At 71.7% G+C, this 57,671-nt stretch carries 48 protein-coding genes (1 of these 48 running past the window's edge); 32 read left to right on the top strand and 16 right to left on the bottom strand.

Annotated elements, in window-relative coordinates:
* Positions 1-338 precede the first annotated feature (338 nt).
* The 4 genes from ACZ6SQ_RS27350 to ACZ6SQ_RS27365 all read right to left on the bottom strand — a co-directional run bounded on the left by ACZ6SQ_RS27350 (position 339) and on the right by ACZ6SQ_RS27365 (position 6,073).
* On the bottom strand, positions 339-2,813 hold the full coding sequence (locus ACZ6SQ_RS27350; protein ID WP_469566532.1) for a transglutaminase TgpA family protein: 2,475 nt from the start codon (positions 2,811-2,813) through the stop codon (positions 339-341).
* Positions 2,810-4,192, bottom strand: a complete 1,383-nt coding sequence (locus ACZ6SQ_RS27355) for a DUF58 domain-containing protein (RefSeq protein ID WP_469566533.1) — start codon at positions 4,190-4,192, stop codon at positions 2,810-2,812. Before ACZ6SQ_RS27355 ends, ACZ6SQ_RS27350 begins: the two co-directional genes overlap by 4 nt.
* Entirely contained in the window at positions 4,192-5,226 is a 1,035-nt protein-coding gene (locus ACZ6SQ_RS27360) for an AAA family ATPase (RefSeq protein WP_469566535.1), read from the bottom strand. The genes ACZ6SQ_RS27355 and ACZ6SQ_RS27360 overlap by 1 nt, the downstream gene beginning before the upstream one ends.
* A 295-nt stretch (positions 5,227-5,521) precedes the next feature.
* Complete coding sequence (locus tag ACZ6SQ_RS27365) at positions 5,522-6,073, bottom strand: beta-class carbonic anhydrase (RefSeq protein WP_469566538.1); 552 nt, start codon at positions 6,071-6,073, stop codon at positions 5,522-5,524.
* Positions 6,074-6,348: 275 nt separating this feature from the next.
* On the opposite strand from ACZ6SQ_RS27365, the gene rsmH reads away from it, so the two are divergent.
* The 16 genes from rsmH (at position 6,349) to ACZ6SQ_RS27445 (ending at position 23,990) form a co-directional block, all read left to right on the top strand.
* Complete coding sequence (gene rsmH / locus ACZ6SQ_RS27370; protein ID WP_469566540.1) at positions 6,349-7,305, top strand: 16S rRNA (cytosine(1402)-N(4))-methyltransferase RsmH; 957 nt, start codon at positions 6,349-6,351, stop codon at positions 7,303-7,305.
* A 58-nt stretch (positions 7,306-7,363) separates the two neighbouring features.
* Positions 7,364-7,882 carry a cell division protein FtsL gene (gene ftsL, locus ACZ6SQ_RS27375; protein WP_469566542.1) on the top strand — a complete coding sequence of 173 codons (519 nt, stop codon included), beginning with the start codon at positions 7,364-7,366 and terminating at the stop codon, positions 7,880-7,882.
* Positions 7,883-7,887: 5 nt separating this feature from the next.
* Positions 7,888-9,855: a peptidoglycan D,D-transpeptidase FtsI family protein gene (locus tag ACZ6SQ_RS27380; RefSeq protein ID WP_469566544.1), complete on the top strand. Its 1,968-nt coding sequence runs from the start codon at positions 7,888-7,890 to the stop codon at positions 9,853-9,855.
* Positions 9,856-10,028: 173 nt separating this feature from the next.
* The gene (locus ACZ6SQ_RS27385; RefSeq protein WP_469566546.1) at positions 10,029-11,549 is read left to right on the top strand and encodes a UDP-N-acetylmuramoyl-L-alanyl-D-glutamate--2,6-diaminopimelate ligase; all 1,521 of its coding nucleotides are present in this window, start codon (positions 10,029-10,031) and stop codon (positions 11,547-11,549) included.
* 4 nt (positions 11,550-11,553) lie between these two features.
* Entirely contained in the window at positions 11,554-12,969 is a 1,416-nt protein-coding gene (locus ACZ6SQ_RS27390; RefSeq protein WP_469566547.1) for a UDP-N-acetylmuramoyl-tripeptide--D-alanyl-D-alanine ligase, read from the top strand.
* A complete protein-coding gene (mraY, locus tag ACZ6SQ_RS27395) occupies positions 12,969-14,039 on the top strand; it encodes a phospho-N-acetylmuramoyl-pentapeptide-transferase (RefSeq protein ID WP_469566704.1) in 1,071 nt (356 codons plus the stop codon). The genes ACZ6SQ_RS27390 and mraY overlap by 1 nt, the downstream gene beginning before the upstream one ends.
* Positions 14,021-15,439 carry a UDP-N-acetylmuramoyl-L-alanine--D-glutamate ligase gene (murD, locus tag ACZ6SQ_RS27400; protein ID WP_469566549.1) on the top strand — a complete coding sequence of 473 codons (1,419 nt, stop codon included), beginning with the start codon at positions 14,021-14,023 and terminating at the stop codon, positions 15,437-15,439. Before mraY ends, murD begins: the two co-directional genes overlap by 19 nt.
* A gap of 20 nt (positions 15,440-15,459) precedes the next feature.
* The gene (gene ftsW / locus ACZ6SQ_RS27405) at positions 15,460-16,824 is read left to right on the top strand and encodes a putative lipid II flippase FtsW (protein WP_469566551.1); all 1,365 of its coding nucleotides are present in this window, start codon (positions 15,460-15,462) and stop codon (positions 16,822-16,824) included.
* A gap of 6 nt (positions 16,825-16,830) precedes the next feature.
* Entirely contained in the window at positions 16,831-17,928 is a 1,098-nt protein-coding gene (gene murG / locus ACZ6SQ_RS27410; RefSeq protein ID WP_389329596.1) for an undecaprenyldiphospho-muramoylpentapeptide beta-N-acetylglucosaminyltransferase, read from the top strand.
* 25 nt (positions 17,929-17,953) lie between these two features.
* Entirely contained in the window at positions 17,954-18,748 is a 795-nt protein-coding gene (locus tag ACZ6SQ_RS27415; protein WP_469566553.1) for a cell division protein FtsQ/DivIB, read from the top strand.
* 279 nt (positions 18,749-19,027) lie between these two features.
* A complete protein-coding gene (gene ftsZ / locus ACZ6SQ_RS27420) occupies positions 19,028-20,218 on the top strand; it encodes a cell division protein FtsZ (RefSeq protein WP_469566555.1) in 1,191 nt (396 codons plus the stop codon).
* 17 nt (positions 20,219-20,235) lie between these two features.
* Positions 20,236-20,946: a peptidoglycan editing factor PgeF gene (gene pgeF, locus ACZ6SQ_RS27425; RefSeq protein ID WP_469566557.1), complete on the top strand. Its 711-nt coding sequence runs from the start codon at positions 20,236-20,238 to the stop codon at positions 20,944-20,946.
* 6 nt (positions 20,947-20,952) lie between these two features.
* Positions 20,953-21,672, top strand: coding sequence for a YggS family pyridoxal phosphate-dependent enzyme (locus ACZ6SQ_RS27430; RefSeq protein ID WP_469566559.1), 720 nt, complete (start codon positions 20,953-20,955; stop codon positions 21,670-21,672).
* A 128-nt stretch (positions 21,673-21,800) separates the two neighbouring features.
* Positions 21,801-22,442, top strand: a complete 642-nt coding sequence (locus tag ACZ6SQ_RS27435; protein ID WP_386380365.1) for a cell division protein SepF — start codon at positions 21,801-21,803, stop codon at positions 22,440-22,442.
* A gap of 53 nt (positions 22,443-22,495) precedes the next feature.
* Positions 22,496-22,783, top strand: a complete 288-nt coding sequence (locus tag ACZ6SQ_RS27440; protein WP_386380364.1) for a YggT family protein — start codon at positions 22,496-22,498, stop codon at positions 22,781-22,783.
* Positions 22,784-22,838: 55 nt separating this feature from the next.
* A complete protein-coding gene (locus ACZ6SQ_RS27445; protein WP_469566561.1) occupies positions 22,839-23,990 on the top strand; it encodes a DivIVA domain-containing protein in 1,152 nt (383 codons plus the stop codon).
* A 365-nt stretch (positions 23,991-24,355) separates the two neighbouring features.
* Here the strand turns inward: ACZ6SQ_RS27445 and ileS are convergent, their stop codons facing one another.
* A complete protein-coding gene (gene ileS / locus ACZ6SQ_RS27450) occupies positions 24,356-27,499 on the bottom strand; it encodes an isoleucine--tRNA ligase (protein WP_469566563.1) in 3,144 nt (1,047 codons plus the stop codon).
* Between the two features lie 592 nt (positions 27,500-28,091).
* Here ileS and ACZ6SQ_RS27455 point away from each other — a divergent pair.
* The 6 genes from ACZ6SQ_RS27455 to ACZ6SQ_RS27480 all read left to right on the top strand — a co-directional run bounded on the left by ACZ6SQ_RS27455 (position 28,092) and on the right by ACZ6SQ_RS27480 (position 33,760).
* Positions 28,092-28,970: a TraR/DksA family transcriptional regulator gene (locus ACZ6SQ_RS27455; RefSeq protein ID WP_469566565.1), complete on the top strand. Its 879-nt coding sequence runs from the start codon at positions 28,092-28,094 to the stop codon at positions 28,968-28,970.
* A 61-nt stretch (positions 28,971-29,031) separates the two neighbouring features.
* Positions 29,032-29,703: a signal peptidase II gene (lspA, locus tag ACZ6SQ_RS27460; RefSeq protein WP_469566567.1), complete on the top strand. Its 672-nt coding sequence runs from the start codon at positions 29,032-29,034 to the stop codon at positions 29,701-29,703.
* 49 nt (positions 29,704-29,752) lie between these two features.
* Entirely contained in the window at positions 29,753-30,697 is a 945-nt protein-coding gene (locus tag ACZ6SQ_RS27465; protein ID WP_469566569.1) for an RluA family pseudouridine synthase, read from the top strand.
* Complete coding sequence (locus ACZ6SQ_RS27470) at positions 30,694-31,158, top strand: GNAT family N-acetyltransferase (RefSeq protein WP_469566571.1); 465 nt, start codon at positions 30,694-30,696, stop codon at positions 31,156-31,158. The genes ACZ6SQ_RS27465 and ACZ6SQ_RS27470 overlap by 4 nt, the downstream gene beginning before the upstream one ends.
* 88 nt (positions 31,159-31,246) lie before the next feature.
* On the top strand, positions 31,247-32,836 hold the full coding sequence (locus ACZ6SQ_RS27475; protein WP_469566706.1) for a Na+/H+ antiporter: 1,590 nt from the start codon (positions 31,247-31,249) through the stop codon (positions 32,834-32,836).
* 183 nt (positions 32,837-33,019) lie between these two features.
* Entirely contained in the window at positions 33,020-33,760 is a 741-nt protein-coding gene (locus tag ACZ6SQ_RS27480) for an SDR family NAD(P)-dependent oxidoreductase (RefSeq protein ID WP_469566573.1), read from the top strand.
* 27 nt (positions 33,761-33,787) lie between these two features.
* On the opposite strand, the gene ACZ6SQ_RS27485 is transcribed toward ACZ6SQ_RS27480, so the two are convergent.
* Positions 33,788-34,891 carry a mechanosensitive ion channel family protein gene (locus ACZ6SQ_RS27485; RefSeq protein WP_469566574.1) on the bottom strand — a complete coding sequence of 368 codons (1,104 nt, stop codon included), beginning with the start codon at positions 34,889-34,891 and terminating at the stop codon, positions 33,788-33,790.
* Between the two features lie 29 nt (positions 34,892-34,920).
* Between ACZ6SQ_RS27485 and ACZ6SQ_RS27490 the strand changes: the two genes are divergently transcribed.
* The gene (locus ACZ6SQ_RS27490) at positions 34,921-35,490 is read left to right on the top strand and encodes a dienelactone hydrolase family protein (protein WP_469566576.1); all 570 of its coding nucleotides are present in this window, start codon (positions 34,921-34,923) and stop codon (positions 35,488-35,490) included.
* Positions 35,491-35,514: 24 nt separating this feature from the next.
* Here the strand turns inward: ACZ6SQ_RS27490 and ACZ6SQ_RS27495 are convergent, their stop codons facing one another.
* The 5 genes from ACZ6SQ_RS27495 to ACZ6SQ_RS27515 all read right to left on the bottom strand — a co-directional run bounded on the left by ACZ6SQ_RS27495 (position 35,515) and on the right by ACZ6SQ_RS27515 (position 41,658).
* Positions 35,515-36,501, bottom strand: coding sequence for a zinc metalloprotease (locus tag ACZ6SQ_RS27495; RefSeq protein ID WP_386380353.1), 987 nt, complete (start codon positions 36,499-36,501; stop codon positions 35,515-35,517).
* A 317-nt stretch (positions 36,502-36,818) separates the two neighbouring features.
* Positions 36,819-38,480 carry an alkaline phosphatase D family protein gene (locus ACZ6SQ_RS27500; protein ID WP_469566579.1) on the bottom strand — a complete coding sequence of 554 codons (1,662 nt, stop codon included), beginning with the start codon at positions 38,478-38,480 and terminating at the stop codon, positions 36,819-36,821.
* A gap of 182 nt (positions 38,481-38,662) precedes the next feature.
* Complete coding sequence (locus ACZ6SQ_RS27505; RefSeq protein ID WP_469566581.1) at positions 38,663-39,463, bottom strand: DsbA family protein; 801 nt, start codon at positions 39,461-39,463, stop codon at positions 38,663-38,665.
* Between the two features lie 90 nt (positions 39,464-39,553).
* Complete coding sequence (locus tag ACZ6SQ_RS27510) at positions 39,554-40,237, bottom strand: hypothetical protein (protein WP_469566583.1); 684 nt, start codon at positions 40,235-40,237, stop codon at positions 39,554-39,556.
* Between the two features lie 98 nt (positions 40,238-40,335).
* Positions 40,336-41,658 carry a DUF2252 domain-containing protein gene (locus ACZ6SQ_RS27515; protein ID WP_469566585.1) on the bottom strand — a complete coding sequence of 441 codons (1,323 nt, stop codon included), beginning with the start codon at positions 41,656-41,658 and terminating at the stop codon, positions 40,336-40,338.
* Between the two features lie 257 nt (positions 41,659-41,915).
* On the opposite strand from ACZ6SQ_RS27515, the gene dnaE reads away from it, so the two are divergent.
* Positions 41,916-45,455, top strand: coding sequence for a DNA polymerase III subunit alpha (dnaE, locus tag ACZ6SQ_RS27520; RefSeq protein ID WP_469566587.1), 3,540 nt, complete (start codon positions 41,916-41,918; stop codon positions 45,453-45,455).
* A 120-nt stretch (positions 45,456-45,575) separates the two neighbouring features.
* On the opposite strand, the gene ACZ6SQ_RS27525 is transcribed toward dnaE, so the two are convergent.
* Positions 45,576-45,740, bottom strand: a complete 165-nt coding sequence (locus ACZ6SQ_RS27525; protein WP_386380347.1) for a hypothetical protein — start codon at positions 45,738-45,740, stop codon at positions 45,576-45,578.
* Positions 45,741-45,964: 224 nt separating this feature from the next.
* On the opposite strand from ACZ6SQ_RS27525, the gene ACZ6SQ_RS27530 reads away from it, so the two are divergent.
* The 4 genes from ACZ6SQ_RS27530 to ACZ6SQ_RS27545 all read left to right on the top strand — a co-directional run bounded on the left by ACZ6SQ_RS27530 (position 45,965) and on the right by ACZ6SQ_RS27545 (position 49,970).
* Positions 45,965-47,179, top strand: coding sequence for an NYN domain-containing protein (locus tag ACZ6SQ_RS27530; RefSeq protein WP_469566589.1), 1,215 nt, complete (start codon positions 45,965-45,967; stop codon positions 47,177-47,179).
* Between the two features lie 209 nt (positions 47,180-47,388).
* Complete coding sequence (locus ACZ6SQ_RS27535) at positions 47,389-48,354, top strand: ABC transporter ATP-binding protein (RefSeq protein ID WP_469566591.1); 966 nt, start codon at positions 47,389-47,391, stop codon at positions 48,352-48,354.
* Positions 48,355-48,439: 85 nt separating this feature from the next.
* The gene (locus ACZ6SQ_RS27540; RefSeq protein ID WP_469566593.1) at positions 48,440-49,261 is read left to right on the top strand and encodes an ABC transporter permease; all 822 of its coding nucleotides are present in this window, start codon (positions 48,440-48,442) and stop codon (positions 49,259-49,261) included.
* A gap of 34 nt (positions 49,262-49,295) precedes the next feature.
* A complete protein-coding gene (locus ACZ6SQ_RS27545; protein WP_386380343.1) occupies positions 49,296-49,970 on the top strand; it encodes an AAA family ATPase in 675 nt (224 codons plus the stop codon).
* Positions 49,971-50,429: 459 nt separating this feature from the next.
* On the opposite strand, the gene ybaK is transcribed toward ACZ6SQ_RS27545, so the two are convergent.
* The 4 genes from ybaK to ACZ6SQ_RS27565 form a co-directional block, all read right to left on the bottom strand.
* Positions 50,430-50,927: a Cys-tRNA(Pro) deacylase gene (gene ybaK, locus ACZ6SQ_RS27550; protein ID WP_386380342.1), complete on the bottom strand. Its 498-nt coding sequence runs from the start codon at positions 50,925-50,927 to the stop codon at positions 50,430-50,432.
* 4 nt (positions 50,928-50,931) lie between these two features.
* Entirely contained in the window at positions 50,932-51,672 is a 741-nt protein-coding gene (locus ACZ6SQ_RS27555; protein WP_469566595.1) for an LON peptidase substrate-binding domain-containing protein, read from the bottom strand.
* An 11-nt stretch (positions 51,673-51,683) separates the two neighbouring features.
* Entirely contained in the window at positions 51,684-52,733 is a 1,050-nt protein-coding gene (locus tag ACZ6SQ_RS27560; RefSeq protein ID WP_469566597.1) for a hypothetical protein, read from the bottom strand.
* Positions 52,734-52,831: 98 nt separating this feature from the next.
* Entirely contained in the window at positions 52,832-54,424 is a 1,593-nt protein-coding gene (locus ACZ6SQ_RS27565; RefSeq protein ID WP_469566599.1) for an oxidoreductase, read from the bottom strand.
* A 160-nt stretch (positions 54,425-54,584) separates the two neighbouring features.
* Between ACZ6SQ_RS27565 and hisD the strand changes: the two genes are divergently transcribed.
* The 4 genes in view from hisD to ACZ6SQ_RS27585 are tightly spaced (each overlapping or abutting the next) and all read left to right on the top strand, a layout consistent with a single transcriptional unit that may run on beyond the window.
* A complete protein-coding gene (gene hisD / locus ACZ6SQ_RS27570) occupies positions 54,585-55,910 on the top strand; it encodes a histidinol dehydrogenase (protein ID WP_469566600.1) in 1,326 nt (441 codons plus the stop codon).
* Entirely contained in the window at positions 55,907-57,064 is a 1,158-nt protein-coding gene (locus ACZ6SQ_RS27575) for a histidinol-phosphate transaminase (RefSeq protein WP_469566602.1), read from the top strand. Before hisD ends, ACZ6SQ_RS27575 begins: the two co-directional genes overlap by 4 nt.
* Positions 57,061-57,654: an imidazoleglycerol-phosphate dehydratase HisB gene (hisB, locus tag ACZ6SQ_RS27580; protein WP_386380336.1), complete on the top strand. Its 594-nt coding sequence runs from the start codon at positions 57,061-57,063 to the stop codon at positions 57,652-57,654. The genes ACZ6SQ_RS27575 and hisB overlap by 4 nt, the downstream gene beginning before the upstream one ends.
* On the top strand, positions 57,651-57,671 hold the 5' portion of the coding sequence (locus ACZ6SQ_RS27585; protein WP_469566604.1) for a hypothetical protein. The gene runs 144 nt beyond the window's last position; only the first 21 of its 165 coding nucleotides appear in the window; the start codon lies at positions 57,651-57,653; its stop codon lies beyond the right edge, outside the window. The genes hisB and ACZ6SQ_RS27585 overlap by 4 nt, the downstream gene beginning before the upstream one ends.

A 57,671-nucleotide genomic window follows, 5' to 3' on the forward strand; every position in this document is an offset into this window, starting at 1 on the left:
CTTCTTATTCTTCTCGTTCGCCGGGTGCGAACCCCCCTTCCCCCAGGGGGGTGGGGTGGTGGTGGGGGGGGGGGGGGGGGGGGGGGGCCCCCCCCCCGAGGGCCCCCCCCCCCCCCCCCCATGCCCGCCCTGAGCCGACCCGGCCGGCCTCGCTCGAGCCGAGGCAGCGACGGGCCGGAGCGGCAGTGGCGCGGCACTGGAGCGACGCTGCAGAGCGCGCCCACCGAGCGCCGTAGCCCACCGGCGTGACCGACCTCCATGGACGTCACGCACCCCGCCGACAGCCCGGCCCCGGCACGGAATCTCCGTGCCGGGGCCGCGGTCGTGGCCGCGCCCGGTCAGCCGCCGCGCGGTCCCGACGCCCTGCGCGGCAGCGCGCTCAGGCGGGCCGACAGCCGCTCCTTGGCCGCGGCCCAGCGGTCCGCGAGGTCCCACACCGCCCGGACGGCCGAACGCGGCGCGACCACCGCGCGCACCCGGGTCGCCCGGCTGACCCGCGACCGCAGCGCGCCCCGCACCCGGCGGACGTCGTCGGCGAGCCCGGACACGGCCTGCGGCCGGGGCGCGAACAGCACCTGCTCCACCGCGCGGGCCACCCGCTGCACGGCCTCCGCGGCCGGTTCGTCCAGCTCTCCCAGCCGCACGATCCGCTCGGCCGCTCGCCGGGGGGTGAGCGCCTCGTCCGGCGGGATGCCGTAGTCCCAGGCGGTGTCCGTGAGCTCGCGCCACACGGCGAGGACATGCCCGGCGGCCGCCTCCGCCGCGAGCTGCCCGGGCAGCTCACCGGGTGCGAGCACGGTCGCCTCGACCCCGTCGGCGCGCGCGGCCCCGGCCGACGGGCCGTGCCGTGCGGACCCCAGCCGCACCGACCGCCGCCTGAGCCGGTACAGCATCGGCGTCAGCGGCAGGGCGATCAGGGCCAGACCCAGCAGCGCCCAGGTGGTGAGGCGGTACCAGGACGGCCCGTCGTCCCCGGTCGAGCCGGTGTCCAGCGGCAGGGTGCCCGCGCAGGCCTGCAGCCGCCTGTCCTCGGCCGAGCAGCTGCTGTCGTCCGAGGGCTCCGCGGACGGTGCCGCCTCGGACGGCCGGGCGTTCTCCGGCAGCTCGGGATCACTGCTGCCCGAGGACTCGGGGAGGGTGTAGGGCGGGGTGACGCCGCGGGTCGGCGTCGGCTCGAAGCGGGTCCAGCCGGCGCCCTCGAAGTACAGCTCCGGCCAGGCGTGCGCGTCGCGCAGGCCCACCGACACCGTGCCGTCGGCCTGCGGCGAGCCCGGCCCGAAGCCGACCGCGACACGGGCCGGGATGCCCAGCGAGCGGGCCATGGTCGCCATCGCGAAGGAGAAGTGGACGCAGAAGCCGCGCTTGTCCCGGAGGAACCGGGCGATGGCCTCGCGGTCGTCGCCGACCTTCACCTCGGTGTCGTACTGGAAACCGCCGGTCAGCGCGAAGTGCTCCTGGAGCGCGACGGCCTGCTCGTAGGGGTTGGACGCGTCCGCGGTGATCTCGCGGGCCGTGCGGGCCACCACCGAGGGCACCGAGTCCGGCACCTCCGTGTACTGGCGCTGGATCGCGGCGGGCGCCTGCGGGGCACCGGCGAGCTGGCGGGCCGTCGGCCGGACCTCCAGGCTCGTCACCTCGTAGGTCTTGCCCCGGGTGTTCTCGCCCCGGTCGCCGGTCACCGTCATGCCGACCGGCTCGTACCGCCAGCGGCCGCCGATCTCCACCCCGCTCGGCGGGTACGGCATCGGCAGCCAGTCCTGGGAGTACCAGTCGGCGGCGGCGATCCGAGTGCGCACCTCGGAGCGCGGGACGTCGGGGCCGAGGCCGGCCGGCGTCGGGAACTTCTCGGGGATGTCGACGGTGTTGCGCCGGGCCGGGCGCCAGGTGGTGCCGTCGAACTCGTCCAGGGACGTGATCCGCAGATACGGGTTGGACACGTTCTCGGAGTCGGAGCGCATCACCAGGACCGTGCGGTCCTCGTCCACGTTCAGGCTGTCGCGCAGCGACACCAGCAGGTTCACCGAGGACGGGGGCCCGTCGCCCCCGCTGCCGGGCCCGACGCCCGAACCCGTGCCGTCCAGCAGTCCGCCGTTCATCGCGGGCAGGGCCAGCGGCACCACCAGGGCCATGCCGAGCGCCACCACGCCGATCCGCCGACCGGTGCGCACCGGGGCCACCGCCCCGCCGGGGGCCGAGAGGGCGCCCGGGGTGCGCGGGCCGCCGGCGAAGACCCGGCCCCACTGGGAGAGCCGTTCGCGGCCCTCGGCCAGCAGCAGCATCAGATAGCCGCTCGCGGCGAGCAGGAACCACACCCAGCCGCCCGCGCCGTCCGCCAGCCCGGCCGCGATCGAGTACAGGGCGAGCAGCGGCAGCCCGGCCGGGGCCGCGCTGCGGTAGGTCACCGCCAGCGCGTCCACCATCAGCCCGATCAGCAGCACCCCGCCGACCGTCATCAGCTGGATGCCGTCGGACATCGGCGCCGGGATCGCGTACCGCTCGACGTCCCGCGCGCCCTGGTCCAGCAGGTCCGCGAAGCGCTGGACGGCCTCCGGGCCCGGTATCAGCCCGAGGAAGGCCTGCGAGCGGGCGAAGGACAGGGTGAGCAGCACCAGCGAGACCAGCGCCTGCACGGCCACGGTCAGCGAGCGCGCCAGCGGCACCCGCCGGGCCGCCGCCCCGACACCGGTCTGGACGGCCAGCAGCAGCGCGGCGTGCATCAGCCAGGCGGGCGTCTCGACCAGCGGCAGCAGGGCGCAGGACGTCAGCAGGGTGGCCGCGAGCGCGCACAGCGCCATCCGGGCCCTTCCGCTCATCGGCTCCCCTCCCCGGCCGTCGTGCCGCCCGGCGCGACCAGGCCCGAGCGCTCCCGGTCCGCCTGCCGCCACAGGTCGCCCAGCCCGGCCCCGCGCGGCACACCCAGTGCCGTCCAGCCGGCCTCGCGCAGCATGCGCAGCCGCTCCTCGCTCCGATCGCCCGCGCCCGCCACGTCGTACGGCTCACGGGTCCAGGTGTCGCTGTCCAGCACGAAGGCGAGCGCGCCGCCGCTGCGCCGGCTCATCTTGGCGGCGATCGTGGCCTGCTCCTCGTCGAGGTCGCCGAAGAAGGCGACCAGCAGCCCCTCGTTCCCGCCGCGCAGTACGTCGTAGGCGTGGGAGAGGCCGGTGCCGTCGGAGTGGTCGATCACCGCGAGGGTGTCCATCATCAGCCCGGCCGCGTCCGCGGACTCCTGGCTGGCGCCCGCGAACCCGTCGGCGCCCTCGCCGGGCACCGAGCTGCCGGTGTCCGTCAGCAGCCGGACCGAGAAGCCCCGCTCCAGCATGTGGACCAGGACCGAGGCGGTGCCCGCCACGGCCCACTCGAAGGCGGAGTCCGGGCCCGCGCCCCGGTAGGCGAGGCCTCGCGTGTCCAGGAGCACCGTGCAGCGGGAGCGCTGCGGCTGCTCCTCGCGGCGCACCATCAGCTCGCCGTAGCGGGCGGTGGAGCGCCAGTGGACGCGGCGCAGGTCGTCGCCGTAGCGGTAGCCGCGCGGGATGACGTCGTCCTCGCCGGCCAGGGCCAGCGAGCGCTGCCGCCCGTCCCCGTACCCGGTCGCCTCGCCGGCCAGCCGAACCGGCGGCAGCGGCTCCACCCGCGGGATGACCGTGAGCGTGTCGTACGTCGAGAAGGACCGGGTCAGTTCGCACATCCCGAACGGGTCGGTCAGGCGCAGCTGGAGCGGGCCCAGCGGGTAGCGGCCGCGCAGGTCGGAGCGGACCCGGTAGGACACCTCTCGGCGGCCGCCGGCCTCCACCCGGTCCAGCACGAAGCGCGGCCGCGGACCGAGCACGTAGGGCACCCGGTCCTGGAGCATCAGCAGTCCGGTGGGCAGCCGGGAGACGTTGTCCATGCGCAGGTGCACACGCGCCTCGGAGCCCGCGGGCACGCGCGCGGGGGAGAGACGGCGGCTGCCCGCCACCCGGTAGCGGGTGCGGTAGAGCACGGTCGCGCACACCAGCGGCAGCACGGCGAGCAGCAGGCCGACGCGCAGCAGGTCGCTCTGGCCGAGGACGTAGGCGCACACGGCGGCGGCGATCCCGGCGGCCAGGAAGGAGCGTCCGCGCGTGGTCAGGCCGGCCAGCGCGGTGCGCACCGGGCCCTTGCCGCCCGCCTCCGTCTCCGACCGGTCGGTCGCCCTCGTCGCCGGGTCGCTCATCACAGCCTCCGCGGCGGCTGCTGGCCGAAGCCCTGCGTGCCGCGGCCCATGCCGAACGCGTTCTGCTGGGTTCCGGCGGGCACCGGGGTGCGCTGGATGATCTCCTGGACGACCTGCTCGGAGGTGCGGCGGTTGAGCTGGGCCTGCGCGGTGGGCAGCAGCCGGTGCGCCAGCACGGCGACGGCGAGGGCCTGGATGTCGTCCGGCAGCGCATACTCGCGGCCGCTCAGGGCGGCGGAGGCCTTGGCCGCGCGCAGCAGATGCAGGGTGGCGCGCGGGGAGGCGCCGAGTCTGAGGTCGGGGTGGGTGCGGGTGGCGGCGACCAGGTCGACGGCGTAGCGCCGGACGGTGTCGGCGACGTGCACCCCGCGCACGGCCTCGACCAGCTTCACGATCTCGTGCGCGTGGGCCACCGGCTGGAGGTCGTCCAGCGGGCTGACCCCGCCGTGCACGTCGAGCATCTGGAGCTCGGCCTCGGCGCTGGGGTAGCCGATGGACACCCGGGCCATGAAGCGGTCGCGCTGGGCCTCGGGCAGCGGGTAGGTGCCCTCCATCTCGACCGGGTTCTGGGTGGCCACCACCATGAACGGACTGGGCAGCTCGTAGGTCTGCCCGTCGATGGTGACCTGGCGCTCCTCCATGGACTCCAGCAGCGCGGACTGGGTCTTGGGCGAGGCGCGGTTGATCTCGTCGCCGATCACGATCTGGGCGAAGATCGCGCCCGGCTTGAACTCGAAGTCACGGCGCTGCTGGTCCCAGATGGACACACCGGTGATGTCCGAGGGCAGCAGGTCGGGCGTGAACTGGATGCGCCGCACCGAGCAGTCGATGGATCTGGCCAGGGCCTTGGCGAGCATGGTCTTGCCGACGCCCGGGACGTCCTCGATCAGCAGGTGCCCCTCGGCCAGGAGCACGGTCAGGGACAGCCGGACGACCTCGGGCTTGCCCTCGATCACCGCTTCCACCGAGCTGCGTACCCGATCGACGGTGGCGGTCAGATCAGTGAGGCTCGCTCGATCGTCATAGGTCGTCACCCGGCCCTCCTCGGCCCGTTCACTTGTTGCCGGGCCGACGCTCCGTGACGCGAATCCGGCCCACCCCGAAATACGGGCAGCACGCGAGAAAGGTTCCGCGTGTCGCCACAACCGCATTCTTGTTGCCGTTACCGGTTCGTGTCACTCGACTGTGGACAACTGGCTGCGATATGTCGGGTCTTAGGACCTTTTGTGCTCGGGAGAACCTGGAATTCGCGAAGAACGAGCCTCGCCGACCAGCGCCGTCGTGCGGATCGGGCCGCCCCGGAAGGGCGGCCCGGGGGACGGCTCCCGGTCACTCGGCGGGGTCGATCTCCCGCAGCAGACCCGTCTTCACGTCGAAGACGAAGCCGCGCACATCGTCGGTGTGCACCAGGAACGGCGAGGTGCGCACGCGCTGCATGGACTGCCGGACGTCCTGGTCGACGTCCCGGAAGGCCTCCACGGCCCAGGCCGGACGCTGGCCGACCTCCATCTCCAGGTCGTGGCGGAACTCCTCGGTGAGGGTCTCCAGACCGCAGCCCGTGTGGTGGATGAGGACCACGCTGCGGGTGCCGAGCGCGCGCTGGCTGATGGTGAGGGAGCGGATGACGTCGTCGGTGACGACACCGCCGGCGTTGCGGACGGTGTGGCAGTCGCCGAGTTCCAGGCCCAGCGCGGCGTGCAGGTCCAGACGGGCGTCCATACAGGCCACGACGGCGACCTTCAGGACGGGACGGGCGTCCATCCCGGGGTCGGTGAAGGCGGCGGCGTACTGCTCGTTCGCCGAGACCAGTCGGTCGGTGACCGTGTCGACGTGGGCTATCGAGCCCTCGGAGCCGGTGGGAATCGATGCAGAAGTCGTCATGGTTATGACGGTACTGGTCACCACCGGGGCAGGCCCGTTGTGAGAGGGGACAAAGAACGCCATTGAGTTCTTGTTGTGAGGCACTGCACAACAGGTGCGCGTGACCGGCGTCACCGGGCCCCGCCGCCACGCGCGGGCCGGTTGATTGACCGCAAGACAGGGTGGACTAAAGTGACGCGAAGCGGGAGGCCAGGCTCTGCCCGCCTCCCATACTTCCCCACGAGGGCGGGGACCCGGCGGTGCGTACGGCCCCCGCCGGACCTGAGAGGGCCCCCTTGAGCAACAGTCGACATGTCCCGGTGATGCTCCAGCGGTGCCTGGACCTGTTGGCCCCCGCCCTGCGGCAGCCCGGCGCGGTCGTCGTCGACTGCACCCTCGGTCTCGGCGGCCACAGCGAAGCCCTTCTGACCCAGTTCCCCGAAGCCCGGCTCGTCGCCCTCGACCGCGACAGGGAAGCCCTCCGGCTGTCCGGCGAACGCCTCGCCCCGTTCGGCGAGCGCGCCACCCTCGTGCACGCGGTCTACGACGAACTCCCCGAGGTGCTGGAGCGGCTGGGCGTCCCGCGCGTCCAGGGCGTCCTGTTCGACCTCGGCGTCTCCTCCATGCAGCTCGACGAGGCCGACCGCGGCTTCGCGTACGCCCAGGACGCCCCCCTGGACATGCGCATGGACCAGACGACCGGGATCAGCGCGGCCGAGGTCCTCAACACCTACCCGCCCGGCGAACTGGTGCGCATCCTGCGCGCGTACGGCGAGGAGAAGCAGGCCAAGCGGATCGTGGCGGCCGTCGTGCGCGAGCGCGAGAAGGAGCCCTTCGGCAACAGCGCCCGGCTGGTGGAGCTGATCCGCGACTCCCTCCCGCAGGCCGCCAAGCGCACCGGCGGCAACCCCGCCAAGCGGACCTTCCAGGCGCTGCGCATCGAGGTCAACGGCGAGCTGTCCGTGCTGGAGCGGGCGATCCCGGCCGCGGTGCAGTCCCTCGCGGTGGGCGGACGGATCGCCGTGCTGTCGTACCACTCGCTGGAGGACCGCCTGGTCAAGCAGGTCCTCGCGGGCGGTGCCGCCTCCACCGCCCCGCCCGGGCTGCCCGTGGTGCCCGAGCAGTACCAGCCCCGGCTCAAGCTGCTCACACGCGGTGCCGAACTTCCCACCGAGGAAGAGATCGCCGAGAACAAGCGAGCGGCACCGGCGCGTCTGCGCGGTGCCGAGCGCATCAGGGAGGCCATCGAATGAGGGGCGTGAGCCGGGCGACGGGGCGCAGTCACGGGCCGGAGCACGCGGGGGAGGGCGAGTGAACGGCGGACCCGAACTCAGGGGCCGGGCCGCCCGGCTGGCGCGGCTCTTCCCGGCCGGGCCCGGCCGCGCCGCGCGCACCCCCTTCGTCCTCCTCGTCGTCCTGCTCCTCGGCGGCGGCCTGATCGGCCTGCTGGTGCTGAACTCCGCGCTCAGCGAGGGGTCCTTCCGGCTCGCCGACCTCCAGAGGGCCACCAAGGACCTCACCGACCAGGAGCAGGCCCTCCAGCGCGACATCGACGCCTACTCCGCCCCGGACGCCCTCCAGCGCCGCGCCCGTGAGCTGGGCATGGTCCCCGGCGGCGACCCGGCCTTCCTGGAGCCCGGCGGCAAGGTGCTCGGCGTGCCCTCCCCGGCCGCCGCCCCCGAGCAGGCCGACGCCCGCGGCCCGATCGTCCTGGCCCCCGAGGCCCTCCCCGCGACGGCCGCGACCCCGGCGGCCACCTCCGCGCGGCCCACCGCGCCGGCCACCACCGCCCCGCCCCAGTCCACGCCCATCCCGACCCCCGGCAGGTGACGGAAGTGACCGACAGGGAACCCCCGCGCCGGCGGGTGCCCGGACCCGCGCGGCCCGCCAGGCCCTCGGGGCGCAGGCCCCAGGGCCCCGGCGCGCGGCCCTCCCGGCCCGTCCGCCGCCCGGCGGCACCCAGGCAGGCCGGGCCACGGCCGCTGCGGCTCGGCAGCCCCCGCCCCCGGCTGCGCATGATCGGTCTCGCCCTGACCCTGGTGACGGTCGCCTTCGTCGTACGGCTGCTCCAGGTGCAGGCCGTCGACGCGAGCACCTACGCGGCGAAGGCGGAGGAGAACCGCTACGTCGGCCAGGTGCTGGCCGCCGAGCGCGGTGAGATCACCGACCGCGCCGGGGTCGCCCTGGCCACCAGCGTGGACGCGTACGACATCACGGCCGACCCCACGCTGTTCAGCCGCGAGCAGCTCAAGATCGGCGACGGCCCCGAACAGGCGGCCGCGCTGCTCGCGCCGATCCTCGGCCAGGACCAGGCCGGCCTCGTGAAGCAGCTGCGGCCCGAGGACGACGAGCTCCGCTACGCCCTGCTCGCGCACCGCCAGACCCCGCTGGTCTGGCAGCAGATCAAGGACCTCAAGTCGGCGCTGGCCAAGAAGGCGCAGACCGACCCGGGAACCGTCAACGTGCTGGCCGGCGTCCTCGCCGTCCCCAGCAGCAAGCGGGTGTACCCGAACGGGGACCTCGCCGCCGGGATACTGGGCTGGGTCAACGCCGAGGGCAAGGGCGGTGGCGGCATCGAGCAGCAGCTGGACGAACAGCTCGCCGGCAAGGACGGCAAGATCCGCTACGCCCAGTCCGGCGGCCGCCACGTGCCCACGGCCGGTTCCACCGAGACACCCGCCGTGCCCGGCTCCGACATCGAGCTGACCATCGACCGCGACATCCAGTGGGCCGCGCAGAACGCCATCTCCGAGCAGGTGCGCGAATCCCGCGCCGACCGCGGTTACGTCATCGTCCAGGACACCCGCACCGGCGAGATCCTCGCGATGGCCAACTCGCCCGGCTTCGACCCCAACGACCTCACCAGGGCGAACCCGGCCGCCCTCGCCAACTCCGCCCTCCTGGACGCCTACGAGCCCGGCTCCACCGCCAAGGTCATCTCCATGGCCGCCGTACTGGAGGAGCAGGCCGCGACGCCGGAGACGCATGTCGTGGTGCCCAACCGGCTGCACCGCGGCGACCGTCTCTTCAAGGACGACATCGACCACAAGACCTGGTATCTCACGCTCAACGGCGTGCTCGCCAAGTCCAGCAACATCGGCACCATCCTCGCCACCGGCCAGCTGGGCAGGACCCAGCCCGAGGCGAACCGCGTCCTGTACTCCTACCTGCGCAAGTTCGGCCTCGGGAGTTACACCGGCCTCGGCTTCCCCGGCGAGACCAAGGGCATCCTCGCCCCGCCCGGCCAGTGGTCCACCTCGCAGCAGTACACGATTCCTTTCGGCCAGGGCGTCTCCGTCAACGCCCTCCAGGCCGCCTCCGTGTACTCGACCGTCGCCAACGGCGGCGTCCGTATCGAGCCGACCCTCGTGCGCGGCACCAAGGGCCCCGACGGCCGCTTCACCCCGGCCCCGGAGCCCGGGAAACAAAGGGTGGTCAGCGAGAAGACGGCCAGAACGCTCGCCCGGATGCTGGAGTCGGTCGTGGACGACGAGGAGGGCACCGGCACCAAGGCACGCATCCCCGGCTACCGCGTCGCGGGCAAGACCGGTACGGCCAACCGCGTGGATCCGGCCACCGGCATGTACCGCGGCTACACGTCCTCCTTCGCCGGTTTCGCCCCCGCCGACAAGCCCCGCGTCACCGTCTACTGCGCGATCCAGAACGCCACCAAGGGCAACTACTTCGGCGGCCAGATCTGCGGCCCGATCTACAAGAAGGTCATGGAGTTCGCCCTGAAGACCCTCCAGATCCCGCCCACCGGGGCCGCCCCCGCCAACCTGCCCGTCAGCTACCGCCCCTGACCGAACCTGATCAGCGCACAACAGCGAGGAACCAGCTCGTGACTACGACCACCCCAGATCCCGGGAACCAGAGCACCCCCCGCACCTCGCTTCGCCCCGCGGCGGGTGAGCCCGGTACGCTCACCGCCGTGCCACATGCTGATCAGTCCCGAACCACCCGGAAAGGCGCCCCCGTGACCCACCCGGGACCGCCCCGGCCGGCCCAGGTCGCCGCCACACCCCTCGCGGACCTGGCCGAACGGCTGGATGCCACCGCCCCCGAGGGCGCCGCCGCCGTCACGGGCATCACCCACGACTCGCGCGCCGTCCGGCCGGGCGACCTCTACGCCGCCCTGCCCGGTGCCCGCGTGCACGGCGCCGACTTCGTCGCGCAGGCGGCGGGGCTGGGCGCCGCGGCCGTGCTGACCGACCCGGCGGGCGCCGAGCGCGCCGCCGCCACCGGTCTGCCCGTGCTCGTCGTGGAGGACCCGCGCGCCCGGATGGGCGCCCTGGCCGCCGAGATCTACGGCCGCCCCGGCGAGGACCTCCTCCAGATCGGCATCACCGGCACCTCCGGCAAGACCACCACGGCCTATCTCGTCGAGGGCGGCCTGAAGACCTCCCGCGGCAGCGGGCTGATCGGCACGGTCGAGACGCGCATCGGCGACGAGCGAATCAAGTCCGAGCGCACCACGCCCGAGGCCACCGACCTCCAGGCCCTGTTCGCGGTCATGCGCGAGCGCGGTGTCGACGCGGTCGCCATGGAGGTCTCCAGCCACGCCCTGGTCCTCGGCCGGGTCGACGGCTGTGTCTTCGACGTGGCCGTGTTCACCAACCTCAGCCCGGAACACATGGAGTTCCACTCCGACATGGAGGACTACTTCCGGGCCAAGGCGGAGCTGTTCACCCCGAAACGGAGCAGACGCGGCGTCGTCAACCTCGACGACGAGTACGGCCGCAGGCTCGCCGCGGAGGCGACCGTCCCGGTCGTCACCTACTCCGCCGAGGGCCACCCCGACGCCGACTGGCGCGCCGACGGCGTCGAGATCGGCCCCATGGACTCCACGTTCACCGTGCACGGCCCGAACGGCGAGCAGCTCGCGGCCAGGTCGCCGCTGCCCGGCCCGTTCAACGTCGCCAACACCCTGGCCGCGATCGTCGCCCTGGCCGCGGCCGGCCTCGACCCGCAGGAGGCCGCCGACGGCGTCGCCGCGGTGCCGGGCGTCCCGGGCCGGCTGGAGCGCGTCGACGCCGGACAGGCCTATCTGGCTGTCGTCGACTACGCCCACAAGACCGACGCCGTCGAGTCGGTGCTCAAGGCGCTGCGCAAGGTCACCAAGGGCCGGCTGCACATCGTCCTCGGCTGCGGCGGCGACCGTGACACCACCAAGCGGGCCCCGATGGGCGCCGCCGCGGCCCGGTTCGCCGACACGGCCGTGCTGACCTCCGACAACCCCCGGTCCGAGGACCCCCTCGCGATCCTCGCGACCATGCTCCAGGGAGCGGCCGCCGTGCCGGCGCACGAGCGCGGCGAGGTGCTCCTGTTCGAGGAACGGGCCGCTGCCATCGCCGCGGCCGTGCAGCGCGCGCACCCCGGGGACACCGTGCTCGTCGCGGGCAAGGGCCATGAGCAGGGCCAGGACATCGCCGGCGTGATCCGTCCCTTCGACGACCGCCAGGTGCTTCGCGAAGCTATCCAGCAGACCCAGGGATGAACTTGTGATCGCCCTCTCCCTCGCCGAGATCGCAGCAGTCGTCGGCGGGCAGACGTACGACATACCGGATACGGCCGTGCAGGTCACCGGGCCGGTCGTCCGGGACTCCCGTGAGGTGGTGCCCGGCAGCCTGTTCGTCGCCTTCGTCGGCGAACGGGTCGACGGCCACGACTTCGCACCGGCCGTCGTCGAGGCGGGCGCGGCCGCCGTACTGGCCTCCCGGCCGGTCGGAGTGCCCGCGATCGTCGTCGACGACGTGCAGGCGGCGCTCGGCGCCCTCGCCCGGCACGTCGTGACCCGGCTCGGCGCCACCCTCGTCGCCCTCACCGGCTCGGCCGGCAAGACCAGCACCAAGGACCTGATCGCCCAGGTGCTCCAGCACAAGGCGCCCACCGTGTGGACGCCCGGCTCGCTGAACAACGAGATCGGTCTGCCGCTGACCGCGCTGAGCGCCACCGAGGAGACCCGGTTCCTCGTCCTGGAGATGGGCGCCCGCGGCATCGGCCACATCCGCTACCTCGCCGGTCTGACGCCCCCGAGGATCGGCCTGGTGCTGAACGTGGGCACCGCCCACATCGGCGAGTTCGGCGGCCGCGAGCAGATCGCCGAGGCCAAGGGCGAACTCGTCGAGGCCCTTCCCCCGGCGGAGGAGGGCGGTACGGCCGTCCTCAACGCCGACGACCCCCTCGTACGCGCCATGGCCTCCCGGACCAAGGCCCGGGTGGTCCTCTTCGGCGAGAGCGACGAAGCGGACGTACGCGCCGAGAACGTACGACTCACGGACAGCGGACAGCCCTCCTTCAGGCTTCACACACCCTCCGGTGCAAGCGATGTGACCATGCGCCTGTACGGTGAGCATCACGTGTCGAACGCGCTCGCCGCGGCCGCCGTCGCCCATGAGCTGGGCATGTCCGCGGAAGAGATCGCCACCGCGCTCTCCTCGGCGGGCACCCTCTCCCGGTGGCGCATGGAGGTCACCGAGCGCCCGGACGGCGTGACGATCGTCAACGACGCCTACAACGCGAACCCCGAGTCCATGCGAGCCGCGCTGCGCGCGCTCGCGGCGATGGGCAAGGGGCGGCGGACCTGGGCGGTGCTCGGCAAGATGGCCGAGCTCGGGGACGAGGCGCTCGCCGAGCACGACGCGGTCGGGCGGCTCGCCGTCCGGCTCAACGTCAGCAAGCTCGTCGCGGTCGGGGGCAGGGAAGCCGCCTGGCTGCAACTGGGCGCATATAACGAGGGTTCGTGGGGTGAGGAGTCGGTGCACGTGTCCGACGCACAGGCGGCGGTCGACCTGTTGCGCAGCGAGCTGCGCCCGGGGGACGTCGTACTCGTGAAGGCGTCCCGTTCGGTCGGTCTGGAGAGCGTTGCCCAGGCGCTCGTCGAGACCGGTGCCGAGGGTGAGGTTTCCGCCCGATGATGAAGCAGATCCTGTTCGCGGGAGTCCTCGGTCTGTTCCTGACCCTGGCCGGCACTCCGCTGCTGATCAAGCTGCTCGCCCGCAAGGGCTACGGCCAGTACATCCGTGACGACGGCCCCCGCGAGCACGCCAGCAAGCGCGGTACGCCGACCATGGGCGGTATCGCCTTCATCCTGGCCACGGTCGCCGCGTACTTCCTGTCCAAGATCATCACCGGCTACTCGGTGACCTTCTCCGGCCTGCTGGTGCTGGGCCTGATGGTCGGCATGGGCCTGGTCGGCTTCCTGGACGACTACATCAAGATCGTCAAGCGGCGTTCGCTCGGTCTGCGCGCCAAGGCGAAGATGGCCGGCCAGCTCATCGTCGGCATCGGCTTCGCCGTGCTCTCGCTCCAGTTCGCGGACAACCGCGGCAACACCCCGGCCTCCACCAAGCTGTCGTTCATCACCGACTTCGGCTGGACCATCGGCCCGGTGCTGTTCGTCCTCTGGGCGCTGTTCATGATCCTCGCGATGTCGAACGGCGTGAACCTCACCGACGGCCTCGACGGCCTCGCCACCGGCGCCTCGGTCCTCGTCTTCGGTGCCTACACCTTCATCGGCGTCTGGCAGTTCCAGGAGTCCTGCGCCAACGCGCAGACGCTCACCAACCCGGGCGCCTGCTACGAGGTGCGCGATCCGCTCGACCTCGCGGTGGTCGCCTCCGCGCTGATGGGCGCCTGCCTCGGCTTCCTGTGGTGGAACACCTCGCCGGCCAAGATCTTCATGGGCGACACCGGTTCGCTGGCGCTCGGCGGTGTGCTCGCCGGTCTCGCGATCTGCTCCCGCACCGAGCTGCTGATCGCCATCCTCGGCGGCCTGTTCGTCCTCATCACCATGTCGGTGGTCATCCAGGTCGGCTCCTTCCGGCTCACCGGGAAGCGCGTCTTCCGGATGGCGCCGCTCCAGCACCACTTCGAACTCAAGGGCTGGTCCGAGGTGCTCGTCGTGGTCCGTTTCTGGATCATCCAGGGCATCTGTGTGATCGTCGGACTGGGCCTCTTCTACGCGGGATGGGCAGCGGACAAGTGACCGACTGGCAGGGGAAGAACGTCACCGTCGCCGGGCTCGGCGTCTCCGGCGTCCCGGCGGCCAAGGTGCTGCACGGGCTCGGCGCGAGGGTCACCGTCGTCAACGACGGCGACGACGAGCGGGCCCGCGCCCAGGCCGCCGAACTCGAGGCGCTGGGCGTCACCGTGCGCCTCGGTGACGGGGCGACCCTGCCCGAAGGCACCGAGCTGATCGTCACCGCCCCCGGCTGGAAGCCGGACAAGCCGCTGTTCACCGCGGCCCACGAGGCCGGTGTCGAGATCTGGGGCGACGTCGAACTGGCCTGGCGGCTGCGGGGCCCGGACGCCGCCCCCTGGCTCTGCGTCACCGGCACCAACGGCAAGACCACCACCACGCAGATGCTCGCCGCCATCCTCGGGGCGGCGGGCCTGCGCACGGCGGCCGTCGGCAACATCGGCGTCTCGCTGCTGGACGCGGTCCTCGGCAAGGAGCGCTACGACGTCCTCGCCGTGGAGCTGTCGAGCTACCAGCTGCACTGGGCGCCCTCGCTGCGCGCCCACTCCGCGGCGGTCCTCAACCTCGCCCCGGACCACCTCGACTGGCACGGCTCCATGGAGGCGTACGCCCGCGACAAGGGCCGGATCTACGAGGGCAACCGGGTCGCCTGTGTCTACAACGTCGCCGACAAGGCCACCGAGGACCTGGTGCGCGAGGCCGACGTCGAGGAGGGCTGCCGGGCGATCGGCTTCACCCTCGGCACCCCCGGCCCCTCCCAACTCGGCGTGGTGGACGGCATCCTGGTCGACCGCGCCTTCGTGGAGAACCGCCAGAAGAACGCCCAGGAGCTGGCCGCGGTCTCCGACGTGAACCCGCCGGCCCCGCACAACGTCGCCAACGCCCTTGCCGCGGCGGCCCTCGCGCGCGCGTTCGGGGTGCCCGCCAGGGCCGTGCGTGACGGACTGCGCGCCTTCACCCCGGACGCCCACCGCATCGCGCACGTGGCCGATGTGGACGGTGTCGGCTACGTGGACGACTCCAAGGCCACCAACACGCACGCCGCCCAGGCCTCGTTGGCGGCCTACGACTCCATCGTGTGGATCGCCGGCGGACTCGCCAAGGGTGCCACCTTCGACGAACTCGTCGCGGCCTCGGCGAAGCGGCTGCGGGGTGTCGTCCTGATCGGTGCCGATCGGGCGCTGATCCGCGAGGCCCTCGCGCGACACGCCCCGGAAGTACCCGTGGTCGACCTCGACCGGACCGACACTGGGGCGATGCTCCAGGCCGTCCAGGAGGCCCAGCGGCTCGCACAGCCGGGCGACACCGTGCTGCTGGCCCCCGCCTGCGCCTCCATGGACATGTTCGCCAACTACAACAAGCGCGGTGACGCGTTCGCGGAGGCGGTTCGCGAACTCGGCGCCTGACCGACGTAGCGGAGGCGCTGATGCCCAGTAGCCGTACCGGCGGCAGGCCGCCCGTCCAGCGGCAGGCCGCCCGGCCCGCCGCCCCGCGCCCCCCGCGCGACAATCCGCTCCTGCGGCTCTACACGCGTGCCCACAGGGCCTGGGACCGGCCGCTGACCGCGTACTACCTGATCCTCGGCGGCAGCCTGCTGATCATCGTGCTCGGCCTGGTGATGGTCTACTCGGCCTCCCAGATCAAGGCGCTCCAGATGTCCCTGCCGGGCTCCTACTTCTTCCGCAAGCAGCTGCTGGCGGCGGTGCTCGGCGGCGCGCTGCTGCTGCTGGCCTCGCGGATGCCCGTCAAACTGCACCGGGCGCTGGCCTACCCGATCCTCGCGGGCGCGGTCTTCCTGATGGCGCTGGTGCAGGTGCCGGGGATAGGGATGTCGGTCAACGGCAACCAGAACTGGATCTCCGTCGGCGGCCCCTTCCAGCTCCAGCCCAGCGAGTTCGGCAAGCTCGCGCTGGTGCTGTGGGGCGCCGATCTGCTGGCCCGCAAGCAGGACAAGAAGCTGCTCACGCAGTGGAAGCACATGCTGGTGCCGCTCGTGCCCGTGGCCTTCCTGGTGCTCGGGCTGATCATGCTCGGCGGCGACATGGGCACGGCGATCATCCTGACCGCCATCCTGTTCGGCCTGCTGTGGCTGGCCGGGGCGCCCACCCGGCTGTTCGTCGGGGTGCTGTCGGTCGCGGCCCTGATCGGCGTCGTCCTCATCCGGTCCAGCGCCAACCGTATGGCCCGGCTGGCCTGCCTCGGGGCCACCGAGCCGCAGTCCGGTCCGGTCGACTGCTGGCAGGCCGTGCACGGCATCTACGCCCTGGCCTCCGGCGGGATCTTCGGATCCGGACTGGGTGCGAGTGTGGAGAAATGGGGCCAACTCCCCGAAGCGCACACCGACTTCATCTTCGCCGTCACCGGTGAGGAACTGGGACTGGCGGGGACGCTGTCGGTGCTCGCCCTGTTCGCCGCTCTAGGCTATGCGGGTATCCGCGTGGCCGGACGTACGGAGGACCCCTTCGTCAGGTATGCCGCGGGAGGTGTGACCACCTGGATCACGGCCCAGGCCGTGATCAACATGGGTGCGGTGCTCGGCCTGCTGCCGATCGCCGGTGTCCCCCTCCCGCTGTTCTCCTACGGAGGATCCGCCCTGCTGCCGACCATGTTCGCCATCGGGTTGCTGATCGCCTTCGCACGCGACGACCCCGCTGCGCGGGCGGCGCTTGCGATGCGGCAACCTCGCTTTGGTAGAAAGCGGGGGACGGGGGTCTCCGGGTCCGTCAGGAGTCCCCGGAGGTGGAACACGATGCGACGGCGCGTATCCGCGCGTTCGTCCGGAGAGCGGTGAATTTCGGTGCATGTCGTACTCGCCGGTGGGGGGACCGCCGGCCACATCGAGCCTGCGCTCGCCCTCGCGGACGCCCTGCGCAGGCAGGACCCGGCCGTGGGGATCACGGCCCTCGGCACGGAGCGGGGTCTGGAGACCCGGCTGGTGCCCGAGCGAGGCTACGAGCTCGCGCTGATCCCGGCCGTGCCCCTGCCCCGCAAGCCCACGCCCGAGCTGATCACCGTCCCCGGACGGCTGCGCGGCACGATCAAGGCTGCCGAGCAGATCCTGGAGCGCACCAGGGCGGACGCCGTCGTCGGCTTCGGCGGCTATGTGGCGCTGCCCGGCTATCTGGCCGCCAAGCGCCTCGGTGTGCCGATCGTGATCCACGAGGCGAACGCCCGGCCGGGCCTGGCCAACAAGATCGGCTCGCGGTACGCGGCCCGGGTCGCCGTCTCCACGCCGGACAGCAAGCTGCGCGACGCCCGCTACATCGGCATCCCGCTGCGCCGCGCCATCGCCACGCTGGACCGCGCCGCGATGCGCCCGGAGGCCCGTGCCGCCTTCGGGCTGGACCCGAACCTGCCGACGCTGCTGGTCTCCGGCGGCTCGCAGGGCGCGCGCCGGCTGAACGAGGTCGTCCAGCAGGTCGCCCCGTGGCTCCAGCAGGCGGGCATCCAGGTCCTGCACGCGGTCGGTCCGAAGAACGAACTGCCGCAGGTGCACCAGATGCCGGGAATGCCCCCCTACATCCCGGTAAGTTACCTGGACCGGATGGATCTCGCGTACGCCGCGGCCGACATGATGCTCTGCCGCGCGGGCGCGATGACCGTCGCCGAGCTCTCCGCCGTCGGACTCCCGGCCGCCTACGTGCCGCTGCCCATCGGTAACGGTGAGCAGCGGCTCAACGCCCAGCCGGTGGTCAAGGCCGGCGGCGGTCTGCTGGTCGACGACGCGGAGCTGACCCCCGAGTGGGTGCAGCGCAACGTTCTGCCCGTGCTCGGTGACCCGCACCGGCTGTACGAGATGTCCCGCGCCGCCGGGGAGTTCGGCCGGCGCGACGCCGACGAACTGCTCGTCGGCATGGTGTACGAGGCGATCGCCGCCCGTCGTGCACACCACTAGGCGCAGATGACGGAAGGCAGGGAGTGTGGCCGGATCGACCACCGCCGAGCGCGGTGACCGCCAGCAGGAGTCGTCCGGCCCGCCCCCCGCGCGGCGTCTCGCGCGCCGCAGGCTCCGGCTGGCGCTCGCCGGGGCCGCCCTCGTCGTCCTGCTCTCGGCGGGCTCCGTCTGGCTGCTGTACGGCTCGCAGTGGCTGCGCGTCGAGCGGGTCACCGTCTCCGGCACCCAGGTGCTCGCGCCGCGGCAGGTGACCGAGGCCGCCGAGGTGCCGGTCGGGGATCCGCTGGTCTCGGTCGACACCGACGCCGTCGAGGCCCGGCTGCGGCGGGAATTGCCCCGGATCGACACGGTCGACGTGGTCCGTTCCTGGCCGGACGGAATCAGCCTGAAAGTGGTTGAGCGTACTCCGGTTCTGCTGGTGGAAAACGGCGGAAAGTTCATCGAAGTGGACGATGAAGGCGTCCGTTTCGCCACGGTTTCCGAAGCCCCAAAAGGGGTTCCCGTCCTGGAATTGACCGTTTCCCGGTCCAGTTCGGCGGCCGCCAGTCTGCGCCGTTTCGACGAGGGCCGGCTGACCCGTGAGGCGGTCCGGGTGGCCCGTGCCCTGCCGCCCGCGGTCGCCCGCGACACCCGGGTCGTCGAGGTGCGCTCCTTCGACGCCATCTCACTGGAGTTGAGCGGCGGGCGGACGGTCGCCTGGGGGAGCTCCGAGAAGGGGCATGCTAAGGCCCGCACGCTCTCCGCGCTGATGAAAGCGGCCCCCGGCGCGCGGCACTTCGACGTCAGCGTCCCCACGGCCCCCGTGTCATCAGGAAGTTGACGCACATCAGCGCAGGCCAGCACCCTGGTTGGGCATCGCTACGGCTGATCACATAGGGTGAAAAGAAAAACGGGAGGTTCGGCGTGTTCGTTGAACGCGCGCCACTTGTCGACTTAGTGTCTCGTTCAGAAGACTCCAAGGAACAGACACACTGGTAACCCTAAACTTCAGGTTTAGGGTTCGGGTCGGCGTTACGGACCGTCCCATTCGGCATCTGTCGTCCCGGTACGGGCCACCGTACGGCGGCGACGACGTAATTCGAGGCGAGAGGCCTTCGACGTGGCAGCACCGCAGAACTACCTCGCAGTCATCAAGGTCATCGGTGTCGGCGGCGGTGGTGTCAATGCCATCAACCGGATGATCGAGGTCGGTCTCAAGGGCGTCGAGTTCATCGCCATCAACACCGACGCGCAAGCTCTGTTGATGAGCGACGCCGACGTCAAGCTGGACGTCGGCCGTGAACTCACCCGCGGACTCGGCGCCGGAGCCAACCCGGCCGTCGGCCGCAAGGCCGCCGAGGACCACCGCGAGGAGATCGAGGAGGTCCTCAAGGGGGCCGACATGGTCTTCGTGACGGCCGGCGAGGGCGGCGGTACCGGCACCGGCGGCGCGCCCGTCGTGGCCAACATCGCGCGCTCGCTCGGCGCGCTCACCATCGGCGTGGTCACGCGCCCGTTCACCTTCGAGGGACGGCGCCGCGCGAACCAGGCCGAGGACGGCATCGCCGAGCTCCGCGAGGAGGTCGACACCCTCATCGTCATCCCGAACGACCGGCTGCTGTCCATCTCGGACCGCCAGGTCTCCGTCCTCGACGCCTTCAAGTCGGCGGACCAGGTCCTGCTCTCCGGTGTTCAGGGCATCACCGACCTCATCACGACGCCCGGTCTGATCAACCTCGACTTCGCCGACGTGAAGTCGGTCATGTCCGAGGCCGGATCGGCCCTCATGGGCATCGGCTCGGCCCGCGGCGACGACCGTGCGGTGGCCGCGGCCGAGATGGCGATCTCCTCGCCGCTGCTGGAGGCCTCGATCGACGGCGCCCGCGGCGTGCTGCTGTCCATCTCCGGCGGCTCCGACCTCGGTCTGTTCGAGATCAACGAGGCCGCCCAGCTGGTCAGCGAGGCCGCCCACCCCGAGGCCAACATCATCTTCGGCGCGGTCATCGACGACGCCCTCGGCGACGAGGTGCGCGTCACGGTCATCGCGGCCGGCTTCGACGGGGGCCAGCCCCCGGCCCGCCGGGACAACGTGCTCGGCTCGTCCTCGGCCAAGCGCGAGGAGCCCGTGCCGGCCCGGCAGCCGGAGACCCGCCCGTCCTTCGGCTCGCTCGGCAGCGTCAAGCCGAAGGAGGAGCCGGAGCCCACGCCCGAGCCGGTGGCCGACCTCCCGGTCGCCCCGCCGGTCCCGCCGTCGCGGAGCTACTCCGACAGCGCCGCCGAGGAGCTGGACGTGCCGGACTTCCTCAAGTGATAGGACAGCGCGAGAGCGTGAGCGGCGCGCACTTCGCCTTCACCGACAGGTGGGGCGGGGTGAGCGCCGCTCCGTATGAGGAGCTCAATCTGGGCGGCGCCGTCGGTGACGACCCGGAGGCGGTGCGCACCAACCGGGACCTGGCCGCCAAGTCGCTGGGCGTCGAGCCCGCGCGGGTGGTCTGGATGCGGCAGGTGCACGGCGCGGACGTGGCCGTGGTCGACGGACCCTGGCCGGCCGGCGCCGAGATCCCCGAGGTGGACGCGTTGGTCACGAACCGGCGCGGACTCGCCCTCGCGGTCCTGACCGCGGACTGTGTGCCGGTCCTGCTGGCCGACCCGGTCGCGGGTGTGGTCGCCGCGGCCCATGCGGGCCGGCCCGGCATGATCGCCGGGGTGGTCCCGGCCGCCGTCCGCGCGATGACCGGACTCGGCGCCGACCCCGCGCGGATCGTCGCCCGCACCGGACCCTCGGTGTGCGGCCGGTGCTACGAGGTGCCCGAGGCGATGCGCGCCGAGGTGGCCGCCGTGGAACCGGCGGCGCACGCCGGGACCAGCTGGGGCACACCCGCGGTGGACGTGGCCGCCGGAGTGCACGCCCAGCTCGACCGGCTCGGGGTGTGCGACCGGGCGCAGTCCCCGGTGTGCACGCTGGAGTCGGGGGACCACTTCTCGTACCGCCGCGACCGCTCCACGGGGCGACTCGCGGGATATGTCTGGCTGGACTGATGGGGCATGACGGACCGTAAGGACGAACTCGCCGCGAATCTGGCGAAAGTGGAGGAGCGGATCGCGGCGGCCTGTGCGGCCGCCGGACGCGGACGCGACGAGGTGACGCTGATCGTCGTCACCAAGACCTACCCGGCGAGCGATGTGCGGATCCTGTCGGAGCTCGGTGTGCGGCACGTCGCCGAGAACCGCGACCAGGACGCCGCACCGAAAGCCGCCGAATGTTCGGATCTGCCCCTTACCTGGCACTTCGTGGGCCAGTTGCAGACCAACAAGGTGCGGTCCGTGGCCGGTTACGCGGATGTCGTGCAGTCCGTCGACCGGGACCGGCTGGTGACCGGGCTCTCCAGGGAGGCCGTGCGGGCGGAGCGCGAGCTCGGCTGTCTGATCCAGGTCGCGCTCGACGCGGGGGAGAGCGGCCGGGGGGAGCGGGGCGGTGTCGCCCCCGGCGGAATCGCAGAGTTGGCCGACCTCGTCGCCGGCTCACCCGGACTGCGGCTCGGCGGACTGATGACCGTCGCCCCGCTGACCGGGGAGTACGCGGGTCGTCAACGTGCGGCGTTCGAGCGGTTGATGGATTTGTCGACTGTCCTGCGCCGAGCTCATCCGGCTGCGAACATGGTCTCGGCAGGAATGAGTGCGGACCTCGAGGAGGCCGTGGCGGCCGGAGCGACACATGTACGCGTCGGCACTGCGGTACTCGGAGTCCGCGCCGGGCTCGGGTAACGTCGCCAGGAAGTCGGACCACAGCAGAAAATATGGTCATTTCCGCCGAAAGGCGGCACAACGACCTCGTGGATCGCGACCACTTGGCGGTCGTCAGCAGATCCACCACAGAGCGGAGGACTCAGAGCATGGCCGGCGCGATGCGCAAGATGGCGGTCTACCTCGGCCTCGTGGAGGACGATGGGTACGACGGCCGGGGTTTCGACCCCGATGACGACTTCGAGCCCGAGCTCGACCCGGAGCCCGAGCGGGACCACAGGCGGCACGAGCCGTCACATCAGGCACATGTAGCACATCAGTCCCAAAGGGACGAAGAGGTGCGAATCGTGCAGCCGCCCGCGCCGCGCGAACCGATGGCCCGATCGGCTTCGCTCCCCGCGGAATCCGGCCGCCCGGCACGCATCGCACCCGTGGCGTCCATCACACAAGAACGTCAGAGCCTGGAGAAGAACGCGCCGGTGATCATGCCCAAGGTCGTGTCGGAACGAGAGCCTTACCGGATCACCACGCTTCACCCGCGGACCTACAACGAGGCCCGTACCATCGGGGAACACTTCCGTGAGGGCACCCCGGTGATCATGAATCTGACTGAGATGGACGACACAGACGCGAAGCGACTTGTCGACTTTGCTGCCGGTTTGGTGTTTGGTCTTCACGGCAGCATCGAGCGGGTGACGCAGAAGGTGTTTCTGTTGTCGCCTGCTAACGTCGATGTCACGGCTGAGGACAAGGCCCGTATCGCAGAGGGCGGGTTCTTCAACCAGAGCTGAGACGCACCACCGGAACGAAACGCACGGAAACAGGGGAGAGGGAAGCACCAGACATGAGCGTGGCCTTGCAGGTTCTTTACATCGCGCTGATGGTGTTCCTCATCGTGCTGATCTTCCGACTGGTCATGGACTACGTCTTCCAGTTCGCCCGCTCGTGGCAACCAGGCAAGGCGATGGTGGTCGTTCTGGAGGCCACCTACACTGTCACCGATCCACCGCTCAAGCTTCTGCGGCGGGTCATCCCGCCGTTGCGTCTCGGGGGCGTGGCGCTCGACCTGTCCTTCTTCGTACTGATGATCATCGTCTATATCCTGATCACGCTCGTACGGAGCGCGATGTGACCGATGTGACAGATACGGTCCTGCCGACTGCCGACGACTACGTTGAGGTGAAGAGATGCCGTTGACCCCCGAGGACGTGCGGAACAAGCAGTTCACGACCGTCCGCCTCCGAGAAGGCTATGACGAGGACGAGGTCGATGCCTTCCTCGACGAGGTCGAAGCCGAACTGACTCGTCTGCTCCGCGAGAACGAGGACCTGCGCGCCAAGCTGGCCGCTGCCACGCGTGCTGCTGCCCAGAACCAGCAGAACATGCGTAAGCCTCCGGAGCAGGACGGGCCGCCGCAGGGCATGCGAGGCCCCGGCGCCCCGGTGCCCGCCGGCATATCGGGCCCGCCGCAGCAGCAGATGGGTGGCCCCATGGGTGGCCCGCCCCAGCTGCCGAGCGGTGCCCCGCAGCTGCCCCCCGGCCCCGGTGGGCAGGGCCCGCAGGGTCCCGGCCCCATGGGTCAGGGTCCCGGTCCGATGGGTCAGGGTCCCGGTCCGATGGGCCAGCCCCCCATGCCGCAGCAGATGGGCGGTCCGATGGGTGGCCCCATGGGCGGTCCGATGGGCGGCCCCATGGGTCAGGGTCCCGGTCCGATGGGTGGCCCCATGGGCAGTGCGCCCGGTGGCGACAGCGCCGCGCGTGTTCTCTCGCTGGCCCAGCAGACCGCCGACCAGGCGATCGCCGAGGCCCGCTCCGAGGCGAACAAGATCGTCGGCGAGGCCCGCAGCCGCGCCGAGGGCCTGGAGCGTGACGCCCGTGCCAAGGCCGACGCCCTGGAGCGGGACGCGCAGGAGAAGCACCGCGTCGCGATGGGCTCCCTGGAGTCCGCCCGCGCCACGCTGGAGCGCAAGGTCGAGGACCTGCGCGGCTTCGAGCGCGAGTACCGCACGCGCCTGAAGTCGTACCTGGAGTCGCAGCTGCGCCAGCTGGAGACCCAGGCCGACGACTCCCTCGCCCCGCCGCGCACCCCGGCGGCCGCGTCCCTTCCGCCGTCCCCGGCGCCTTCCATGGCACCGGCCGGCGCGGGCGCCCCGTCCTACGGTGGCAACGGTCCGATGGGCGGCCCTCCGGTCCCGCCGGCGCCGTCCTACGGCGGTCAGCAGCAGATGTCCCCCGCGATGACCCAGCCCATGGCTCCGGTCCGCCCGCAGGGTCCGTCCCCGATGGGTCAGGCGCCGTCGCCGATGCGTGGCTTCCTGATCGACGAGGACGACAACTGACAGTCCTGAGTACGCCGTAGGCGTCGGCAGCGTTCAAAAAGGGGCGGGCCCCGGATGATTCCGGGGCCCGCCCCTTTTATGCGCGTTGACAGTTCCCAGCAAGGTACAGCGGCCCAACTGCCCCGCTTCTAAGGGGCGCGGGGAACTGCGCAACAGGCGGCGAGCGACAGTTCCCGGCGAGGTGCAGCGGCCCAACTGCCGCGCTTTCAAGGGGCGCGGGGAACTGCGCGACAAGCCACAACGCGCCCCGCGGACGACCACGACGAGCAAGCAGAACGGCGGCTGCCCGAAGAACAGCCGCCGTTCACCCGTGAGTTACGCCTCACACAGGCGGAGAACCAGGCAACGCCCGCGCGAGCGAACCGTCACGCCTTGCGCAGCCGGAACGTGAGCGCCAACCCCTCGTCGCCGAACGGCGATCCGAAACTGTCGTCCGCCTCCCCCTGCGCGAAGTCCGTCGCGAGAACCTCGTCCGCGATGAGCCCCGCGTGCTCGGAGAGCGCCGCCGTCGTCGCCGGGTCCGTCGAGGCCCAGCGCAGGGCGATCCGGTCGGCCACGTCGAGGCCGCTGTTCTTGCGGGCCTCCTGGATCAGCCGGATCGCGTCACGGGCCAGACCGGCCCGCCGCAGCTCCTCCGTGATCTCCAGGTCGAGCGCGACGGTCGCACCGGAGTCGGAGGCGACCGACCAGCCCTCGCGCGGCGTCTCGGTGATGATCACCTCGTCCGGCGCCAGGGACACCGTCTCGCCGTCGACGTCCACCGACGCCGTGCCCTCGCGCAGCGCGAGCGACAGCGCGGCCGCGTCCGCGTTCGCCACGGCCTTGGCCACGTCCTGCACCCGCTTGCCGAACCGCTTGCCCAGGGCGCGGAAGTTGGCCTTGGCGGTGGTGTCCACCAGCGAGCCGCCCACCTCGCTCAGCGAGGCCAGCCCCTCGACGTTGAGCTCCTCCGTGATCTGCGTGTGCAGTTCGGGGTCGAGCGCCTCGAAGCCCGAAGCGGCGATGAGCGCGCGGCGCAACGGCTGACGCGTCTTGACGCCCGACTCCGCGCGCGTGGCCCGGCCCAGCTCCACGAGCCGCCGCACCAGCACCATCTGCTTCGACAGCTCGGGGTCGATCGCGGACAGGTCCGCCTCGGGCCAGGACGACAGGTGCACCGACTCCGGAGCGCCCGGCGTCACCGGCACGACCAGGTCCTGCCACACCCGCTCGGTGATGAACGGGGTCAGCGGGGCCATCAGCTTGGTGACGGTCTCCACGACCTCGTGCAGGGTGCGCAGCGCCGCCTTGTCGCCCTGCCAGAAGCGGCGACGGGAGCGGCGGACGTACCAGTTGGAGAGGTCGTCGACGAACGCGGACAGCAGCTTGCCGGCGCGCTGGGTGTCGTACGCCTCCAGAGACTGCGTCACCTGGTCGGTGAGCGCGTGGAGTTCGGACAGCAGCCAGCGGTCGATCAGCGGACGGTCGGCCGGGGCCGGGTCGGCCGCGGAAGGCGCCCAGCCGGACGTACGGGCGTACAGGGCCTGGAAGGCGACCGTGTTCCAGTACGTCAGCAGGGTCTTGCGGACGACCTCCTGGATCGTGCCGTGGCCCACCCGCCGGGCCGCCCAGGGCGAACCGCCGGCCGCCATGAACCACCGCACCGCGTCCGCGCCGTGCTGGTCCATCAGCGGGATCGGCTGGAGGATGTTGCCCAGGTGCTTGGACATCTTGCGGCCGTCCTCGGCGAGGATGTGGCCGAGGCAGACCACGTTCTCGTACGAGGACTTGTCGAACACCAGGGTGCCGACCGCCATCAGCGTGTAGAACCAGCCGCGGGTCTGGTCGATGGCCTCGGAGATGAACTGCGCCGGGTACCGGCTCTCGAACAGCTCCTTGTTCTTGTACGGGTAGCCCCACTGCGCGAACGGCATCGAACCCGAGTCGTACCAGGCGTCGATGACCTCGGGCACACGCGTGGCCGTGCTGCCGCAGCCCTCGTGCGGGCAGCCGAAGGTGACGTCGTCGATGAACGGGCGGTGCGGGTCGAGGTTCGACTGGTCGGTGCCGGTCAGCTCGGTGAGTTCGGCGCGGGAGCCGACGACCGTGAGGTGGTCGTTCTCGCAGCGCCAGATGGGCAGCGGGGTGCCCCAGTAGCGGTTGCGGGACAGCGCCCAGTCGATGTTGTTGTTCAGCCAGTCGCCGAAGCGGCCGTGCTTGACCGTCTCCGGGAACCAGTTGGTGTTCTCGTTCTCCTGGATCAGCCGGTCCTTGACGGCCGTCGTACGGATGTACCAGGACGGCTGCGCGTAGTAGAGCAGCGCGGTGTGGCAGCGCCAGCAGTGCGGGTAGCTGTGCTCGTAGGGCAGGTGCCGGAAGAGCAGGCCGCGCGCGCCGAGGTCCTCGGTGAGCTTCTCGTCGGCCTTCTTGAAGAAGACGCCGCCGACCAGGGGCACGTCCTCCTCGAAGGTGCCGTCCGGGCGGACCGGGTTGACCACGGGCAGCCCGTAGGAGCGGCAGACCTTGAGGTCGTCCTCACCGAAGGCGGGGGACTGGTGGACCAGACCCGTGCCGTCCTCGGTCGTCACGTACTCGGCGTTCACCACGTAGTGCGCCGGCTCCGGGAACTCGACCAGCTCGAACGGGCGCTGGTAGGTCCAGCGCTCCATCTCGGCGCCGGTGAAGGACTCGCCGGTGGTCTCCCAGCCCTCGCCGAGGGCCTTGCCGACGAGCGGCTCGGCGACGACGAGCTTCTCCTCGCCGTTCGTGGCGACGACGTAGGTGACCTCGGGGTGCGCGGCGACGGCCGTGTTGGAGACGAGGGTCCACGGGGTCGTCGTCCAGACCAGGAGCGAGGCCTGGCCGGCGAGCGGGCCGGAGGTCAGCGGGAAGCGGACGTAGACCGAGGGGTCGACGACCGTCTCGTAGCCCTGCGCCAGCTCGTGGTCGGACAGGCCCGTGCCGCAGCGCGGGCACCAGGGGGCGACGCGGTGGTCCTGGACGAGCAGGCCCTTGTCGAAGATCTGCTTGAGCGACCACCACACCGATTCGATGTACTCGGGGTCCATCGTGCGGTAGGCGTCGTCGAGGTCGACCCAGTACCCCATGCGGGTCGTCAGCTCGGCGAAGGCGTCGGTGTGCCGGGTCACCGACGAGCGGCACCTGGCGTTGAACTCGGCGATGCCGTACGCCTCGATGTCCTGCTTGCCGGAGAAGCCGAGCTCCTTCTCCACCGCCAGCTCCACCGGCAGGCCGTGGCAGTCCCAGCCGGCCTTGCGGGCCACGTGGTAGCCGCGCATGGTGCGGAAGCGCGGGAAGACGTCCTTGAAGACACGGGCCTCGATGTGGTGGGCGCCGGGCATGCCGTTGGCGGTGGGCGGGCCCTCGTAGAACACCCATTCGGGGCGGCCCTCGGACTGCTCCAGGCTCTTGGCGAAGATCTTCTGGTCGCGCCAGAAGTCGAGCACGGCGTGCTCGAGCGCGGGCAGGTCGACCTGGGCGGGCACCTGGCGGTACGTAGGCGATGTCATCAGCGAGCTTCCTCCGGCGGACTTGCTGCCTTCCGTCCGGAGGGACGAGAGCCTCCGCGCCGGTTTCGGCGCGCTCCCGCGGTACCACCCTCCTTGGCTCCCCGGTGCCTGGTGCGCTCCGGCGAGCCCCCTCATTGGGGTCGCGATGCCGGGTCTACTGGCCGTGGCGCTCCCACGGTGTTCTTCCGGCGGCTCCGGGGTGATCTTCACGTCGCGCTCGCCCCCGGGCTCCCACCGTCCCCGGGTCGCTCTGGGCTGCGTACGCCGCTACTCGTCCCCATCCACGCTTCTCGCTCCGCCCAGTGTACGGCGCCGCGCGGACAGTGGCCGCCCGGTTTTTCCGGCCCTCAGGGGCGGGGCCGGGATGCGTCCGGGATGACCCGAATGGCCAGGCGTGCCCGTCCCTGTTCCCGCGGGCCCGGCCCGACGGATTACCCGGCGGGGAGCTGGGCACAACCGATGCATGCCGGCCTCGCGGCACGCGCGGGGTGGGCGAATCGGGCGGCGTGCCCCGTTGCCGCGGGACCGGAGTCGATTTATCGTCCCAGCACGATTCGCGAGCAAGATCACAATATGTGAAGGGGCCGCGGCCATGGTGGCGAAGAAGACCGCCGCAGAGCAGTCGGCGTCCGGCGGGTCCACGGGCTCAGCGGCCAAGGACTCCGGTGGGAAGAAGCGCGCGCAGGGGGCCTCCGGCAAGGCCGCCGACGGGAAGGCCGCCGCGAGGAAGCCAGGGGCGAGGAAGGCCGCCGCCAAGAAGGCTCCCGCGGCGAAGGCGGCCGCCGACGGGACGGCTCCGGCGGTGAAGGCGGCCGCCGACGGGAAGACCGGGACCGGCGACGCCCCGGCCGCCGAGGCACCGGCCGGGACGACCGCGGCGAAGAAGGCCACGACGGGCAGGGCCGCCGCCGCGAAGCGCACCGGCGCGGGCAGGAAGAGCACGGCGAAGAAGGCGGACGCGGCACGGGCCGCGGAGCAGACGGGAGCCACCACGATGGGTGCGAAGAAGACTCCGGGCACGGCCACGGCCGCGCAGACGGCTGTTCCCAAGGCGCGCGGCGCGGCGACGGAGCCGGGCGACCTCGCCGTACGACCGGGGGAGGACCCCTGGACGGCCGAGGAGGTCGAGGAGGCCCGTACGGAGCTGACCGGCGACATGCAGCGCCTGAAGGCCGAGCTCGCCAGCTCCGAGGAGTCCCTGGTGGGCCTGATGCGGGACTCCGGCGACGGCGCGGGCGACGACGAGGCCGACACCGGCACGAAGAACATCACCCGCGAGCACGAGCTGGCGCTGGCCGCCAACGCGCGCGAGATGCTGATCCAGTCCGAGCGGGCCCTGGAGCGGCTGGACGCGGGCACCTACGGCCTGTGCGAGAACTGCGGCAAGGCCATCGGCAAGGCCAGGATGCAGGCCTTCCCGCGGGCCACGCTGTGCGTGGAGTGCAAGCAGAAGCAGGAACGCCGGTACTGATCGGGCGGGGAGGCGTGACGTACCCTCGTCCTCAGTCAGGCACCTAGGTTGAGGGACTCACGTGGCAGAGGCGGAGCGCATCATCGGTACGCCGGACATTCCCGACGCGGCACAGGCCGCGCAGGAGCGGGATGACGACGGCACGCGGGCGCGGTCGGACGCCTCCGCGGACACCGGCACGTCCGGCGGCTCCCAGGCCCCCGACCAGGCCGACCAGGCCCCGGAGGAGGACGGCGGGCGCCCGAAGGGTCGGCGCAAGATCGCCGTCCTGTTCGCGGTCGCCGCGTTCGCCTACCTCGTCGACCTGGTCAGCAAGATGATCGTGGTGGCGAAGCTGGAGCACCACGACGCGATCGAGATCTTCGGTGAGTGGCTGAAGTTCGACGCCATCCGCAACCGCGGCGCGGCCTTCGGCTTCGGCCAGGCCTTCACGATCATCTTCACCCTGATCGCGGCGGCCGTGATCGTGGTGATCTTCCGGCTCGCCCGCAAGCTCTACAGCCTGCCCTGGGCGATCGCCCTCGGGCTGCTCCTCGGCGGCGCGCTCGGCAACCTCACCGACCGGATCTTCCGCGCGCCGGGCGTCCTCGAGGGCGCGGTCGTCGACTTCATCGCGCCCAAGCACTTCGCCGTGTTCAATCTCGCCGACTCGGCGATCGTGTGCGGCGGCATCCTGATCGTGCTGCTCTCCTTCCGCGGCCTGGACCCGGACGGGACCGTCCACAAGGACTGACCCCGCCCGCGGCGACAGGGCTGTCGGTACCGTCCGGCATACTCGACGGGTGAGCACGATTCCCGAGATCCGCACCCTGCCCGTACCGGACGGCCTGGAGGGCGAGCGCGTCGACGCCGCCATCTCCCGCATGTTCGGCTTCTCACGTACGAAGGCCGCGGAGCTGGCGGCCGCGGGCAAGGTGCTGGTCGACGGCACGGTGGTCGGCAAGTCCGAGCGCGTGCACGGCGGGGCCTGGCTCGAGGTCGAGATGCCGCAGGCGGCCGCGCCGGTGCAGGTGGTGGCCGAGCCGGTCGAGGGCATGGAGATCATCCATGACGACGACGATGTCGTGGTCATCGTCAAGCCCGTAGGTGTCGCCGCCCACCCCTCGCCCGGCTGGACCGGCCCGACCGTCATCGGCGGTCTCGCCGCGGCCGGCTACCGCATCTCCACCTCCGGCGCCGCCGAGCGCCAGGGCATCGTGCACCGCCTCGACGTGGGCACCTCCGGTCTGATGGTGGTCGCCAAGTCGGAGCGCGCGTACACCTCGCTCAAGCGCCAGTTCAAGGAGCGCACGGTCGACAAGCGGTACCACACGCTCGTCCAGGGCCACCCGGACCCGACCAGCGGCACCATCGACGCGCCCATCGGCCGCCATCCGAACCACGACTACAAGTGGGCGGTCACCGCGGAGGGCAAGCCCTCCGTCACGCACTACGACCTGATCGAGGCCTTCCGCGCCGCCTCTCTGCTCGACGTGAAGCTGGAGACCGGCCGCACCCACCAGATCCGCGTCCACATGTCCGCCCACCGCCACCCCTGCGTCGGCGACCTGACCTACGGCGCCGACCCCACGCTCGCCAAGCGGCTGGGTCTGACCCGCCAGTGGCTGCACGCCGTCCGGCTCGGCTTCGAGCACCCCGGGGACGGCCAGTGGGCCGAGTTCGCCAGCGACTACCCCGCCGACCTGCAGAAGGCCCTCGAGCAGGTCCGCGAGGAGACCTACGGATGAGCGAGTACGCCGTCCGGGTCGCCGAGGACCCCGCCGACCGCGAGGCCTGCTTCGCCGTCCGCAAGGAGGTCTTCGTCGCCGAGCAGGGCGTCCCTCAGGAGATCGAGTACGACTCCTACGACCCCGGCGCGCTGCATGTGCTCGCCGTGCGCGAGGACGGCACCCCGCTCGGCACCGGCCGACTGCTGTACGGCGAGGGCGCCGTGGAGAAGACCGGCGGCGACCTCACCCTGGGCTCGCTCGGCCGGCTCGCCGTGACCCGGGAGGCCCGCGGGCTCGGTGTCGGCGTCGCCCTGGTGCGCGCCATCGAGGACGCGGCACGCGCGCGCGGCCTCGCCGCCGTCGACCTGCACGCGCAGACCCACGCGCTCGGTTTCTACGAGCGCCTCGGCTACGAGCCGTACGGCCCGGAGTACCAGGAGGCCGGGATCGCGCACCGGGCGATGCGGCGCGCTCTGTAGCCACCTGCGGGGAAACGGCTGACGGGACGGGCGCCGTGGCAGGCTTGAGCCCTGCCGTGTGATCGTCCGAGCTGCCGGAGCGCCGAGCGTGGAACAACTGGGCCTGGTCTTCCTGCTGCTGCTCGGAGCCGTGCTGAGCGTCCCGCTCGGGGACCGGCTGGGGCTGCCCGCCCCGGTGCTGATGACCCTGTTCGGCATCGCCCTGGCCCTGGCCGAGTTCGTGCCGAACGTCGACGTCCCGCCCGACCTCATCCTGCCCCTGCTGCTTCCGCCGCTGCTCTACGCCGCTGTACGGCGCACCTCGTGGCGGCAGTTCGCGGCGAACCGGCGGCCGATCTTCCTGCTGGCCGTGGCCCTGGTGTTCGTCACGACGTTCAGCGTGGCCGCCGTCGCCGACGCGGTCGTGCCGGGGCTGCCGCTGGCCGCCGCGTTCGCGCTCGGCGCGCTGGTGGCGCCGCCCGACCCGGTCGCCGCGACCGCCGTGGCGGGACAGCTCGGGCTGCCGCGCCGGCTGGTGTCCATCCTGGAGGGCGAGGGCCTCTTCAACGACGTCACGGCGATCGTGCTCTACCACGTGGCGATCGCCGCCGCCGTCAGCGGCCAGTTCTCGCCGGGGCAGGCCGCCCTCGACTTCGTGCTGTCCGCCGTGGTGGCGCTCGCCGTCGGCGTCGCGCTCGGCTGGACCGCGAACCGGCTCCTCGACCTGCTGGGCGATCCGACCCTCCAGATCGGGCTGACGCTGCTGGTGCCGTACGCCTCCTACGTGCTGGCCGAGGAGCTGCACGGCTCGGGGGTGCTGGCCGTGCTCACCACGGCGATGTTCCTCGCCGAATACGCCTCCGACGCCGACGACGTGATGACCCGGCTCGCCGGGCACACCTTCTGGGACATCATCGACACCCTGGTCACCGGGGTCGCCTTCGGGCTGATCGGGCTCGAACTGCACATCGCCGTGCGGACCGCGTCCGGCCGCTGGGGCGAGATGCTCGGCTGGGCGGCCATGATCGCCGCCGTGGTGATCCTCGTCAGGCTGGCCTGGCTGCTGCCGGCGACCTGGCTCACCAAGAGGCTGCACGCCCGGCGGAACGACCCGGACGAGGACATCCCGGTGAGCTGGCGGGAGACCGTCGTCATGTGGTGGTCCGGGATGCGCGGGGTCGCCTCGGTGGCGCTGGCGCTGGCGATTCCGCTGAAGACGGACGACGGGGCGCCGTTCCCCGCCCGTTCCGAGATCATCTTCATCGCCTTCGGGGTGATCATGGCGACGCTGGTGCTCCAGGGGCTGACCCTGCCCTGGCTGGTGAAACGGCTGGGGGTGCGGGCCGACACCGAGCGGGAGAAGGAGTTCGAGAAACGGCTCGCGGTGCGGGCGGCGAAGGCGGCGAAGGCGCGGCTGCGGGAGATCGAGGAGGTGGAGGTGCTGCCGGAGGAGGTGTCCGAGCGGATGCTGCGGCGGGCCTTCGACATCGGGGTGCGGATCTCTCCCGAGATGGGGGAGGAGGAGCGCAGGGAGGCGCATGAGCAGCGGGTGCGGCGGGCGAAGCGGTTGCGGCGGATCGAGGGGGAGATGTTGAGCGCGGCTCGGCATGAGGTGCTCGCGGCGCGGAGTGAGCCGGGGGCGGATCCTGAGGTGGTCGACCGGGTACTGAGGCAGCTGGATGTGCGTAGCTTGCGGTAGTTGTTCGGGTTTCTGTTTTTTGGGGTCCTTTCCCCGCCCACGCGCCGCCCGTGGCAGTCGAGATGCCCGGCTCTCCTTCCGGGGTTCCCGCCGTCGGCGGCTTCCGGGGCCGCGGTCCGCGGCTTTCCTTCGCGCGGGGTGCGCTTGCCTCCGCCGCGGTGGTCCGAACCGTAGGGTGTGATCATGAGTCGGAACGTTGTGATCAGCGGTGGGGGAACCGGGATCGGGCTCGCCGCCGCGCGGGTGTTCGCTGCCGATGGGGACCGGGTGGTGCTGCTCGGGCGGCGCGCCGAGGTGCTGGAGAAGGCCGGGGTGCCGGGGGCGGTGCACTGCGCGGCCGATCTGGCCGAGCCCGGCGACGTGCGGCGGGTCGCGGAGTTCGTGCGGCAGGAGATCGGGACCGTCGACGTCCTCGTGCACAGCGCGGGCGGCAACGGCGGCCTGGAGCCCGGCCCGCCGGGCGGCGATCCGCTGGACGCCGTCCTGCACGACTGGACCGTGAACTTCCGGCTGAACGTCCTGACCGCCGTACTGCTCACCGAGGCGCTGAAGGAGCGGCTCGCCGAGCCGGGCGGGCGGGTGCTGTTCCTCAGCTCCATCGCCGCCTTCCGCGGCTCGGGGAGCGGGGCCTACGCCGCCTCCAAGGCCGCCCTGCACCCCTATCTGCACGACCTGGCCCGGCAGCTGGGCCCGCGCGGGATCACCGTGAACGCGGTCGCCCCCGGCTTCGTCGAGGACACCGGGTTCTTCGGCGGGCCCGTCGAGGCGGCCCGCCGGGAGCGGCTGGTCGCGGAGACGGCCACCGGGCGGGCCGGGGAGCCCGGGGACGTCGCCGCGACCCTGCACTGGCTGGCGTCCCCGGGCGCCGGGCACATCACCTCCCAGATCGTGCAGGTCAACGGCGGCGCCGAACGCGGCCACTGACCGGACGTCAGCGGCGCCCGGGCCGGGTCAGCCCCGGTCCGGGCGCGGGTCCGCGGCCGCTCGGCGGTTGCCGCCGCCGTCGAGGGACGCCCGGGAGCCGGGCAGCGTGGCGTCGGCGGTGTTCACCCGCGGCAGCGCGTACGGGTGTTCCAGGACCAGCCAGCGGATCATCCGCTCGCGCACCGTGACCCGTACCGTCCAGACGTCGTCGGCGTCCTTCGCCGTCATCAGCGCCCGCACCTCCATGGTGTTGGGCGTGGTGTCGGTGACGTCCAGGGTGTAGGTGCGGCCGTCCCAGGAGGGGCACTCGCGCAGGATGTCCCGCAGCTTCTCGCGCATCGCCTCCAGCGGCGCCGAGTGGTCCAGGTGCCAGTAGACGATGCCGGTCATCTGCGGGGTGCCCCGCGACCAGTTCTCGAACGGCTTGGACGTGAAGTACGACACCGGCATGGTGATCCGGCGCTCGTCCCAGGTCCGCACGGTCAGGAAGGTCAGCGTGATCTCCTCGACCGTGCCCCACTCGCCGTCCACCACGACCGTGTCGCCGATGCGCACCATGTCGCCGAAGGCGATCTGGAGCCCGGCGAACATATTGCTCAGCGTGGACTGGGCGGCCACACCGGCGACGATGCCGATGATCCCGGCCGAGGCCAGCAGCGAGGCGCCGGCCGCGCGCATCGCCGGGAAGGTCAGCAGCATCGCGGCCACGGCCACCACACCGACGACCGCCGCGACCACACGCGTGATCAGCGTCACCTGGGTCCGCACCCGCCGGACCCGGGCCGCGTCGTGGCTCGCGCGGGCGTAGCGGCTGTACGTCGTCTCCACCACGGCGCCGGCGATCCGGATCACCAGCCAGGCGGACGAGCCGATCAGGGTCAGGGTCAGGATCCGGCCGATGCCGACCTCGTTGGCCTCCAGCAGTTTCGCCTCGTCGTACGACCCTCTCAACAGGGCCGTGCACAGCACGAGCTGATAAGGGACACGGGCACGGCGCAGCAGACCCCACAGGGGGGTCTCGCTGTGCCGGCGGTCCGCCTTGCTCAGCAGTCGGTCCGTCGCCCAGCCGATGAGCAGCGTGAGGACGACCGAGCCGCCGATGACGATCACCGGGCGCAGTACGTTCTCCATGCCCCCGACCGTACTGGCACGATGGCCTCATGAACATCATGCTCTTTCACTCCGCCTACGGCCTCAGGCCCGCGGTGCGCGACGCGGCCGACCGGCTGCGCGCGGCCGGTCACGAGGTGTGGTCGCCCGATCTGTTCGACGGCCGCACCTTCGAGACGGTCGAGGAGGGCATGGCCTGCAAGGACGAGATCGGCAAGGACGAACTGCTCAGGCGTGCCGTGCTGGCCGCCGCGCCGTACTCGGAGCGCGGGCTGGTGTACGCCGGGTTCTCGCTGGGCGCGTCCATCGCGCAGACCCTGTGTCTCGGCGACGACAAGGCGCGCGGTCTGCTGCTTCTGCACGGCACGTCGGACATCGCGCCGAACGTCTCGGCGGACGAACTGCCGGTGCAACTGCACGTCGCGGAGCCCGACCCGTTCGAGACGGACGACTGGCTGAGCTCCTGGTACCTCCAGATGGGCCGCACCGGCGCCGACGTGGAGGTCTACCGCTACGCCGGGGCCGGTCACCTGTACACCGACCCCGGTCTGCCGGACTACGACGCCGAGGCCGCCGAGGCCACCTGGCGGGTGGCGCTCGGCTTCCTCGGCTCGCTGTAGTCCCGCGGTCTCACCTCAGCCGGTTCAGCCCGCGCGGTACGCGGCCCAGTTCTGCTGCATGCGGGTCACCTGGCCTGCGGTGAACTGGTACATGCAGTTGTCGTACGTGTAGTCCATGAAGTTGTGGATGGGGTCCACACCGGTCTTGTTGGTGCACGTGTCACGGCCGGTGGGGCACTGGTAGGCGGCGCTCTTCTCGGCCGGGGTGTCGGTGACGTAGTCGCCGTTGCCGTTACAGCCGCCCTGGAAGGTGTGGTACAGGCCCATCCAGTGGCCGACCTCGTGGGTCGCCGTGTCGCCCTCGTTGTAGTTGGCGGCCGAGCCGCCCGGCAGCGAGGTGTCCAGCAGGACCACGCCGTCCATGGAGGGGCTGGAGTTGTAGGAGCTGGGGAACGTGGCCCAGCCCAGCAGGCCGCCGCCGAGGTTGGCGGTGTAGATGTTGAGCGCGTTCGCGCCGCCCTTGCGCAGGGCGGTCTTCATCGCCTTCTCCGCGGTCGAGCCGGAGCTGAGGTTGTACCAGGCCGCGTTGTCCGTGTAGTCGGTCGCGGCCAGCGTGAACTGGTAGCCGGAGTCGACGTTTCCGGTGCCCTGGCCGGCGTAGGCCGCGTTCAGCACGTTCATCTGGGCGTTGACGGCGGTGGCGGAGAGCTTGCCGGTCGTGCCGCTGTGGATGACGTGGAAGTAGACCGGGACGGTGGTGGCCGCGGCGGCGGCCGTGACGCGCTTGCCGCTCGTCCGCAGCTTGTCGAGGCGCTTCTGGAGGTCGGCGTCCATGGCCTGGGCCTTGGCCGCGGTGACCTCGTTGGGCTCGGCGACCGTCTGGCCCGCGCCGGGCTTGGCCTCACGGGCGGCCGCGGGGGCGGAGTCCTCGGCGCACTCGGCACCGGTCGTGCCGGCCGCGGCGACACTGGTGGGTGCCGACAGCGGGGTGAGGAGCAAGGTTCCGGCCACGGCGGCAGTGCCGATGAGGCGTCTGCGCATGTGGGGGGATATCCGGGCGAACGCACGCATGCTGACTCCAGGTGGGGTGGGGAGTTGGTTGAGTCAGGGATCTTCCTGACCGCCGCCCGGAGATTACGTGGACATGCCGACCTGGCGAGAGGAGAGTTCAGGCCCTATCAAATTCCCGGCAAACAGGGAGGATTGGGCAAGTGAACGATCACCGCGTCCGGAGTTCGGTACCCGGATGTAACGAGAGCGGTGACCTGCGCGGGTGGTGTGTCCGGAAAAGGACCACGGCTCACACCACCCGCCGTAGCGACGTGATCTCGCCTTAACGGTTCAGTAGCACACCGGGTTTGGCTGAAAATCGTCGCTCACTGTCCGGCTCACACCGGTGAGTAGGTCCGTTCGACCTTCTGGGTGCCGCTGCGGGTGCGGTAGGAGCGCGCCCACGACGAGGTCGCGTCCGCCTTCGTCCGGTCGGACAGGACGTAGTAGTCCATCTGCGCCCGGTCGGCGGTGATGTCCAGGACGCCGTAGCCGTGGCGGTCGGTGTCGACCCAGTGGACATGCCGGTTGGCGGCGCGGATCAGCGGCGCGGCGACGGCCGACACCGTGCCCTCGGGGACCTTCACCAGGTCGTCGAGGTTGTCGGAGGTCACGGAGGTGACCACGAACTCCGTGGCGGCCGAGGCCGACAGCGGGTATGTGCCCGCGTTCACCGGCACGTCGTTCGCCCAGGCCATGTGGATGTCGCCGGTGAGGAAGACCGTGTTGCGGATGGCGTTGGACCGCAGATGCGCCAGCAGCTCGCGGCGGTCGTCCGTGTAGCCGTCCCACTGGTCGGTGTTGAGGGCCAGGCCCTCCTTCGGCAGGCCCAGCAGCTCGGCGAGCGGCTTGAGCAGGTCCGCGGTGAGCGAGCCGATGGCGAACGGCGAGATCATCACCGAGTTGCCGACCAGCCGCCAGGTGGTGTCCGAGGACTTCAGTCCCGCTTTCAGCCAGTCCAGCTGGGCCCGGCCGGTGAGCGTGCGGTCCGGGTCGTCCACCTGGCCGTTGCCCAGCTTGATCTGCTGGTCGCGGAACGAGCGCAGGTCCAGCAGCGAGAGGTCGGCGAGCTTGCCGAAGCGCAGCCGGCGGTAGGTGGTGCCGGCGATCGCCGGACGCACCGGCATCCACTCGAAGTAGGCCTGCTTGGCGGCCGCCTGACGGTTCGCGTAGGCGCCCTCGGCGCCCTCGGTGTGGTTCTCCGCGCCGCCCGACCAGGCGTCGTTGGCGATCTCGTGGTCGTCCCAGATCGCCACGACCGGCGCCTTGGAGTGCAGGGACTGGAGGTCGGGGTCGGTCTTGTAACGGCCGTGCCGGATCCGGTAGTCCGCCAGGGTGAGGATCTCGTGCGCGGGGGCGTGCGGCCGCACGACGGTGTCACGGGTGCCGTACTGGCCGTTGCCGTACTCGTAGATGTAGTCGCCGAGGTGCAGCCAGGCGTCCAGGTCGCCGCGGTCGGCGAGATGGCGGTAGGCGGAGAAGTGGCCGGCCTCCCAGTTGGCGCAGGAGACCACGCCGAAGCGGAGGTTCGCCACGGCCGCGTCGGCGGCGGGCGCGGTGCGGGTACGGGCCACGGGCGAGTCGGTGCCGCCCGCGGAGAAGCGGAAGAAGTAGTCCGTGGCGGGCGCGAGTCCGCGGATGTCCGCCTTGACCGTGTGGTCGGTGGCGGCGGTGGCGGTGGTGGAGCCCCGGCCGACGACCTGGGTGAGCGCCTTGTCGGTGGCGACGACCCAGCTCACCGTGGTGTCGGCGCCGAGCCCGGAGCCGGGGACCGCCTCGGGGTCCGGGGTCACCCGCGTCCACAGCAGGATGCCGTCGGGCAGCGGGTCGCCGGAGGCGACGCCGTGCAGGAAGGCGGGGGCCGATCCGGCGGCGCGCGCGGGTAGCGCGGCGGTCAGCGGGGCGGCGAGTACGGCTCCGGCGGCGGCGGCCTTGACGACCGAACGGCGGCGCGGAGCGGGCAGGTTGCTGCCTACGTGAGATCTGTTGCGACTGGTCACGGGCGATCAGATTACTGAGCGGTAGGCCCGTGGGTAAGCCATCGGCACGGCAAGAGCGGGCGAACTCTCAAGAGTTCGCCCGCTCTTCGGCTGTCCGTTTCCTGACGCCTGCCGTCTGACGTGGTGTTACGTGACCGGTGCCGCGTTCCGTGCGGGGAGGCGCGCCCGGCGCTCCCGCCCGGCTACTTGGTGACGCCCGCGTCCTTCAGGGCAGCCTGCCAGTCGGCGACCGTCTTCGGGTTCTCGATCGTCTTGTCGTTGATCTTGACCGTGGGCGTGGATTCGACGCCCTCGGAGTCGTCGAAGGCCTTGCTCATCTTCATCGCCCAGGCGTCGTAGGTGCCCGCCTCGACGGCGTCCTGGAACTTCTTGTTGTTCTTCAGGGCGTCGACCGTGTCCGCGACCTTGATCAGGTAGCTGTCGTCGGCGAGGTCGTCGGTGGACTCCTCGGGGTGGTACTCGGCCGAGTACAGCGCGGCCTTGTAGTCCAGGAACGCCTCGGGGCTGACGTTCAGCGCGGCGCCGAGCGCGCTCAGGGCGTTCTTGGAGCCCTCGCCGCCGAGGTTGCCGTCCAGGAAGGTGCCGATGGTGAGGGACAGCTTGTAGTCGCCGTCCGTCATGCCCTTGTTGACCGTCTCGCCGACGGTCTGCTCGAAGCTCGCGCAGGCCGGGCAGCGCGGGTCCTCGTAGAGGTGGACCACGTTGTCGGACTTGGAGTCGCCGATGACGAGCGTGGTGCCGTTCTTGCCGGAGGTGTTGGCCGGCGCGACGACGGTCGCCTTCGCGGCCTCCTCCCACTTGCCGGGCTCATTGGCCTGCACGACCGCGAAGCCGATGCCGCCGGCCGCGGCCAGCACACCGACGACCGTGCCGGCCACCACGAGCTGACGCCTGGCCTTGGCCTTCTTCGCCTCGCGCTCGCGCTCCACGCGCAGCCGCTCCCGGGCCGCCGACTTCGCCGCCTGGCTGTTCCGCTTGCTCATGCTGATGATCTCCCTGTGGGACGCGCACGTGTCGTACGCGGGATACGGGTGTGGGGGACTGCCTGTGCTCAGGTGCGGGCCGGGCCGTCGTCAGACGGCGCGGGCGGCGGAGCAGGGCGGTCCCCGGCGTCCCAGGGAGTGCGAGAGCAGCAGATCGCGCACCGGCGCGGTGCGGCGCAGCGGGCGGGGCTGCCGGGGACGGGCCGGGGTGCGCCGTACGGCGACCGCGGCGGCCGCCAGCAGCAGCGGCCGGAAGGTGGTGGCGCCGGCGGCCCGCATCAGCTGGGCCAGGGCGCGTTCGCCGCGCCGCAGCCAGAGGGCGGCCAGCAGTCCGACACCGACATGGGCGCCCAGCAGCAGCCAGGCGGTGGCCGGACCGGCCTGCCCGAGCAGGAAGGCCATCCGTTCCCCGCCGGTCACGCGGGCGAGCGGCCCGCCCACCTGGCCGGCGCACAGCAGATCCAGGCCGACCGAGCGCAGCGGACCCGCGACCGGGCCGCCGGCCTGGCCGTAACAGGTGTGCTGGCCGGTGGTGAAGACCGTGTCGGCGGCCAGCTCCAGCGGAATCAGCAGGGCGGCGATCCGCCCGAAGCCGCGCTCGGCGCCCGCCAGCGCGTAGGCCACGGCGAACACGGCGGCGGTGACCACCGCGACCGTGCCCACCGGAAGCGGAACCCCGGACAGCAGCACGTGCGACGCGGTGCTGAGGGTCACGACCACCGCCGTGAACAGCACCGCGCGCACGGCTCTGAGCTGGGTTCCGGATATGTCCATCGCCTACGAAGTGTGGCATGCGGCCGGATAAGGGACCCTTAAAGGTTCCCTGTGAGATTCGCCGAGGCGGGTTTTCGCAGGTCCGCCGGGCGACGGCGTCACAGACCCGGGATACGGCCGTTGCGGAACAGGTCGACGAAGATCTGGTGGTCGGCACGCGCGCGTGCGCCGTAGCTGTGCGCGAAGTCCACCAGCAGCGGAACGAAGCCCTCCTCGTCGGCCGCGATCGCCGCGTCGATGGCCCGCTCGGTGGAGAACGGCACCAGCGACTCGCCGGAGGTGTCGTCGGCGGCGGAGTGCATCGAGGCGGTCGCCCGGCCGAGGTCGGCCACGACGGCCGCGATCTCCTCCGGGTCGTCGATGTCGCCCCAGTCCAGGTCCACGGCGTACGGCGAGACCTCGGCGACCAGCTGGCCCGCGCCGTCCAGCTCGGTCCAGCCCAGCCACGGGTCGGCGTGGGCCTGGAGGGCGCGCTGGGAGATCACCGTGCGGTGGCCCTCGTGCCGGAAGTACTCACGGATCGCCGGGTCGGTGACGTGCCGGGACACCGCCGGGGTCTGGGCCTGCTTGACGTAGATCACCACGTCGTTCTCCAGGGCGTCGCTGTGGCCCTCCAGCAGGATGTTGTACGAGGGCAGGCCGGCCGAGCCGATGCCGATGCCGCGGCGGCCGACGACGTCCTTGACGCGGTAGGAGTCGGGGCGGGCCAGCGAGGTCTCGGGCAGCGTCTCCAGATAGCCGTCGAAGGCCGCCAGCACCTTGTAGCGGGTCGCCGCGTCCAGCTCGATGGAGCCGCCGCCGGGCGCGAAACGGCGCTCGAAGTCGCGGATCTCCGTCATCGAGTCCAGCAGCCCGAAGCGGGTCAGCGAACGGGCGTCGCGCAGGGCGCCGAGCAGCGGTCCGGTCGCCGTGTCCAGGGTGAACGGCGGCACGTCGTCGGTCTTGGCGCCGGCGGCCAGCTCGTGGACCCGCTCGCGGTACGCGCCCGCGTAGATCCCCACCATCTCGGTGATCTGCTCGTCGCTGAGGGCCTTGGCGTAGCCGATCAGCGCGACGGAGGCCGCGAAGCGCTTCAGGTCCCAGGTGAAGGGGCCGACGTAGGCCTCGTCGAAGTCGTTGACGTTGAAGATCAGCCGGCCCGTGGAGTCCATGTAGGTGCCGAAGTTCTCGGCGTGCAGGTCGCCGTGGATCCACACGCGCGAGGTGCGGTCGTCCACGTAGGGGCCGCCGTCCCCCGAGCCCAGGTCGTGGTAGAAGAGGCAGGCCGTCCCCCGGTAGAACGCGAACGCCGAGGCCGCCATCTTGCGGAACTTCACCCGGAACGCGGCCGGGTCGGCGGCCAGCAGTTCGCCGAAGGCGGTGTCGAAGACGGCGAGGATCTCCTCGCCCCTGCGCTCCACGTCGAGCTGGGGAACCGACATCGCTGGATGCCTCCTGGTGCAGATGGTGCGTGACGTATGGGGCAGGTGTGACGTTCGTCCCTCGGGACGCCCCCCGCCCACTTCCAACGCATGAAGGTACGCATAGGTGCCCGCCCGTCGCCCGGCCACCACCCCTCATCGAGGCGCTTCGCGCCGCGGTGATTATCTCCGGTGTCAGTCCTCGGGCATAGACTTCGACGCTGTCCCCCCAGACCGTCCGCATCCTGTCGTCGAGCGTTTTCCTTGGAGGCCGCGCCGTGTCGAAGCCGCCGTTCACGCACCTGCACGTCCACACCCAGTACTCGTTGCTGGACGGTGCCGCGCGGCTGAAGGACATGTTCGACGCGTGCAACGAGATGGGCATGACGCACATCGCCATGTCCGACCACGGCAACCTGCACGGCGCCTACGACTTCTTCCACACGGCCAAGAAGGCCGGGGTCACGCCGATCATCGGCATCGAGGCCTATGTCGCCCCCGAGTCCCGCCGCAACAAGCGCAAGATCCAGTGGGGCCAGCCGCACCAGAAGCGCGACGACGTCTCCGGCTCCGGCGGTTACACCCACAAGACGATCTGGGCGGCGAACTCCACCGGGCTGCACAACCTCTTCAAGCTCTCCTCCGACGCCTACGCCGAGGGCTGGCTCCAGAAGTGGCCCCGGATGGACAAGGAGACCATCTCCCAGTGGTCCGAGGGGCTCATCGCCTCCACCGGCTGCCCCTCCGGCGAGCTCCAGACCCGGCTGCGGCTCGGCCAGTTCGACGAGGCCCTGAAGTCGGCCGCCGAGTACCAGGACATCTTCGGCAAGGACCGCTACTTCCTGGAGCTGATGGACCACGGCATCGAGATCGAGCGCCGGGTCCGTGACGGCCTGCTGGAGATCGGCAAGAAGCTCGGCATCCCGCCGCTGGTCACCAACGACTCGCACTACACCTACGCGCACGAGGCCACCGCCCACGACGCGCTGCTGTGCATCCAGACCGGCAAGAACCTCTCCGACCCGGACCGCTTCAAGTTCGACGGCACCGGCTACTACCTGAAGTCCACGGACGAGATGTACGCCGTCGACTCCTCGGACGCCTGGCAGGAGGGCTGCCGCAACACCCTCCTGGTGGCCGAGCAGATCGACACCACCGGCATGTTCCTCGAGAAGAACCTCATGCCGAAGTTCGACATCCCCGAGGGCTACACCGAGGTCAGCTGGTTCCGCGAGGAGACCATGCGCGGCATGGAGCGCCGCTTCCCGGGCGGCATCCCGGAGGACCGCGTCAAGCAGGTCGAGTACGAGATGGACACCATCATCTCGATGGGCTTCCCGGGCTACTTCCTCGTGGTCGCCGACTTCATCATGTGGGCCAAGAAGCAGGGCATCGCGGTCGGCCCCGGCCGCGGCTCCGCGGCCGGCTCGATCGTCGCCTACGCCCTCGGCATCACCGACCTCGACCCGATCCCGCACGGACTGATCTTCGAGCGCTTCCTCAACCCCGAGCGCATCTCGATGCCCGACGTCGACATCGACTTCGACGAGCGCAGGCGCGTCGAGGTGATCCGGTACGTGACGGAGAAGTACGGCTCCGACAAGGTCGCCATGATCGGCACCTACGGCAAGATCAAGGCCAAGAACGCCATCAAGGACTCCGCGCGCGTGCTGGGCTACCCGTACGCGATGGGCGACCGCCTCACCAAGGCCATGCCGCCGGACGTCCTCGGCAAGGGCATCCCGCTCTCCGGCATCACCGACCCGCAGCACCCCCGGTACTCCGAGGCCGGCGAGATCCGGGCGATGTACGAGAACGAGCCGGACGTCAAGAAGGTCATCGACACCGCGCGCGGTGTGGAGGGCCTGGTCCGGCAGATGGGTGTGCACGCGGCCGGCGTGATCATGTCCAGCGAGCCGATCGTCGAGCATGCCCCGATCTGGGTGCGGCACACCGACGGCGTGACCATCACGCAGTGGGACTACCCGCAGTGCGAGTCGCTCGGCCTGCTGAAGATGGACTTCCTCGGCCTGCGGAACCTGACCATCATGGACGACGCCGTCAAGATGGTGAAGGCGAACAAGGGCGTCGAGCTGGACCTGCTCGGCCTGCCCCTGGACGACCCGAAGACCTTCGAACTGCTCCAGCGCGGCGACACCCTCGGCGTCTTCCAGTTCGACGGCGGACCCATGCGGTCCCTGCTGCGGCTGATGAAGCCCGACAACTTCGAGGACATCTCCGCCGTCTCGGCCCTGTACCGGCCGGGCCCGATGGGCATGAACTCGCACACGAACTACGCGCTGCGCAAGAACAAGCAGCAGGAGATCACGCCGATCCACAAGGAGCTGGAGGCGCCTCTCGAAGAGGTCCTCGCGGTCACCTACGGCCTGATCGTCTACCAGGAGCAGGTGCAGAAGGCCGCCCAGATCATCGCGGGCTACTCGCTCGGCGAGGCCGACATCCTCCGCCGCGTGATGGGCAAGAAGAAGCCCGAGGAGCTGGAGAAGAACTTCGTCATCTTCCAGGCCGGCGCCCGCAAGAACGGCTACAGCGACGAGGCCATCCAGTCCCTGTGGGACGTGCTGGTCCCGTTCGCCGGCTACGCCTTCAACAAGGCGCACTCCGCCGCGTACGGCCTGGTCTCGTACTGGACCGCCTACCTGAAGGCGAACTACCCGGCCGAGTACATGGCGGGGCTGCTGACCTCGGTGAAGGACGACAAGGACAAGTCGGCCGTCTACCTCAACGAGTGCCGCCGCATGGGCATCCGGGTGCTCCCGCCGAACGTCAACGAGTCCGAGTCCAACTTCGCCGCCCAGGGCGACGACGTGATCCTCTTCGGCCTGTCCGCCGTGCGCAACGTCGGCACCAACGTCGTGGAGTCGATCATCAAGTGCCGCAAGGCCAAGGGGAAGTACGCCTCCTTCCCCGACTACCTCGACAAGGTCGACGCGGTCGTCTGCAACAAGCGCACCACGGAGTCGCTGATCAAGGCCGGCGCCTTCGACACCATGGGACACACCCGCAAGGGCCTGACCGCGCAGTACGAGCCGATGATCGACAACGTGGTCGCGGTCAAGCGCAAGGAGGCCGAGGGCCAGTTCGACCTCTTCGGCGGCATGGGCGAGGAGAGCAGCAGCGAGCCGGGCTTCGGGCTGGACGTGGAGTTCTCACCCGACGAGTGGGACAAGACCTATCTGCTCGCCCAGGAGCGGGAGATGCTCGGTCTCTACGTCTCCGACCACCCGCTGTTCGGCCTGGAGCACGTGCTGTCCGACAAGGCCGACGCGGGCATCGCCCAGCTCACCGGCGGTGAGCACGCGGACGGGGCGGTCGTCACCATCGGCGGCATCATCTCCGGCCTCCAGCGCAAGATGACCAAGCAGGGCAACGCCTGGGCCATCGCCACCGTCGAGGACCTGGCCGGTTCCATCGAGTGCATGTTCTTCCCGGCGACCTACCAGCTGGTGTCGACCCAACTCGTCGAGGACGCCGTGGTGTTCGTCAAGGGCCGCCTCGACAAGCGCGAGGACGTGCCGCGGCTGGTCGCCATGGAGCTGATGGTCCCCGACCTGTCCACGGCGGGCACCAACGCGCCCGTGATCCTCACCATCCCGGCCATGAAGGTCACCCCGCCGATGATCAGCCGTCTCGGCGAGATCCTCAGCCACCACAAGGGTGACAGCGAGGTCCGCATCAAGCTCCAGGGGCCGACCAGGACGACCGTGCTGCGGCTGGACCGGCACCGGGTCAAGCCCGACCCGGCGCTGTTCGGCGATCTGAAGGTGCTGCTCGGCCCGTCCTGTCTGGCCGGCTGACCGGCACCCGGAAACAGGCCGACCGGGGCCGCGACGGACGGACGGACGGCGTGAGGGGCGCACCCGCAGCGGGTGCGCCCCTCACGTGTGCCTGGGTCTCAACAACCCTTTATGAAGGTGTCAGTTGTGACCGAAGCGCTTCTGCCTGCCCTTGCGGGCCACGTCGCCGGGAGTCACCTGCGCCATCCGCTGTTCCGCCTGCTGCTCCATCGAGGACTGCTGTGCGGACTGCTGCATGCGCTCGGACTGCGGCTGCTTGCGCTCACGGTTCTTGTTCTTGGCCATGGTGATCTGCCTCCTGAGGGTGATCTAGGGGCCAGGGCCGCGACCAGATTCACATAGCCTGACAAAGAGCGCATTTCGGATAATTACCGTGTGTGACAGGCGTGGTCGCGGAGTGACGCCCCGAAACGCCACGCCGAAGATCGAGTTCCGGCCGTTAACCCACGCGCGGTCGGGCAGACTCGAAGCGAGCCGCAAGCAAAACTCCCAGGAAGAGGGTGAGTCGTGTGGACCGCTGCATCGTCCTGGTGGACGCCGGGTATCTGCTGGGGGCCGCCGCCAGTCTCCTCGCCGGGGAACCGTCCAGGTCCCGCATCACCGTCGACCACGCGGCCCTCATCCAGGGTCTGCGCGAGCGCGCCGAGTCCGAGACCGAGCGCCCCCTGCTGCGCATCTACTGGTTCGACGGCGCCCCCGACCGCGTCCCCCAGCCCGAGCACCGCAGGCTGCGGGTGATGCCCCGGGTCACCGTCCGGCTGGGAGCCCTGACCCGCAGCGACGGACGCTGGGCCCAGAAGGGCGTCGACGCGGCCATGCACGCCGAACTGACCGAACTGGCCCGCAACCGCGCCTGCTCCGACATCGTCCTGGTCACCGGCGACGGCGATCTGCTGCCCGGCATGATGGCCGCCAAGGAGCACGGGGTCGCCGTCCACCTCTGGGCCGTCCAGGCCGCCGACGGCGACTACAACCAGTCGGAGGACCTGGTCGCCGAGGCCGACGAGCGGCGCGTGCTGGACCGGACCTGGATCACCAAGGCCGTCCGGGCCAAGGAACTGAGCGGGATCTGCGCGCCGCCGCCCGCGCCTCGGCCGGAGATCGCCGCGATCCTGTCCGCACCGCTGCCCGACGCGAGCCTGCCCGGCACCGAGCGGCCCGCCGACGAGCCCGCGCAGCATCCCGCCGCCGGGACGCGGCCCGCCGACCAGGAGCGGGTGCCCGCGCCCAAGGGCGTGCCCACCCCCAAGGACCTCGCCGCCCTGCGCGGACCCGGCACGCACGCCGTGCAGCACCCGGCGAGCGCGACCCTGCGCTGGTCCTCCGACAAGGGCTGGGTCGACCGGCCCGGCGTCGGCGCCGAGCCGCCGGAGATCGCCGCCATGCCGACGCTGGCGCAGCTCACCACGGCCGAGCAGCGCTGGGCCGACCGGGAGGAGGACATCACGACCGTCGGCGGCGACCCGTACGAGGTCGGGCAGGTGTTCGCCCGCCGGTGGATGGCCCGGCTGGGGGACCAGGGGCATCTCCAGCGGCTGTCGGGCATGTACCCGCGCATCCCGCACCGGATCGACGGCGAACTGCTGCGGTACGCGGCCCGCTTCGGGCTGCTGGCCCACAAGGACGACCAGATCGACGAGCACGACCGGTACGCGATCCGGGCGGGCTTCTGGCGCGAGTTCGACGTCCCCACGGCCCCGGAGCACGCGCCCGCCGGGGAGTGAGCCGGCAGGACCCTACGGGCCGTGGCCGGGGAGCGGGGCATGGCCCGTACGGCCGCCGGGGGGCGGTGGCCGGGAAAAGGGTGTACGGGCGGTTTTGCGGTGATGGGCCGCCCCGGGGGCATGTGCGCCGTCCCGACCCCGTAGTCTCGTCCCTTGTGAGTACGCGCGCGGGACATGCCCCTGGACACCCCGGTGATGTGGTGTGCGCGGTGCGCGGGCTGACCAAGACGTATCCGGCGATGCGCGGCCGACGAGGAGTGCCCGCGGTGCCCGAGGTGCGGGCCACCGACGACGTGGAGCTCGACATCCGGCGTGGCGAGATCTTCGGCCTGCTCGGGCCGAACGGGGCCGGGAAGACCACGCTCGTACGCCAGCTCACCGGGCTGATGCGGCCCGACGGCGGGAGCGTGCACATCCTCGGGCACGACATCGTGCGCCACCCGGAGCGGGCCGCGCGCATCCTCGCCTACCTGGGGCAGGAGTCGACCGCCCTGGACGAGCTGACCGTGTCGCTGGCCGCCGAGACGACCGGGCGGCTGCGCGGGCTCGAGGCCCGGCAGGCGCGCGCCGAGCGGGACTCCGTGCTGGAGGAGCTCGGGCTGACCGCGCTCGCCTCACGGCCCCTGAAGAAACTCTCCGGCGGGGAGCGCCGGCTGGCCTGCCTCGCCGCCGCGCTGGTCGGCGAGCGCCCGCTGCTGGTGCTGGACGAGCCCACCACCGCGATGGACCCGGTGGCGCGGCGGGCCGTGTGGTCCGCCGTGGACCGCCGGCGCGCCGAGCACGGTACGACGGTGCTGCTCGTCACCCACAACGTCATCGAGGCCGAGACGGTCCTGGACCGGGTCGCCGTGCTCGACCGGGGCCGGGTGATCGCCTGCGACACACCCGCCGGGCTCAAGGAGCGGGTGGCCGGCGAGGTCCGCGTCGAACTGGTGTGGCGGGACCGGGCGCCGCTGGAGGTGCCCGAGGTCGCGGCGCTGCGCGAGGGGGCCGAGGAGTCCGGCCGCCGCTGGACGCTGCGGCTGGCCCCGGAGGAGGCCCGCGCGGTCGTGGCCACCGTCACCGGCGGTGCCGCGTTCGCCGCGCTGGACGACTTCACCCTGGCCACGCCCAGCCTGGAGGACGTCTATCTGGCCCTGGGCGGGGCCGCGCGGCAGGGGCTGGTGAAGGCGTGAACGGCAGGGCCGCGGTCGCCGTACGGGAGAATGCACGCGTTGGGGCGAGATCCGCAGTGAACCCCAGGAAGGGGAGCAGCGCGAGGTGAGTGTCGTACCCGCAGAGGTGCTGCCGGGCGGTGTCCTGGAGACGGGGGAGCGGGCCGCGGACCCGGCCGAGCTCGGGCCGCGGGCGCGGCTGTGGCCGTCCCTGGCGGCCGTGTACCGGGCGCAGCTGTCCCGGGCACGGGTGGCGCGCATCCCACTGCTGTTCGTGGCGACCTTCCAGTCGGTCGGCATCCTGATCATGATGCGCGGGGTGGTCGACGGCGGCAGCCAGGCCGAGCACGTGGTGGCCGGTTCGGCGGTGCTCGTCGTGGCCTTCGTCGCACTGAACCTGCTGGCGCAGTACTTCGGGCAGCTGCGGTCGACCGGCGGACTCGACCACTACGCGACCCTGCCGGTGCCGCCGGCCGCGGTCGTGCTGGGCGCGGCGGGGGCCTACGCCTCCTTCACCGTGCCGGGGACCTTCGTCACGGCCGCCTTCGGCTGTGTGCTGTTCGGGCTGCCCCTGACCAACCTGTGGATTCTCCTCGCGGTCGTCCCGCTCGCCGGGGCCGCCCTGTCCGGGCTCGGCGCGGCCCTCGGGCTGCTCGCGCCGCGGCCGGAGCTGGCCACCGTGCTGGGGCAGCTCGGCATGTCCGCGGCGCTGCTGCTGGGCGTGCTGCCGCCGGAGCGGATGCCGCAGATCGTGCGGCTGGCCCGTGATCTGCTGCCCTCGACCTACGGTGTCGAGGCGTACGCCCGCACCTTCTCGGCGGATCCCGACTGGGCCGTGGTGGCCGTGGACCTCGCGGTGTGCGCGGGGGTCGGGGGCATCTCGCTGGCCGTGGCGACGTGGGCGTACCGCCGGGCTGCCGTCCGGTGACGCACCGGGCGGGCGGGCCTGGCACGATGTCAGGGTGACCGCACCGTTTACTCCGCCTCCGCCGCCGCACGAGCAGTCGGCGCACAGCCAGTCCCACTCGCCCCATGCCGCATGGCCGCCGCCGTCGGGCGGGGCCGGTCACGACGGGGCGTACGGGTACGGACAGGACGGTCCCGGGATGCGGACGGAGCTGCGTGAGGCCGCCGTGATCACCGTCGCGGTGGCGCTGACCGGAGTGCTGCTCGGCGCGCTGTGGAACTGGCTCGCGCCGCGCATTCCGCTGATCGGCGAGGTGACCGACGGAAGCTGGGTCGTCTACGTCAAGGAGACCGAGGGCGAGCAGGCCATCGGCACCGACGGAACGTTCGCCCTCCTGGGGCTGGCCTTCGGCGTGGTCACGGCCCTGGCCGTCTTTCTCGTCCGCCGCCGGGGCGGTGTCCCCCTGGTCGTCGCCCTCGGCCTCGGCGGCCTGCTCGGCTCGCTGGTGGCCTGGCGTTTCGGCCTGTGGCTCGGCCCGGCCGACGACGTCCTCGCGCACGCGAAGGAGGCCGGACAGGGGGTCACCTTCTCTGCCCCCCTGAAGCTGAATGCCAAGGGCGCGCTCCTGGCCTGGCCCCTGGGCGCCCTCCTCTTCCACCTGGGCCTCACAGCCCTCTTCGGCCCCAGAGACCCCGAACCCCCCATGCACCCCCAACACCACCACAAGTAGCCCCTCCAGCACGCCGGAGGGCCCACAGGGGGCGCGAGGAACCGCACGACAAGCCACCGCCGACGGGGCCTTAAGGGGCGCGGGGAGCTGCGAGACAAGCCACGGACGACCGGGGTCTTGAGTGGCGCGGGGAACCGCGCAAAAAGCCACGGACGACCCGGGCCTTCAGGGGCGCGGGGAACTGCGCGAAAACCACGGACAACCCGCACGCCGGCATCCGCAAGCCCCCCCACCGGGCCTTCAGGGGCGCGGGGAACTGCGCGAAAACCACGGACAACCCGCACGCCGACATCCGCAAGCCCCCCACCGGGTCCGTAGGGGCGCGGGGAACTGCGCGACAAGCCACGGACGACCGGGGTCTTGAGGGGCGCGGGGAACTGCGCGAAAAGCCACCGACCACCCGCGGCCGAACACGCAACCGCAGGCCCCCACCCCGCCCAACCGCCGGACGGCAGTCGGCTACCCCCGCCCGATGCCCGCAAGCACCGCCCCCGTCAGCGAAGCCAGATCCCCGGGAGCCAGCTCCACCTCCAACCCCCTCCGCCCCGCGGACACACAGATCGTCGCGTGCGACGAGGCGGACTCGTCCAGCACGGTGGGCAACCGCTTCCGCTGCCCCAGCGGAGAGATCCCACCCCGCACATACCCCGTCGTACGCTCGGCCAGCGCCGGATCGGCCATCGCGGCCTTCTTCCCGCCCACCGCCGACGCCAGCGCCTTGAGATCGAGGGACCCGGCCACCGGGACCACGGCCACGGTCAGCGCGCCGTCGACGTCGGCCACCAGCGTCTTGAACACCCGGTCGGGGGACACCCCCATCGCCTCGGCGGCCTCCTCGCCGTAGGAGGGGTGGGACGGGTCGTGGTCGTAGGCGTGGACCGTGTACTCCACGCCCGCCGCGGTGAGCGCCACCGTCGCCGGCGTACCGCCCTGCTGCTTCTTCGCCTTCTTCGCCATGTCCTCAGTTCAGACTCGTACGGCCGCGCGTCAGGTCCATCGCCGGCAGGGAGGGCAGATTGCGGATGATCGCCGTCTCCGCGCGCAGGAGCTTCAGCTCGTCACGGAGCCGCGACGCCGTGTCCGGGGCCTGGAGCAGCCGCTGCTTGGTGGGCGTGTCGAGCACCATCGCGGCGGCCACCAGGTAGGACACCACGGACGGTTCGTCGGGCAGTTCGGCCCCGCTCGCGAGGGAGCGTTCGCGGGCGCCGGCCAGCCGTTTCTGGTACTGGCGGAAGGCCCGCAGGGTGCCTTCCGCGAGCGCCCCCGCCTCGTCGCCCGGGTCCTCCGGCAGCGGTTCCAGCTCGGCCATCAGGAACGGTCCCGACGCGTCGACCGAGACCAGCCGCACCCGGGTCGTCCCGGTGGCCAGCACCTCGAACGAGCCGTCGGGCCGCTCCCGGATCGTCGCCGCGTCGGCGATACAGCCCACCCCGTGGAAGGCATTGACGGGATCGGGGCCGAAGCCCGCGGCGGGGCCGCGTTCCGGCACCGCGTTCGGATCGGGCATGCCCGACTCGCTCGGCGCGACCTCGTGGCCGTCGCGGATGGCGACGACGGCGAACCGGCGGGCTTCCTCCTCGGGTGTCTTCAGAAGGGTCTGCATCATGGCGCGATAGCGCTCCTCGAAGACGTTCAGCGGAAGCACGAGCCCCGGGAACAGCACCGAGTTCAGCGGAAAGAGCGGCAGGCGGACGGTGGTCACGGCGCCAAAGCCTAATGGTCGGCGGAGCGTGCGCGTCCGGCGTGCCCGGTGTGCGGATGCCGGGCGCCGCCCAGTTCGACCGCCCGGCCCCCCGCGAGCAGCCCCGCCCGCACCCGTAGGAACACCCCGAGCGGCTCCTCCCCGGCCCGGTCCCAGGGGAAGGACGTGGCGTACGGACCGGTCAGCCGCAGCTGGTCCAGGGCGTCCGCGTACCGGTCCAGCCGCACCAGCACACAGGCCAGCAGATTGCGGATCTGCGCGGGCCACGGGTCGGCCGCCGGGAACCGTGCGGACAGCGCGACGGCCCGGTCGGCGGCAGCGTCCAGCCGGGCGCGCGGCACCTCGGGCCCGCAGCCGTCGGCCAGATACGCGAAGGCGGCCCGTACCGGCAGCGCCTGCACCAGGGAGTCCGGCGGGGCGTCCTGCGCAGCACGGTCGGCGAAGTCGAAGCACTCCGCGTGCGAGCCGTGGTACGACGCGGCCAGATACCGCAGCGCGGCCACATGGCAGCCGTAGTGGTGCGGGGCGCGCCGGACCGCCGCCTCCCACAGCTCGCCGAAGTACTTGTGCCCGGCCCGGGTGCCGCGCGCGTGGTCCAGCGCCAGCCGCCACGGCACCGGGTCGCGGTGGTCGCCGTGCGCGGTGGCCGTGATCGCCGGGCTCACCTCCCGCAGCAGCTCCGCGCGTGCCGGGGACCCCCACACCCGGTCCACCGCGAGCTGCGCGCCGACCAGCAGGGCGTCGGGGTCGAGCGGGGAGGCCGCGCGCCACGCCTGGAACCACTCGGGGCGCGCGTGCGCGAAGAACGCCAGCCGGACGACATACCGGTCGCGCAGCTCCCACTCGCCGCGCGCCCGGGTCCCGGCGAGCAGCAGGGCGGCCGGGGCGAAGTCGCCGCGCCCGGCGCCGACCAGCGCCGGGCCGAGGCGGTCGTCGGGCGCGTCGAGGAGCACCTCGTCGTCGGCCGGGAGTCCGGGGACGGGGTGGGGGACCCGCGCGGGGGGACGGGAGATCCGGGCGGCGCGGCGGAACGGGGGCAGCAGAGCCATGGTGTCGACCATTGAAGGACCGCAGGTCCGGCACGCGCCAGTCCCTGTGGCCAACCCGTCGAAGGTTGTACGCCCGTCGGTCAAGGGCAGGTAAAGACAGTGCTCACCGGTCACCCGGGCCGCAGCAGCCTCGTCGCCCCCGCCGCCACCGTGGTGGCCAGGATCCAGCCCAGCAGCACCAGCGCGGCCCCCAGCCACTGCCAGCCGCCCTGCAACTGCCAGAGCCCCACCTGGCCGAGGTCGATCACCGGCAGCAGCAGGTCGAGGGCGAACAGCGCCGGGTTCCACGGCGGCTCCTCGCCCATGCCCATGGCGCCGCCCCCGACCCCCGTGCCGCTCGCCGGCCGCCCCGCGTACGCGAAGGCCAGCGATCCCGCCGCCCACAGCACCGCCATCCACAGCGCGGCGCGCCCCGGCCGGTAGCCGTAGGCCACGGTCCAGTCCTGGAGGTAGCCCCACACCTTGGGACCCAGCGGCAGCGTCTCGCGGCGGCGCCGCTGCTTGGCGAGCAGCACCTCGCGCGCGTCCTCGTCCTCACCGCCCGCCCGCAGCACCGCCGCCAGCCGCTCGTACGGCTCCGGGCTGTACTCGGCGGTCGCGGCCGCCACCCACGCCAGCCGCTGCGCGGGGGAGAAGGGCCCGTGCGGCACCAGGTTCTCGTAGGCGAAACCCCCTATGTGCAGCCGCCCCGGCCCCGGCCAGCTGCTCGCCCGGTCGACCAGGTTGACGATCCGCGCCCCGGACAGCGCCACGCTGCCGAACTGCGGCGCCTCGCCCAGGAACCGCAGCTCGGGCGTCTGCACCCGGCGCAGCGACAGCTCCTGGTCCTCCGACAGCTCCAGCCGGGCCCGCTCCAGGTCGACGGCGTCCCCGAACCGGCCGTCGTCCAGGCGGGCCCCGCCCACGCACTCGAAGGGGCGGATGCGTGTCCCGCGCGGCGGGGTCACCCCGGTCGGCAGGCCGCTGCCGATGGCCGCCGGGGTCATGTACACCGTCCGCCCGACGGTCAGCTGCGGCGCGTTCAGCGCGAGCCGGGCCTCCGGGTTCACCAGCCGCGCCCCGCGCAGACTCAGCGACACGCCGACGCTCGCGCCGCGCAGACTCAGCTCGCCGTACGACTCCAGCAGCTCTGCCTGGAGGTCCTGGCCCACGCTCATGCCGTCCCCGGTGAGGGAGCGGCCGCGCCGGTCGGGGTGCACGACGGCCTGGTTCAGCATCAGGTCGGTGCCGATGTGGGCGTCGGTGAGCCGGACGCCGCGGGAGAAGCGGCAGCGCGGCAGATGCAGATCGCCCTCGGTGTGCACCCGGGCCGCCTCCAGCCGGGGCACCGCGCAGTTCACCAGCCGTACCGTGGTGAAACGGGCCTCCGGCAGCAGCACCTCGCGGTCGAAACGGCAGCCGTGCAGCTCCACGTAGGGCACCACCGTGCCGCCCGCCAGATCGAAGGGGTCGGTGATCCGCACCCCGGTGAGCTTCAGCGAGGACACCCGCCCGGCCAGCGCGGGCGGCCCGTCCAGCAGCAGCCAGCACACGATCCGGGCCCGTACGGTGCGCTCCGCGCCCCAGACCCGCCCGCCGTGCGGGTCGTCGACGAGCGGATCGCCGCTGCTCAGGTCGTACACGGTGCCGTTGCGGAACGCCTGCCACATGCCCACCTCGGCGGCCGTCAGCTCCTCGGGAGGCTCACCGTCCCCCACGGTCACGGCTGGTCACCTCCCTCCCCGGCAGCACATGGACGCGTACGACGGTGATGCCCGGTGAGTGACGGTCCGAACGCCGATGGTGAAGGTGATGTTCCACGGTCTGTATCAGCCATTGATACGCGCGGACGGCCGGTGACGGCGGTCTGGGACAATGGGCACCGTGATCTCCCGAATCGATCTGCGCGGCGATGCCCTCCCGGAGGGTCCCGCCCTGCGCGACCTGCTGCCCCGAGCCGACTTCGACGTACAGGCCGCCCTCGAGAAGGTGCGTCCCATCTGCGAGGCCGTGCATCATCGTGGCGACGCGGCGCTGATCGACTTCGCGGAGAAGTTCGACGGGGTCCGGCTGGAGCGGGTGCGGGTGCCCGCCGAGGCGCTCACCGAGGCGCTCGACGAGCTCGACCCGGCCGTGCGCGCCGCGCTGGAGGAGACCATCCACCGCGCCCGCCTCGTCCACCGCGAGCAGCGCCGCACCACCCACACCACCCAGGTCGCGCCCGGCGGCACGGTCACCGAGAAGTGGGTGCCGGTCGACCGCGTCGGCCTGTACGCCCCCGGCGGCCGGTCCGTGTACCCGTCCTCCGTGGTGATGAACGTCGTGCCCGCCCAGGAGGCCGGCGTCGAGTCCATCGCGCTCGCCTCGCCCGCCCAGGCCGAGTTCGACGGCCTGCCGCACCCGACGATCCTTGCCGCGTGCGCGCTGCTGGGCGTCGACGAGGTGTACGCGGCCGGCGGCGCCACCGCCGTCGCGATGTTCGCGTACGGCACCGAGTCCTGCCCGCCCGCCAACATGGTCACCGGCCCCGGCAACATCTGGGTCGCCGCCGCCAAGCGCTACTTCACCGGCAAGATCGGCATCGACGCGGAGGCCGGCCCGACCGAGATCGCCGTCCTCGCCGACGACACCGCCGACCCGGTCCACGTCGCCTCCGACCTGATCAGCCAGGCCGAGCACGACCCGCTCGCGGCGGCCGTCCTCGTCACCGACTCGGTGGACCTCGCGGACGCGGTCGAGAAGGAGCTGCAGACCCAGGTCGCGGCCAGCAAGCACGTCGACGACCGGATCGTCCCGGCCCTCAAGGGCAAGCAGTCCGCGATCGTGCTGGTCGACGGCGTCGAGGAGGGCCTGCGGGTCGTCGACGCGTACGGCGCCGAGCACCTGGAGATCCAGACGGCCGACGCGGCCGCCCTGGCCGCCCGGGTGCGCAACGCGGGCGCGATCTTCATCGGCCCCTGGGCACCCGTGTCGCTCGGCGACTACGCCGCCGGGTCCAACCACGTCCTGCCCACCGGCGGCTGCGCCTGCCACTCCTCGGGCCTGTCCGTCCAGTCCTTCCTGCGCGGCATCCACATCGTCGACTACACGAAGGACGCGCTGGCCGAGGTCGCGCACCACGTGGTGACGCTGGCGGAGGCGGAGGACCTGCCCGCGCACGGCGCGGCGATCAAGGCAAGGTTCGGCTGGAAGGTGCCGGAGAGCAAGTGAACGACGTAAGGATCGACGATCTTCCCGTACGGGACGAGCTGCGCGGCAAGACCCCCTACGGCGCGCCCCAGCTGGACGTACCCGTACGGCTGAACACCAACGAGAACCCCTACCCGCTGCCCGAGCCGCTGGTCGAGCGGATCACCGAGCGGGTGCGGGAGGCGGCCCGGCATCTCAACCGCTACCCGGACCGGGACGCGGTCGAGCTGCGCACGAAGCTCGCCGAGTATCTGACGAACACCTCGGGCCACGAGGTGGGCCTCGCCAACGTGTGGGCGGCGAACGGCTCCAACGAGGTCATCCAGCAGCTGCTCCAGACCTTCGGCGGGCCGGGCCGTACCGCGATCGGCTTCGAGCCCTCGTACTCGATGCACGGGCTGATCGCGCGCGGCACGGGCACCGGCTGGATCTCGGGGCCCCGCTCCGACGACTTCACCATCGACCTCGCGGCGGCCGAGAAGGCCATCGCCGAGCACCGGCCCGACGTCGTCTTCGTCACCACCCCCAACAACCCCACGGGCAACGCGGTCCCGGCCGAGACGGTCCTCGCGCTGTACGAGGCCGCGCAGGCCGCCAAGCCGTCGATCGTGGTGGTCGACGAGGCGTACGTCGAGTTCAGCCACGGCGACTCGCTCCTGCCGCTGCTGGCGGGCCGGCCGCATCTCGTCGTCTCCCGCACGATGTCCAAGGCGTTCGGCGCGGCGGGCCTCAGGCTCGGCTATCTCGCCGCGCACCCGGCCGTCGTGGACGCGGTCCAGCTGGTCCGGCTGCCGTACCACCTGTCGGCCGTCACCCAGGCGACCGCGCTGGCCGCGCTGGAACACACCGACACCCTGCTCGGTTACGTCGAGCAGCTGAAGGCCGAGCGGGACCGGCTGGTGAGCGAGCTGCTGGCGATCGGCTTCGAGGTGACCGCCTCGGACGCCAACTTCGTCCAGTTCGGCCGGTTCGACGGCGAGGGCGGCGCCCACGCCGCCTGGCAGAAGATCCTCGACCGGGGTGTCCTGGTCCGGGACAACGGCGTACCCGGCCGGCTGCGGGTCACCGCCGGCACCCCCGAAGAGAACGACGCGTTCCTCGACGCGGTCCGTGCTGTGTTTGCCCCGGGGGCGACCCCCGGACCCCCGGCGGAGAAGAAGGAGCAGAACGCATGAACCGCGTAGGACGCGTGGAGCGGGTCACGAAGGAGACCTCGGTCCTCGTCGAGATAAACCTCGACGGCACGGGCCAGGTCGACGTGGCGACCGGTGTCGGCTTCTACGACCACATGCTCGACCAGCTCGGCCGGCACGGTCTGTTCGACCTGACCGTGAAGACCGAGGGCGATCTGCACATCGACTCGCACCACACCATCGAAGACACCGCCCTCGCGCTCGGCGCCGCCTTCAAGCAGGCCCTCGGCGACAAGGTCGGCATCTACCGCTTCGGCAACTGCACGGTCCCGCTGGACGAGTCCCTCGCCCAGGTCACGGTCGACCTGTCCGGCCGCCCGTACCTCGTGCACACCGAGCCCGAGAAGATGGCGCCGATGATCGGCGAGTACGACACCACGATGACCCGGCACATCCTGGAGTCCTTCGTCGCCCAGGCGCAGATCGCGCTGCACGTGCACGTGCCCTACGGCCGCAACGCGCACCACATCGTGGAGTGTCAGTTCAAGGCGCTCGCCCGCGCCCTGCGCTACGCCTCCGAGCGCGACCCGCGCGCGGCCGGCATCCTCCCGTCCACGAAGGGTGCCCTGTGAACGGCCTCTCCACGGTC

It is taken from the genome of Streptomyces sp. NPDC048600 (assembly GCF_055587025.1).

Bases quoted from the DNA above. Each gene is read 5' to 3' on its own strand.
- ACZ6SQ_RS27560 (WP_469566597.1), bottom strand. From the start codon at position 52,733: ATGGTCGACACCATGGCTCTGCTGCCCCCGTTCCGCCGCGCCGCCCGG.
- ACZ6SQ_RS27505 (WP_469566581.1), bottom strand. From the start codon at position 39,463: ATGAGCAAGCGGAACAGCCAGGCGGCGAAGTCGGCGGCCCGGGAGCGG.
- ACZ6SQ_RS27365 (WP_469566538.1), bottom strand. From the start codon at position 6,073: ATGACGACTTCTGCATCGATTCCCACCGGCTCCGAGGGCTCGATAGCC.
- ACZ6SQ_RS27485 (WP_469566574.1), bottom strand. From the start codon at position 34,891: ATGGAGAACGTACTGCGCCCGGTGATCGTCATCGGCGGCTCGGTCGTC.
- ACZ6SQ_RS27470 (WP_469566571.1), top strand. From the start codon at position 30,694: ATGAGCGAGTACGCCGTCCGGGTCGCCGAGGACCCCGCCGACCGCGAG.
- ACZ6SQ_RS27495 (WP_386380353.1), bottom strand. From the start codon at position 36,501: ATGCGTGCGTTCGCCCGGATATCCCCCCACATGCGCAGACGCCTCATC.
- ACZ6SQ_RS27440 (WP_386380364.1), top strand. From the start codon at position 22,496: ATGAGCGTGGCCTTGCAGGTTCTTTACATCGCGCTGATGGTGTTCCTC.
- ACZ6SQ_RS27350 (WP_469566532.1), bottom strand. From the start codon at position 2,813: ATGAGCGGAAGGGCCCGGATGGCGCTGTGCGCGCTCGCGGCCACCCTG.
- ACZ6SQ_RS27525 (WP_386380347.1), bottom strand. From the start codon at position 45,740: ATGGCCAAGAACAAGAACCGTGAGCGCAAGCAGCCGCAGTCCGAGCGC.
- ACZ6SQ_RS27480 (WP_469566573.1), top strand. From the start codon at position 33,020: ATGAGTCGGAACGTTGTGATCAGCGGTGGGGGAACCGGGATCGGGCTC.
- ACZ6SQ_RS27510 (WP_469566583.1), bottom strand. From the start codon at position 40,237: ATGGACATATCCGGAACCCAGCTCAGAGCCGTGCGCGCGGTGCTGTTC.
- mraY (WP_469566704.1), top strand. From the start codon at position 12,969: ATGAAGCAGATCCTGTTCGCGGGAGTCCTCGGTCTGTTCCTGACCCTG.
- ybaK (WP_386380342.1), bottom strand. From the start codon at position 50,927: ATGGCGAAGAAGGCGAAGAAGCAGCAGGGCGGTACGCCGGCGACGGTG.
- ACZ6SQ_RS27430 (WP_469566559.1), top strand. From the start codon at position 20,953: ATGACGGACCGTAAGGACGAACTCGCCGCGAATCTGGCGAAAGTGGAG.
- murD (WP_469566549.1), top strand. From the start codon at position 14,021: ATGGGCAGCGGACAAGTGACCGACTGGCAGGGGAAGAACGTCACCGTC.
- hisB (WP_386380336.1), top strand. From the start codon at position 57,061: ATGAACCGCGTAGGACGCGTGGAGCGGGTCACGAAGGAGACCTCGGTC.
- ileS (WP_469566563.1), bottom strand. From the start codon at position 27,499: ATGACATCGCCTACGTACCGCCAGGTGCCCGCCCAGGTCGACCTGCCC.
- ACZ6SQ_RS27490 (WP_469566576.1), top strand. From the start codon at position 34,921: ATGAACATCATGCTCTTTCACTCCGCCTACGGCCTCAGGCCCGCGGTG.
- ftsW (WP_469566551.1), top strand. From the start codon at position 15,460: ATGCCCAGTAGCCGTACCGGCGGCAGGCCGCCCGTCCAGCGGCAGGCC.
- ACZ6SQ_RS27455 (WP_469566565.1), top strand. From the start codon at position 28,092: ATGGTGGCGAAGAAGACCGCCGCAGAGCAGTCGGCGTCCGGCGGGTCC.
- ACZ6SQ_RS27435 (WP_386380365.1), top strand. From the start codon at position 21,801: ATGGCCGGCGCGATGCGCAAGATGGCGGTCTACCTCGGCCTCGTGGAG.
- ACZ6SQ_RS27445 (WP_469566561.1), top strand. From the start codon at position 22,839: ATGCCGTTGACCCCCGAGGACGTGCGGAACAAGCAGTTCACGACCGTC.
- ACZ6SQ_RS27515 (WP_469566585.1), bottom strand. From the start codon at position 41,658: ATGTCGGTTCCCCAGCTCGACGTGGAGCGCAGGGGCGAGGAGATCCTC.
- ACZ6SQ_RS27355 (WP_469566533.1), bottom strand. From the start codon at position 4,192: ATGAGCGACCCGGCGACGAGGGCGACCGACCGGTCGGAGACGGAGGCG.